Annotated in this window: 47 protein-coding genes, 1 tRNA gene, 2 rRNA genes and 3 pseudogenes (1 of these 53 cut by a window edge); 38 read left to right on the forward strand and 15 right to left on the reverse strand. The window is 55.4% G+C overall.

Features of this window, described 5'->3' with window-relative positions; all coding sequences use genetic code 11:
• Positions 1-204: 204 nt before the first annotated feature.
• The 17 genes and pseudogenes from ACZ1HV_RS18695 (at position 205) to ACZ1HV_RS18775 (ending at position 18,359) form a co-directional block, all read left to right on the forward strand.
• Positions 205-2,929, forward strand: a 23S ribosomal RNA gene (locus tag ACZ1HV_RS18695).
• Between the two features lie 380 nt (positions 2,930-3,309).
• Positions 3,310-3,424 (forward strand): 5S ribosomal RNA (gene rrf / locus ACZ1HV_RS18700).
• 245 nt (positions 3,425-3,669) lie between these two features.
• Positions 3,670-3,746 (forward strand) — tRNA-Met (locus ACZ1HV_RS18705).
• Positions 3,747-3,811: 65 nt separating this feature from the next.
• Entirely contained in the window at positions 3,812-4,105 is a 294-nt protein-coding gene (locus ACZ1HV_RS18710) for a hypothetical protein (RefSeq protein ID WP_472715977.1), read from the forward strand.
• A gap of 420 nt (positions 4,106-4,525) precedes the next feature.
• On the forward strand, positions 4,526-5,485 hold the full coding sequence (locus ACZ1HV_RS18715) for a sugar-binding transcriptional regulator (RefSeq protein ID WP_472715978.1): 960 nt from the start codon (positions 4,526-4,528) through the stop codon (positions 5,483-5,485).
• A gap of 36 nt (positions 5,486-5,521) precedes the next feature.
• Entirely contained in the window at positions 5,522-6,961 is a 1,440-nt protein-coding gene (locus ACZ1HV_RS18720) for an extracellular solute-binding protein (RefSeq protein WP_298819619.1), read from the forward strand.
• A gap of 86 nt (positions 6,962-7,047) precedes the next feature.
• Complete coding sequence (locus ACZ1HV_RS18725) at positions 7,048-7,962, forward strand: carbohydrate ABC transporter permease (RefSeq protein ID WP_472715979.1); 915 nt, start codon at positions 7,048-7,050, stop codon at positions 7,960-7,962.
• A gap of 1 nt (position 7,963) precedes the next feature.
• The gene (locus ACZ1HV_RS18730; protein ID WP_298819622.1) at positions 7,964-8,821 is read left to right on the forward strand and encodes a carbohydrate ABC transporter permease; all 858 of its coding nucleotides are present in this window, start codon (positions 7,964-7,966) and stop codon (positions 8,819-8,821) included.
• A 4-nt stretch (positions 8,822-8,825) separates the two neighbouring features.
• Positions 8,826-9,931, forward strand: a pseudogene (locus ACZ1HV_RS18735) (ABC transporter ATP-binding protein).
• Entirely contained in the window at positions 9,928-11,052 is a 1,125-nt protein-coding gene (locus ACZ1HV_RS18740) for an ABC transporter ATP-binding protein (RefSeq protein WP_298819626.1), read from the forward strand. Before ACZ1HV_RS18735 ends, ACZ1HV_RS18740 begins: the two are co-directional and overlap by 4 nt.
• Positions 11,049-12,611 (forward strand): FGGY family carbohydrate kinase, encoded by a 1,563-nt coding sequence (locus tag ACZ1HV_RS18745; protein ID WP_472715980.1) that lies wholly within the window; start codon positions 11,049-11,051, stop codon positions 12,609-12,611. Before ACZ1HV_RS18740 ends, ACZ1HV_RS18745 begins: the two co-directional genes overlap by 4 nt.
• The gene (locus ACZ1HV_RS18750) at positions 12,611-13,648 is read left to right on the forward strand and encodes a 2-hydroxyacid dehydrogenase (RefSeq protein ID WP_472715981.1); all 1,038 of its coding nucleotides are present in this window, start codon (positions 12,611-12,613) and stop codon (positions 13,646-13,648) included. Before ACZ1HV_RS18745 ends, ACZ1HV_RS18750 begins: the two co-directional genes overlap by 1 nt.
• A 69-nt stretch (positions 13,649-13,717) precedes the next feature.
• Positions 13,718-15,235, forward strand: coding sequence for a glycerol-3-phosphate dehydrogenase (locus ACZ1HV_RS18755; protein WP_472715982.1), 1,518 nt, complete (start codon positions 13,718-13,720; stop codon positions 15,233-15,235).
• On the forward strand, positions 15,219-15,875 hold the full coding sequence (locus tag ACZ1HV_RS18760; protein ID WP_472715983.1) for a class II aldolase/adducin family protein: 657 nt from the start codon (positions 15,219-15,221) through the stop codon (positions 15,873-15,875). The genes ACZ1HV_RS18755 and ACZ1HV_RS18760 overlap by 17 nt, the downstream gene beginning before the upstream one ends.
• 65 nt (positions 15,876-15,940) lie before the next feature.
• A complete protein-coding gene (locus ACZ1HV_RS18765) occupies positions 15,941-16,288 on the forward strand; it encodes a hypothetical protein (RefSeq protein ID WP_472715984.1) in 348 nt (115 codons plus the stop codon).
• Complete coding sequence (locus ACZ1HV_RS18770; protein ID WP_472715985.1) at positions 16,285-17,544, forward strand: FGGY-family carbohydrate kinase; 1,260 nt, start codon at positions 16,285-16,287, stop codon at positions 17,542-17,544. Before ACZ1HV_RS18765 ends, ACZ1HV_RS18770 begins: the two co-directional genes overlap by 4 nt.
• On the forward strand, positions 17,541-18,359 hold the full coding sequence (locus tag ACZ1HV_RS18775) for a TIGR01459 family HAD-type hydrolase (RefSeq protein WP_472715986.1): 819 nt from the start codon (positions 17,541-17,543) through the stop codon (positions 18,357-18,359). The genes ACZ1HV_RS18770 and ACZ1HV_RS18775 overlap by 4 nt, the downstream gene beginning before the upstream one ends.
• A 10-nt stretch (positions 18,360-18,369) precedes the next feature.
• Here the strand turns inward: ACZ1HV_RS18775 and ACZ1HV_RS18780 are convergent, their stop codons facing one another.
• Positions 18,370-19,851, reverse strand: coding sequence for a xylulokinase (locus ACZ1HV_RS18780; protein WP_472715987.1), 1,482 nt, complete (start codon positions 19,849-19,851; stop codon positions 18,370-18,372).
• Entirely contained in the window at positions 19,848-20,837 is a 990-nt protein-coding gene (locus tag ACZ1HV_RS18785) for a sugar-binding transcriptional regulator (protein ID WP_472715988.1), read from the reverse strand. Before ACZ1HV_RS18785 ends, ACZ1HV_RS18780 begins: the two co-directional genes overlap by 4 nt.
• A gap of 156 nt (positions 20,838-20,993) precedes the next feature.
• Here ACZ1HV_RS18785 and ACZ1HV_RS18790 point away from each other — a divergent pair, with 156 nt between their 5' ends.
• From ACZ1HV_RS18790 to ACZ1HV_RS18825, 8 genes are all read left to right on the forward strand, one after another.
• Positions 20,994-22,304 carry a sn-glycerol-1-phosphate dehydrogenase gene (locus tag ACZ1HV_RS18790; protein ID WP_472715989.1) on the forward strand — a complete coding sequence of 437 codons (1,311 nt, stop codon included), beginning with the start codon at positions 20,994-20,996 and terminating at the stop codon, positions 22,302-22,304.
• Positions 22,305-22,307: 3 nt separating this feature from the next.
• Complete coding sequence (locus tag ACZ1HV_RS18795) at positions 22,308-23,129, forward strand: HAD-IIB family hydrolase (RefSeq protein WP_298960780.1); 822 nt, start codon at positions 22,308-22,310, stop codon at positions 23,127-23,129.
• Positions 23,126-23,845 carry a class II aldolase/adducin family protein gene (locus ACZ1HV_RS18800; RefSeq protein ID WP_298960782.1) on the forward strand — a complete coding sequence of 240 codons (720 nt, stop codon included), beginning with the start codon at positions 23,126-23,128 and terminating at the stop codon, positions 23,843-23,845. The genes ACZ1HV_RS18795 and ACZ1HV_RS18800 overlap by 4 nt, the downstream gene beginning before the upstream one ends.
• 27 nt (positions 23,846-23,872) lie before the next feature.
• Positions 23,873-24,769 carry a carbohydrate ABC transporter permease gene (locus ACZ1HV_RS18805; protein ID WP_298819649.1) on the forward strand — a complete coding sequence of 299 codons (897 nt, stop codon included), beginning with the start codon at positions 23,873-23,875 and terminating at the stop codon, positions 24,767-24,769.
• Between the two features lie 32 nt (positions 24,770-24,801).
• The gene (locus ACZ1HV_RS18810; protein WP_152504120.1) at positions 24,802-25,644 is read left to right on the forward strand and encodes a carbohydrate ABC transporter permease; all 843 of its coding nucleotides are present in this window, start codon (positions 24,802-24,804) and stop codon (positions 25,642-25,644) included.
• A 52-nt stretch (positions 25,645-25,696) separates the two neighbouring features.
• Complete coding sequence (locus ACZ1HV_RS18815; protein WP_298819652.1) at positions 25,697-27,202, forward strand: ABC transporter substrate-binding protein; 1,506 nt, start codon at positions 25,697-25,699, stop codon at positions 27,200-27,202.
• A 70-nt stretch (positions 27,203-27,272) separates the two neighbouring features.
• On the forward strand, positions 27,273-27,998 hold the full coding sequence (locus tag ACZ1HV_RS18820) for an SDR family oxidoreductase (protein WP_298819654.1): 726 nt from the start codon (positions 27,273-27,275) through the stop codon (positions 27,996-27,998).
• A 14-nt stretch (positions 27,999-28,012) separates the two neighbouring features.
• Complete coding sequence (locus ACZ1HV_RS18825; protein ID WP_298984485.1) at positions 28,013-29,092, forward strand: ABC transporter ATP-binding protein; 1,080 nt, start codon at positions 28,013-28,015, stop codon at positions 29,090-29,092.
• Between the two features lie 94 nt (positions 29,093-29,186).
• Here ACZ1HV_RS18825 and ACZ1HV_RS18830 read toward each other — a convergent pair whose 3' ends face one another.
• From ACZ1HV_RS18830 to uxaC, 5 genes and pseudogenes are all read right to left on the reverse strand, one after another.
• Positions 29,187-29,780 carry a mannitol dehydrogenase family protein gene (locus ACZ1HV_RS18830; protein ID WP_472718470.1) on the reverse strand — a complete coding sequence of 198 codons (594 nt, stop codon included), beginning with the start codon at positions 29,778-29,780 and terminating at the stop codon, positions 29,187-29,189.
• A 144-nt stretch (positions 29,781-29,924) separates the two neighbouring features.
• Positions 29,925-30,649, reverse strand: a pseudogene (locus ACZ1HV_RS18835) (mannitol dehydrogenase family protein); the annotation flags it as partial.
• Positions 30,621-31,349, reverse strand: coding sequence for a 2-dehydro-3-deoxy-D-gluconate 5-dehydrogenase KduD (gene kduD, locus ACZ1HV_RS18840; RefSeq protein ID WP_472715990.1), 729 nt, complete (start codon positions 31,347-31,349; stop codon positions 30,621-30,623). The gene kduD and the pseudogene ACZ1HV_RS18835, both read right to left, overlap by 29 nt.
• A pseudogene (gene kduI, locus ACZ1HV_RS18845) lies at positions 31,346-32,169 on the reverse strand (5-dehydro-4-deoxy-D-glucuronate isomerase). The gene kduD and the pseudogene kduI overlap by 4 nt, the downstream one beginning before the upstream one ends.
• A gap of 248 nt (positions 32,170-32,417) precedes the next feature.
• On the reverse strand, positions 32,418-33,860 hold the full coding sequence (uxaC, locus tag ACZ1HV_RS18850; RefSeq protein WP_472715991.1) for a glucuronate isomerase: 1,443 nt from the start codon (positions 33,858-33,860) through the stop codon (positions 32,418-32,420).
• A gap of 91 nt (positions 33,861-33,951) precedes the next feature.
• Between uxaC and ACZ1HV_RS18855 the strand changes: the two genes are divergently transcribed.
• A complete protein-coding gene (locus ACZ1HV_RS18855) occupies positions 33,952-34,647 on the forward strand; it encodes a GntR family transcriptional regulator (protein WP_472715992.1) in 696 nt (231 codons plus the stop codon).
• Positions 34,648-34,664: 17 nt separating this feature from the next.
• On the opposite strand, the gene ACZ1HV_RS18860 is transcribed toward ACZ1HV_RS18855, so the two are convergent.
• Positions 34,665-35,570 (reverse strand): LysR substrate-binding domain-containing protein, encoded by a 906-nt coding sequence (locus tag ACZ1HV_RS18860; RefSeq protein WP_472715993.1) that lies wholly within the window; start codon positions 35,568-35,570, stop codon positions 34,665-34,667.
• 114 nt (positions 35,571-35,684) lie between these two features.
• On the opposite strand from ACZ1HV_RS18860, the gene ACZ1HV_RS18865 reads away from it, so the two are divergent.
• Positions 35,685-36,740 carry a saccharopine dehydrogenase family protein gene (locus tag ACZ1HV_RS18865; protein ID WP_472715994.1) on the forward strand — a complete coding sequence of 352 codons (1,056 nt, stop codon included), beginning with the start codon at positions 35,685-35,687 and terminating at the stop codon, positions 36,738-36,740.
• Between the two features lie 39 nt (positions 36,741-36,779).
• A complete protein-coding gene (amaB, locus tag ACZ1HV_RS18870) occupies positions 36,780-38,279 on the forward strand; it encodes an L-piperidine-6-carboxylate dehydrogenase (RefSeq protein ID WP_472715995.1) in 1,500 nt (499 codons plus the stop codon).
• 95 nt (positions 38,280-38,374) lie between these two features.
• Here the strand turns inward: amaB and ACZ1HV_RS18875 are convergent, their stop codons facing one another.
• Positions 38,375-39,634, reverse strand: coding sequence for a urate hydroxylase PuuD (locus tag ACZ1HV_RS18875; RefSeq protein WP_472715996.1), 1,260 nt, complete (start codon positions 39,632-39,634; stop codon positions 38,375-38,377).
• A gap of 118 nt (positions 39,635-39,752) precedes the next feature.
• Between ACZ1HV_RS18875 and ACZ1HV_RS18880 the strand changes: the two genes are divergently transcribed.
• From ACZ1HV_RS18880 to ACZ1HV_RS18890, 3 genes are all read left to right on the forward strand, one after another.
• Positions 39,753-40,670, forward strand: coding sequence for a LysR family transcriptional regulator (locus tag ACZ1HV_RS18880; RefSeq protein ID WP_298819677.1), 918 nt, complete (start codon positions 39,753-39,755; stop codon positions 40,668-40,670).
• Between the two features lie 164 nt (positions 40,671-40,834).
• Entirely contained in the window at positions 40,835-42,253 is a 1,419-nt protein-coding gene (gene puuE / locus ACZ1HV_RS18885) for an allantoinase PuuE (protein ID WP_472715997.1), read from the forward strand.
• Entirely contained in the window at positions 42,250-42,741 is a 492-nt protein-coding gene (locus tag ACZ1HV_RS18890; protein ID WP_298819681.1) for an ureidoglycolate lyase, read from the forward strand. The genes puuE and ACZ1HV_RS18890 overlap by 4 nt, the downstream gene beginning before the upstream one ends.
• 47 nt (positions 42,742-42,788) lie before the next feature.
• Here ACZ1HV_RS18890 and ACZ1HV_RS18895 read toward each other — a convergent pair whose 3' ends face one another.
• The 3 genes from ACZ1HV_RS18895 to ACZ1HV_RS18905 form a co-directional block, all read right to left on the reverse strand.
• Positions 42,789-43,808, reverse strand: a complete 1,020-nt coding sequence (locus ACZ1HV_RS18895) for a type I glyceraldehyde-3-phosphate dehydrogenase (RefSeq protein WP_472715998.1) — start codon at positions 43,806-43,808, stop codon at positions 42,789-42,791.
• A gap of 206 nt (positions 43,809-44,014) precedes the next feature.
• The gene (locus ACZ1HV_RS18900) at positions 44,015-44,851 is read right to left on the reverse strand and encodes a bifunctional allantoicase/(S)-ureidoglycine aminohydrolase (protein ID WP_298819685.1); all 837 of its coding nucleotides are present in this window, start codon (positions 44,849-44,851) and stop codon (positions 44,015-44,017) included.
• 175 nt (positions 44,852-45,026) lie between these two features.
• A complete protein-coding gene (locus ACZ1HV_RS18905) occupies positions 45,027-46,466 on the reverse strand; it encodes a helix-turn-helix domain-containing protein (RefSeq protein WP_298819687.1) in 1,440 nt (479 codons plus the stop codon).
• A gap of 133 nt (positions 46,467-46,599) precedes the next feature.
• Between ACZ1HV_RS18905 and ACZ1HV_RS18910 the strand changes: the two genes are divergently transcribed.
• Positions 46,600-46,902 carry a helix-turn-helix domain-containing protein gene (locus ACZ1HV_RS18910; RefSeq protein ID WP_472715999.1) on the forward strand — a complete coding sequence of 101 codons (303 nt, stop codon included), beginning with the start codon at positions 46,600-46,602 and terminating at the stop codon, positions 46,900-46,902.
• Positions 46,903-46,977: 75 nt separating this feature from the next.
• Here ACZ1HV_RS18910 and ACZ1HV_RS18915 read toward each other — a convergent pair whose 3' ends face one another.
• Positions 46,978-47,916: a LysR substrate-binding domain-containing protein gene (locus tag ACZ1HV_RS18915; protein ID WP_298819691.1), complete on the reverse strand. Its 939-nt coding sequence runs from the start codon at positions 47,914-47,916 to the stop codon at positions 46,978-46,980.
• 257 nt (positions 47,917-48,173) lie between these two features.
• Positions 48,174-48,983 carry a creatininase family protein gene (locus ACZ1HV_RS18920; protein ID WP_298961167.1) on the reverse strand — a complete coding sequence of 270 codons (810 nt, stop codon included), beginning with the start codon at positions 48,981-48,983 and terminating at the stop codon, positions 48,174-48,176.
• Between the two features lie 173 nt (positions 48,984-49,156).
• Here ACZ1HV_RS18920 and ACZ1HV_RS18925 point away from each other — a divergent pair, with 173 nt between their 5' ends.
• The 3 genes from ACZ1HV_RS18925 to ACZ1HV_RS18935 all read left to right on the forward strand — a co-directional run bounded on the left by ACZ1HV_RS18925 (position 49,157) and on the right by ACZ1HV_RS18935 (position 52,224).
• Positions 49,157-50,164 (forward strand): putative metalloprotease CJM1_0395 family protein, encoded by a 1,008-nt coding sequence (locus ACZ1HV_RS18925; protein ID WP_472716000.1) that lies wholly within the window; start codon positions 49,157-49,159, stop codon positions 50,162-50,164.
• 138 nt (positions 50,165-50,302) lie between these two features.
• Positions 50,303-51,463, forward strand: coding sequence for an MFS transporter (locus tag ACZ1HV_RS18930; protein ID WP_472716001.1), 1,161 nt, complete (start codon positions 50,303-50,305; stop codon positions 51,461-51,463).
• 227 nt (positions 51,464-51,690) lie between these two features.
• Entirely contained in the window at positions 51,691-52,224 is a 534-nt protein-coding gene (locus tag ACZ1HV_RS18935) for a MarR family winged helix-turn-helix transcriptional regulator (protein WP_298819698.1), read from the forward strand.
• A 40-nt stretch (positions 52,225-52,264) separates the two neighbouring features.
• Here the strand turns inward: ACZ1HV_RS18935 and chrA are convergent, their stop codons facing one another.
• The gene (gene chrA, locus ACZ1HV_RS18940; RefSeq protein WP_472716002.1) at positions 52,265-53,599 is read right to left on the reverse strand and encodes a chromate efflux transporter; all 1,335 of its coding nucleotides are present in this window, start codon (positions 53,597-53,599) and stop codon (positions 52,265-52,267) included.
• 189 nt (positions 53,600-53,788) lie between these two features.
• Here chrA and ACZ1HV_RS18945 point away from each other — a divergent pair, with 189 nt between their 5' ends.
• The 3 genes from ACZ1HV_RS18945 to ACZ1HV_RS18955 all read left to right on the forward strand — a co-directional run.
• Entirely contained in the window at positions 53,789-54,028 is a 240-nt protein-coding gene (locus tag ACZ1HV_RS18945; protein WP_472716003.1) for a hypothetical protein, read from the forward strand.
• Positions 54,029-54,728: 700 nt separating this feature from the next.
• Positions 54,729-55,751, forward strand: coding sequence for an aldo/keto reductase (locus tag ACZ1HV_RS18950; RefSeq protein WP_472716004.1), 1,023 nt, complete (start codon positions 54,729-54,731; stop codon positions 55,749-55,751).
• Between the two features lie 444 nt (positions 55,752-56,195).
• On the forward strand, positions 56,196-57,399 hold the 5' portion of the coding sequence (locus tag ACZ1HV_RS18955) for a ChaN family lipoprotein (protein WP_472716005.1). The gene runs 107 nt beyond the window's last position; the window shows 1,204 of its 1,311 coding nt (coding positions 1-1,204); the start codon lies at positions 56,196-56,198; its stop codon lies beyond the right edge, outside the window.

Here is a 57,399-nt window from a genome sequence, read left to right on the forward strand (position 1 = left end):
GTCAGTTTGTGTTTAGCCTTTGAGGGCTTGGGTTTTAAAAGGGACCTTTGCTTGATCTGGTGAGATGCAGACGATGTTTGCGTGATCTGTTCAGAGGTTTATTGGGTGTTTAACGCGCTCAAGCAGCCGAAGGCGGCAGCGCAAGCAGACATGATCTTTTTTGCGCCTTTGGCGCGAAAAAAGATGAACATTGATAATGAGAGTGATCAAGTGTCTTAAGGGCATTCGGTGGATGCCTTGGCGACAAGAGGCGATGAAGGACGTGATACGCTGCGATAAGTCATGGGGAGCTGCGAATAAGCTTTGATCCGTGAATTTCCGAATGGGGAAACCCACTCCTTTATGGAGTATCCCGCAAGGGAAGCAAACCCGGGGAACTGAAACATCTAAGTACCCGGAGGAAAGGACATCAACCGAGACTCCGCTAGTAGTGGCGAGCGAACGCGGACCAGGCCAGTGGCTTGTAGATAAGAACCGGAACCGTTTGGAAAGTCGGGCCTTAGTGGGTGATAGCCCCGTACGGGTAGAAGTTCTGCAAGTCCTTGAGTAGGGCGGGACACGTGAAATCCTGTCTGAACGTGGGGGGACCACCCTCCAAGCCTAAGTACTCCTTGTCGACCGATAGCGAACAAGTACCGTGAGGGAAAGGTGAAAAGCACCCCGACGAGGGGAGTGAAACAGACCCTGAAACCGGATGCCTACAAACAGTTGGAGGGCGCAAGCCTGACAGCGTACCTTTTGTATAATGGGTCAGCGACTTAATTTAACGAGCAAGCTTAAGCCGGTAGGTGTAGGCGCAGCGAAAGCGAGTCTGAATAGGGCGTTTTAGTTCGTTGGATTAGACCCGAAACCGAGTGATCTAGCCATGGCCAGGTTGAAGGTGCGGTAACACGCACTGGAGGACCGAACCCACGCCTGTTGAAAAAGTCGGGGATGAGCTGTGGCTAGGGGTGAAAGGCCAATCAAACTCGGAAATAGCTGGTTCTCCGCGAAATCTATTTAGGTAGAGCGTCGGATGAATACTCTCGGGGGTAGAGCACTGGATGGGCTATGGGGGCTTACCGCCTTACTGATCCTAACCAAACTCCGAATACCGAGAAGTACTATCCGGCAGACACACAGTGGGTGCTAACGTCCATTGTGGAGAGGGAAACAACCCTGACCGCCAGTTAAGGTCCCTAAGTTATGGCTAAGTGGGAAAGGATGTAGGACTCCCAAAACAACCAGGATGTTGGCTTAGAAGCAGCCATCATTTAAAGAAAGCGTAACAGCTCACTGGTCTAAATAAGGGGTCCCGCGCCGAAAATGTACCGGGGCTCAAGCCATACACCGAAACTGCGGGTGCATCTTTGATGCGCGGTAGCGGAGCGTTCTGTAAGTCTGCGAAGGGAGACCTGTGAGGGCTCCTGGAGATATCAGAAGTGCGAATGCTGACATGAGTAACGATAAAGAGTGTGAGAGACACTCTCGCCGAAAGTCCAAGGGTTCCTGCGCAACGCTAATCGGCGCAGGGTTAGCCGGCCCCTAAGGCGAGGCCGAAAGGCGTAGTCGATGGGAATGCAGTTAATATTCTGCAGCTTGGTGGTAGTGACGGATGCCGTGTGTTGTATCTCCTTATTGGATTGGGGGTGCAGCGAAGGTGTTCCAGGAAATAGCTCCACCGTATAAACCGTACCCGAAACCGACACAGGTGGACTGGTAGAGAATACCAAGGCGCTTGAGAGAACTATGCTGAAGGAACTCGGCAAAATGCTCCCGTAAGTTCGCGAGAAGGGAGACCTCAGTTCGGGCAACCGGATTGGGGTGGCACAGACCAGGGGGTGGCGACTGTTTATCAAAAACACAGGGCTCTGCGAAGTCGCAAGACGACGTATAGGGTCTGACGCCTGCCCGGTGCTGGAAGGTTAAGAGGAGGTGTGCAAGCACCGAATTGAAGCCCCAGTAAACGGCGGCCGTAACTATAACGGTCCTAAGGTAGCGAAATTCCTTGTCGGGTAAGTTCCGACCTGCACGAATGGCGTAACGACTTCCCCGCTGTCTCCAGCATAGACTCAGTGAAATTGAATTCCCCGTGAAGATGCGGGGTTCCTGCGGTCAGACGGAAAGACCCCGTGCACCTTTACTACAGCTTCACACTGGTATTCGTCACGACATGTGTAGGATAGGTGGTAGACGTTGAAGCCTTGGCGCCAGCTGAGGTGGAGTCACCCTTGAAATACCACCCTTGTCGTCATGGATATCTAACCGCGGTACAACAATATCCGGGACCGTGTGTGGCGGGTAGTTTGACTGGGGCGGTCGCCTCCCAAATGGTAACGGAGGCGCGCGAAGGTGGGCTCAGAGCGGTCGGAAATCGCTCGTTGAGTGCAATGGCATAAGCCTGCCTGACTGCGAGACTGACAAGTCGAGCAGAGACGAAAGTCGGCCATAGTGATCCGGTGGTCCCTCGTGGAAGGGCCATCGCTCAACGGATAAAAGGTACGCCGGGGATAACAGGCTGATGATGCCCAAGAGTCCATATCGACGGCATTGTTTGGCACCTCGATGTCGACTCATCACATCCTGGGGCTGGAGCAGGTCCCAAGGGTTTGGCTGTTCGCCAATTAAAGTGGTACGTGAGTTGGGTTCAGAACGTCGCGAGACAGTTCGGTCCCTATCTGCCGTGGGTGTAGGAGAATTGAGAGGATCTGTCCCTAGTACGAGAGGACCGGGATGGACGTACCTCTGGTGGACCTGTTGTGGCGCCAGCCGCATTGCAGGGTAGCTATGTACGGAAGGGATAACCGCTGAAAGCATCTAAGCGGGAAACCCACCTCAAAACCAGCTCTCCCTGAAGAGCCGTGGAAGACCACCACGTCGATAGGAAGCGTGTGGAAGTGCGGCAACGCATGAAGCTTAGCTTTACTAATAGCTCGTTCGGCTTGATCCTCTCATTAGTCAATGTTCATCTTTTAAAGGCGCCCATGGCGCATTTAAAAGATCATGCGGTTTTGTTCTCACGGACGTACCGGTCCTCACGGACCTGTCCTGCGAACCACGCGGCCTGACCGGCCGGCGCGCACTTGCGCTTGCGGAGTAAAGCTCCGGAACGTGCCCAAACCGAAATCGATCAATAATTAAGAAAAGACCAGTGTTCTCAAAGCCTTCAGGCTCTTGATCTGCAAGGAAAAAGAGCCCGGACCGAAGGGTCCGCAAGGCTGACCGGCCGCCGCGCATGCTTGCGCGCCCCGTCCGGAGGTTAGGGCGAAGCCCGCTCAACCGTGAGGATAAACTCATCTTACCAGTTCACAACAAACTGCGCTTCGCCGGCCTGGTGGCCCCAGCGGGGAGCCCCCACCCGATCCCATCCCGAACTCGGCCGTGAAACTCCCCAGCGCCAATGGTACTGCATCTTAAGGTGTGGGAGAGTAGGTCGCCGCCAGGCCTGCTAAACGCAGTTTGAAACTCTTCAATTTGCTGTCGCTCACGCGCGTACCGCCCTTCGGGCTGCGCTCCGCGAGGGCGGCCTGACCGGCCGGCGGCCTCTTGGCCTTGCCTCCGCTGCGCTCCGGATCTTAAGTCCCATGTCAGCGCAGTCCTCCGGTCAACCCGAAATCACGGGCATGCCCCACATGGAGCAGCCCACGCGACGACCGAAGATCCAAAAGATCGAGGACGCGCAAAAAATAACGCGGGATGGAGCAGTCCGGTAGCTCGTCAGGCTCATAACCTGAAGGTCGCAGGTTCAAATCCTGCTCCCGCAACCAAATTCGACAACAGCCTCATCCCGTAAGGGGTGGGGCTGTTGTCGTATTCGGGTAACGGATACAGGATGTGGACCCAGCAAAGCGGGCCAAAAAGGCCCGATTTGCGGTTCACGACAAGGGCGAAGCCCGAAGGCGCAATGGAGCAAAGCGAACATAAAATCCTGCTCCCGCAACCAACAAAAACAAGCCGACCCTCCAGGGCGGCTTTTTTGTTGGAAGGGGTCGCCGATTTTAACCTGACGGGGTCCTTCAAGGAGCGCCAAAGCCAGACGCAGAAGAGCAAAAAACAACCAAATCCTGCGCACGCAAACAACAAAAAAGCCGCCCTCCAGGGCGGCCTTTTTGTTTTGGTGCAATGAGAACCAAAATCAAAACAAAACAACAAAATATCCCAACGCGCTCAACGCAAATAGACGAAGGCGAACGGGAAAAACCTACGACAAACGGCAAGGGTCCTGGTGCAAAAGTTTCTCCATTGTTGGCCTTAAAAATTTTGTTTTGGTTTCGAACCGCAGACACTTGAAACCGTTGTTTCCTATTAGGAAGTATCGATTTGAGTTGCCTCGGTGTGCGGATTTGGTTCGTGGAAACAATGATTTATCTCTCTAGTTCCACGTTGGTGTCGAGACGGTCTTTGAAGCTTTGATGGTGGGCTTTCATACGTATTCCGATGATTGATCAAGTGGGGTACGGCCCCGATGCGATCATGAACTTGACCTTCCAAACTCGAAGTGCAATATTTTGCACCAACGCAATATTTTGCACTTCGAGTGATATGAATGGCAATTGAAGCTAAAAACAATCCGGACGTTGCAGCGCGAGCTGCCTGGTTGCATTTCGTCGGCGGATTGACTCAGGGTGAAGTTGCTCGGCATCTCAATGTCACCAATACGCGTGCGCATCGTTTGATTGCACGTGCTCAGGCTGACGGTCTGGTTCAGATTTTTGTCGACGTGGAAGCCACCGAATGCGTCATGCTTGAGCGCCAGCTCATGGAGCGGTTCGGTTTGAATTTCTGCCGTGTCGCGATGGAGATACCGGAAAGTGGACCGATGCCGCTGCGCTCGCTTGCCACTGTCGGTGCCCAATATCTTATGGAAGTGTCGAGCGGAAGCCGTCACAAGATCATTGGCCTTGGAAATGGCCGCACGCTTACCGCATCCGTGAATGCGATGGGGCGGGATCCGGTGGTCGGAAAGCAGTTTGTGTCGGTTCTCGGCGGCCTTACACGCTCCTATGCCGCGAATCCATATGACGTCATATATCGCCTGGCCCAGAAAACAGGTGCTGAAGCACACCTTCTACCGGCCCCGCTTTATGCCAACAGTGCCGCGGACAAGATGGTGATGACGAAGCAATTCGGAATTGCGGACACAATGGCTCTGATCGACGAGGCGTCTCTTGTCGTTCTGGGTGTCGGCAGCCTAGATCCTGATAAGGGAAGCATCATCGACACGGCCATTGATGATCCAAACCGCACGAAAGAGCTGCGCGAAAGTGGTGCCGTTGCCGAGCTTTTAGGCCAGTTTTTCGACATTGACGGACGCCAGATCGAAACAGAGTTCGACCAGCGCGTCATGGCGCCGCCGATCGAAAGCCTGAATGGCCGGGAAGTGACCGCGATTGCTGGAGGAGCAACCAAAGTCAGGGCGATCACAGCTGCACTCAGGAATGGACATTTGACCGGACTATTGACTGACGAGGTAACAGCCAAGGCGCTTTTAGAAGATCAAAAATGACGCGGTGCGCCAAATTTCACCAGGGAGGAAATAAGGATGTACGACAAGGAAAAAGATGCCATAGGGGCGTTCTTGCGCGGGGAAATGGATCGCAGAGCGCTTATCCGACGTCTTGGCGGACTCGGGATGACCGCAGCATCTGCTGGCACACTCTACAACATGATGGCGTCAAACGCGCTTGCGGCTGATTTCGATTGGCAAAAGCACAAGGGCAAAAGCGTCAAGCTGCTGTTGAACAAGCATCCCTATACGGATGCCATGATTGCCAATCTGCCGGCCTTCAAAGAATTGACCGGGATGGATGTCAGCTACGACATTTTTCCAGAAGACGTTTATTTCGACAAAGTTACAGCGGCGCTGTCCTCCCGTTCCAGTGAGTATGATGCCTTTATGACCGGGGCCTACATGACCTGGACCTACGGTCCGGCGGGGTGGATTGTCGATCACAATGAATGGATCAACGATCCTTCAAAAACCAATCCGAACTACAATTGGGATGACATGCTGGAAGGCGTGCGCAAATCCTGTGCGTGGAACGGTGTCCCGGGTGGTGAACTTGGCTCTGACGATGCCAAGCAATGGTGCATCCCCTGGGGCTACGAGCAGAACAATCTGACCTTTAACGCTGCCATGTTTGAAAAGGCCGGTGTGAAAGTGCCGACCAACCTGGACGAGATGCTGGAAGCTGCTGCCGCCGTGCAGGCAGGGAACGACGGTGTTTACGGAATAGGTGTCCGCGGGTCGCGCTCATGGGCAACGATCCATCCGGGCTTCCTCTCCGCTTATGCGAATTTCGGCGAATCCGATCTGAGCAATGATGGCGGCAAGCTGAGTGCGGCAATGAACACGCCGGGATCAAAAGAGTTCCATGCCAAATGGGTCAAGATGATCCAGGAAAGCGGTGCCAGTGACTGGTCAACCCATACCTGGTACCAGGTGGGCACGGATCTTGGAGCCGGCAAGTCGGCTATGATCTTCGATGCCGATATTCTGGGTTACTTCATGAATGGCGGTGAGAATGCAATGGCGGGACAGCTGCAGTTCGCACCATTTGCTGCGAACCCGGCAGCCTCGGCACCCACACCGAATATCTGGATCTGGTCGCTTGCCATGACGAAATTCTCCAAGGATCTGGATGCGACCTGGTACTTCATGCAGTGGGCTTCGGGTCCGGAGCACGGCTTGTTCGGGGCAACGGAAATGGATTTCGTGAACCCTGTCCGCAAGTCCGTTTGGGACAGTGACCTTTTCCGTGAGCGGTTGAACAAGAACTATCCTGGCTATGTCGAGATGCACGATGTCTCGGCACCCGGTGCGTCGATCAAGTTCACCGCGCAGCCCTTGTTCTTCGACCTGACAACCGAATGGGCAGCCACCTTGCAAAGGATGGTCGCCAACGAAGTGCCGGTCGATGAAGGCCTTGATCAACTCGCTCAGAGCATGAATTCTCAGCTCAGTGAAGCGGGATTGAGATAGGTCGCAGCCTGCGGCATACGCGGCTCCCAACGTCGCGTATGCCGTTCTGATCCTTTCAACAATGTTTCTCCAAACCTGGTGTTTTTATGACTGACACCGTGATGACCCGGCGACGCCAATTCATTTCGCCCAGGATGCTTCCTTATGTTTTGAGCTTGCCGGCATTGATCGTTTGCATCGGCATTCTCATTCCTTTCGTGACGGCAATCTATTATTCACTCCAGCGCTATCGGATGTCCCAGCCCTGGAACCGGGAAATGAACTGGGGCGAAAACTACGTCAGGTTTTTGACTGACGCTGATTTTTGGAACACGTTGAAGGTGTCGCTTGTCTATGCTGGATCCACTGTGGTTCTGGAATTGCTGCTCGGACTGGCGATTGCGCTGCTTTTGAAAAAGCGCAGTCGTGTCAATAACTTCATTTCCATCATGTTGCTCCTGCCTCTGATGACAGCGCCCGCACTGGCCGCGCTGATGTTCAAGCTGATGACAAATCCGAACTTCGGTATCCTGAGCTATTTCATGCAAGTAATCGGCTTTGACGATTTTAGATGGGGTTCGTCACCGGACACGGCTCTCTTTACCGTGATCCTCGTGGATATCTGGGTCTATACACCATTCATGATGATCCTGCTCCTGGCCGGGCTGCGCTCGCTTCCCACCCAGCCTTTCGAGGCCGCGGATTTGGATGGTGTGCCGCAACTTGAGCAGTTCTGGCGGATAACACTGCCCATGCTGATGCCTTACATTCTGACGGCCGCTCTGTTCCGCCTCCTCGACTCAATTCAGCAGTTCGACATCATTTACGCCATGACCCAGGGTGGGCCGGGCGACACTTTGATGGTGTTTCAGGTCGAGGCTTATCTGAATTTCTTCCAGTCGACGAATGTCGGGCGGTCCGCGGCACTGCTGCTGATCCTCTGGGCCATCACGTATGTGCTCTCGAACATTTTCGTCAAGAACTGGCTGCGGCTGCGTGAACGCGCAAAAGGGGGCGCGTGACATGGATCATACTTCTTTCCTGGAGCGCTGGTTCCGGCGTGTCGCGCTTTCGATCATCGTGATCTTTTTCATGTTTCCGATTTTCTGGATCGTACTCATGAGCCTTCAGACGAATGAAACGATCCTGCGTTCGCCGCCATCAATGTCCTTCGTTCCAACATTCGACAACTATCTGGCAATTCTTGCAGGCCGCCTGGACTCCAACGTTGCCAGCATGGGCATCAACTTCGTGAACAATCTGATGAATTCGATCATCCTGTCTGTCTGCTCGGTGGCGGTCGCACTGTGTCTGGGAGTGCCGGCGGCCTACGCCTTCGCGCGGCACAAATTCAAGGGGTCCGAAGACATAGCCTTCACCTTGCTGTCCTTTCGATTTGCCCCGCCTTTGCTGGTTCTGTTGCCGCTGACACTCTATTTTCAGGAAATCGGTCTGGCAGACACCTATCTTGGCCTGGTTTGGGTCTATCAGTTGATTTGTCTTCCGTTGATCTTGTGGATCGTGCGCGGCTATTTCGAGGATATTTCTCCAGACATTGAATATGCCTACCGGATCGCCGGCCACAGCTGGTTCTCGACGTTCCGAAAAATAGCATTGCCGCTTGCTGGCCCGGGCATCGCGGCCGCCGGCCTGCTTGCATTCATATTCGCCTGGAACAACTTCATATTCGCGCTCGTGCTGGCCTCTGCTGACAAGCAGCCAGTCACGGTCGGGGCACTCGCCTTCGTAACCGCATCCGGAATCCAATATGGCCAGATCGCCGCGGCAATCGTGCTGTCGATCGCACCGACGCTCGCGCTTGCACTCTGGGCACAAAAATATCTTGTCGAAGGGCTCTCCCTCGGTGCGGTGAAGGGCTGACCAGATGGGATTTCTTGAACTCAAATCATTGTCAAAATCGTTCGGTGACGAAATCGTTCTGGACGGCGTGTCGCTCAGCGTCCCGGAGGGTGGAACGCTGGTTTTGTTCGGGCGGTCCGGTGCTGGCAAGACAGTCCTGTTGCGCAGCATCGCGGGCGCCATAGACCCTGATGGCGGATCCATCGCGATCGGGGGGAGGACGTTACCTCGGTTCCCCCTGAATATCGCGGTATTGGTATGGCCTTTCAGAACTTCGCGCTGTTCCCGCATATGACAGCCTATGACAATATCGCCAGTTCGCTGACCTCCAAGCGCATGTCCGCGTCAGAGATCCGAACGAAAGTCGATGCCGTTGCCCGGTTGTTGAAGATCGAGCACGTGCTTTCACATGCTCCAAAAGCGCTTTCCAACGGTCAGAAGCAGCGAACCGCGCTTGCCAGGGCACTTGTTGCGGAGCCGAAGATTCTTCTGCTTGATGATCCGCTGCGCAATGTCGATGCGAAGCTGAGATTTGAAATGAGGCTGGAGTTACCGCGGCTGCTGGCAGACCGCGGCGCAACGATCATCTATGTCACTCAGGACTATAAAGAAGCCATGGCCCTGGGCGACCGGATTGCCGTGCTCGATCAGGGAAATATCGTTCAAATCGGATCGCCGGAAGACATCTACAGAAGGCCGGCGAATACGCAAATCGCACAGCTTTTCGGCGATCCGACAATCAACCTTCTCGATGTGGTGCCAAAGCAAGATGATCGCGGCCTGCACGCTTTCCTCTCCGACCAGAGGGTCGATTTTCACGGCCGTTTTCCAGGTGTTGCCGGCAGAGACTGTATCGTTGGCCTGAGGCCGGAGGCACTCTCTTTTGCCAAAGAAGGCGGCTTTCCGGTAACGATTGAGGCGGTTACGCCCTTCAATGAAAAGACCGTCACTCTGGCGACGACCCTGCGCGGCCGGGAAATCCTGTTGTCGCAGCCCGCGCAAGATCCGGTCCCTGCCGGACCGGAGGTAAACCTTCAGATCGCTGCTCAAGACGCGATCCTGTTTGACCGGGCGACAGGGCAGCGTATCGCTCCCGAACCTGACGGAAATCAGGTGGAGGAGGCAGCATGACAGCGCAACTTCATCTGAATTCGATCAACAAACGCTACAATCCCGGTACAGATCACGAAGTGCATGCTGTGCAGGATCTCGACCTTGAAGTCGAGCGTGGAGAGATCGTAGCACTGCTTGGGTCGTCCGGTTGCGGAAAGACATCCACGTTGCGGATGATCGCAGGTTTTGAAGAGGTAAGCGCCGGTGAGGTCTCAATTGACGGGCGCCGAATTGACCGGCTTGCTCCGGCCAAACGCGGTGTTGCCATGGCATTTGAGGGATACTCTCTTTATCCGCCTTTGAGCATCAGGGAGAATATTGCATTCGCGCTCAAGTCCGAGAAGCTCCCGCAATCCGATGTCGACAATCGGGTCGAACAAATTGCGGCACTTCTGGAAATCAGCGACATTCTCGACAAGCGTCCCAATGCTATTTCCGGTGGCCAGCAGCAAAGAGCAAGTTTGGGCCGGGCGCTCATACGGCGCGCGGATCTCCATGTTCTGGATGAACCTATGGGTCAGCTTGAGCCTCAATTGCGGGCGATCCTTCGCGGCAGGATCAAGCATTATATCAAGGAGCATGAGCTAACGGCGATACTGGTAACCCACGACCAGACCGAAGCGAACGCGCTGGCGGACCGGATCGCTGTAATGGAAGGTGGCATTCTTCAGCAGTTCGATACACCGGAAAACCTGAAAAACAGGCCGGCGAACATCTTTACAGGCGCGTTTATCGGAGAACCGCCGATGAATCTCTTTTCGGCTGTTGCCGGTGTTTCGGGCGACCAGGTTGAACTGCGTCTGTCGGCTGACACGGCGTTGAGATATCCAGTGACCGCGTTTTCAGAGGAACTTCGGCAACGCATCCAGCATGATAACGGGATCATGATTGGCATTCGCCCGCATTCGGTTCAACTGACGGAAGAAGGGTTGCCGGCCGAGGTCTTTGCAAACCAGTGGCTTGGCGATCAGACGCATATTGCGGCGCGGTTTGCGGGTGCAAGCATTGTGTCGGTTGTTCATGACCTGGCGTTGCCAAGGCCGGGTGATCAGATCAATGTGTCGATCGCAGCGGCCGATCTGCACATATTCGATACAAAATCTGGTGATGCGCTCAGCCATGGAGGAAACCTGGCATGAGCGAAAAGGATCTCATCATCGGGATCGACGCCGGTACTTCCGTGATCAAGGCTGTGGCGTTTGATCTGTCGGGGCACCAGATCGCGTTTGCGAGCCGGAGAAATGAATATACGTCGCTCGCAAATGGCGGTGTTGAACAGGACATGAACCGAACGTGGCGCGACACGGTTGCGGTGCTGGGTCAGCTGGTTGATTCAGTCCCTGAGTGTGCTTCAAGATGCGCCGCTGTCGCCGTCACCGGTCAAGGGGACGGGACCTGGCTCATCGACCGGAATGGCGAGCCTGTGCATGATGGCTGGTTGTGGCTTGATGCACGGGCCGCCGAAACGTCAAGGCACTTGGCCGAAGGCGCAGAATGCCACGTCATCTATCAGCGTACCGCTACCGGCATCAATGTGTGTCAGATGCGAACCCATCTGTGTTGGATGCGGGACAATGCTCCCGATCTCATTAAGAAGGCTTCGACGGCGTTTCATTGCAAGGACTGGCTCTATTTCAAACTCACCGGGGTTCGGGCCTCCGATATTTCGGAAGGGGTTTTCACGTTCGGTGACTACCGGACAAGAAACTACAGTCCTGAAGTGATCGACACCCTCGGACTGGCGGATCACAAGGAACTTTTGCCGCCAATCATAGACGGGTCGGTTGTTTCCCATGGCTTGTCTGACGAAGCAGCGAAAGTGTGCGGTCTGACGCAGGGGACCCCGATTTGCCTCGGACTTGTGGATGTCATGTGCAGTGCGCTTGGTGCGGGTCTTTATGATCCGGCGGCCGCACCCGGACTGACCATTCTTGGTTCGACAGGAATGCACATGCGTTTCGTGCCTGACGCTGAGGCCGTGGTCCTGAACGATGCACAGTGCGGTTATACCATGCCGTTTCCGGGTGGTGCCTTTGCACAAATGCAAACAAACATGGCTGCCACGTTGAATATCGATTGGGCGCTCGGGATCGCCTCCCAGATCTGCGCAACGCAGAATATGCGCGTGGAACCGGAAATGTTTCTTGCCGCGATAGACGATCTTGTCATCGGAGCAAGACCGGGCAGCGCGTTCTATCATCCCTATATTTCGTCTGCAGGCGAACGGGGACCTTTCACCAATCCCGATGCACGCGCAAGCTGGACGGGCCTCGATCAGGGAACAACCTGGGCTGACATGCTGCGTGCCGTTTTCGATGGCCTCATACTCGCAGGAAGAGACTGTTACGAAACCATGGGCAACGTCCCGGGGGAAATCAGGCTTACAGGCGGTGCCGCTAAATCGAAGGCATTTCGGACGCTGCTTGCCGCAGGTCTCGGAGCACCCGTGCGTACAATAGCGCAACCGGAAGCAGGAGCTGCGGGAGCGGCGATGATTGCCGCAGTTCAGCAAGGCCTTTTTGAAGACGTGGCTTCGGCGGTCGATGTATGGGTCAAGCCGCATCTCAACGATGCCGAACTGCCTGATGAGGAGTTGATGCCTCTCTATAACGGCCTGTTCGACACATATCTGGAAACCCGGCGTGCACTTCCGCACGTGTGGTCAAGTCAATCGAAAGCCAGGCGGGAGCTGAGTTGATGACAACAGTGGCAATCATCGGCGACAGGTTCATGGGTTCTTCCGTCTTTGAACGGGAAATTCTCGCCTCATGTGGCGATCGCGTAACCTGCAAGTGTATCGACCTCGCCTGGCCAGACGAACCGATGGAGCATGGCTATGCGACACCGGGGCTGGAGGGTTTAAAGGAATATTTGGGGACGCCGGAGTTGGTGCTCGATCATCTGCAGGATGCGCAGGTGCTTGTAACTCATCTAGCTCCCGTTTCGGTCGGTGTTCTGGAAGCCGCACCCAATCTCAAGCTGGTCGGGGTCTCTCGCGGTGGACCCGTCAACATCGCAATGGACGAAGCGCGCGAACGAGGTGTTCTTGTTGTGAACACGCCCGGCCGCAACGCATCTGCCGTTGCCGAATTCACTATCGGGGCGATCATTGCAGAGACACGCAACATCACCAAAGGCCATGACTCGTTGCGGAAAGGCGACTATCGAGGTGATCTTTACCGCGCCGACATCGTCGGTAACGAATTGTCCGACATGTGCATCGGTGTCATTGGATACGGTAATGTGGGAACCCGCGTCGTCAAGCTGCTGAGAGCCTTTGGCAGCAAGATCCTCGTCACAGATCCATATGTTCAATTGTCTGTAGAAGACAGTCAGGACGGTGTTGAGCAGGTTGCGCTGGACCGTTTGTTGGGCGAGTCCGACGTTGTAACGCTGCATCCCAGGGTCACCAAGGAAACCACCGGGATGATCGGCAAGGATCAATTTGCCGCGATGAAGCCCGGTGCCGTGGTTATCAATACCGCACGCGGTCCCTTGATGGATTACCAGGCGCTTTTCGAAGCCCTGTCGAGCGGGCAACTTGGTGGCGCGATGCTGGAGACATTTGCTGTCGAGCCGACCGATCCGAATGATCCCCTTCTGCAGCTCCCCAATGTGACGCTCACCCCTCACATCGCCGGCGCATCCCAGAAGACAGTGAAAATTGCCGCACAAAGGATTGCCGAAGAAATCCGGCGATGGATTTCCGACGAGCCACCACTCAGTCCGTGTTGAGGTTTCCGTGAACCTGATGACGCCTGACCATTCCAAGTATGAACCGGAGGGAGATCTCCGGAGCGACCTGTGGATCTGCTTGTTATAGGTGGCGGGATCAATGGTGCAGGTGTTGCCCGCGACGCGGCCGGACGCGGTCTCTCCGTTATCCTGTGCGAAAAGGGAGATCTCGGCGAAGGGACTTCCTCGCGTTCGGGAAAGTACATTCACGGTGGTCTGCGATATCTTGAATATTACGAATTCAGACTGGTTCGCGAGGCGCTGAACGAGCGCGAGGTTGTTCTGGAAGCTGCCCCTCATTTGTCATGGCCGTTGCAGCTGGTCCTTCCTCACAGTCCCGAACAAAGGCCCCGTTGGCTCATTCGGTTAGGGTTGTTTCTTTACGACAATCTGGGCGGGCGCAAGCGGGTTCCGGGATCGAGTGCGATCGATTTGCGCAAGAATCTGGCCGGTGAACGGTTGAAAGAAAGGTTCACCAAGGGTTTCAGTTACTGGGACGTCTGGATAGACGATGCGCGCCTTGTGGCCCTGAATGCCGTTGATGCCTCCAGGCGTGGCGCACAGGTCTTTACCAGGACGGCCTGCATGTCCGCCCGGCGGTACGGGAACGTGTGGCGCGCGGAGCTGAAAGGAGAGGGGAAGCCTGCAACAACTGTCTTCGCTAAAGCTGTCGTCAACGCGGCCGGGCCGTGGGTCGAGAAGGTTCTCGGAGAAGTGGCGGGTGTAAATTCCAGGATGAGTGTTCGCCTTGTGAAAGGCAGTCATCTTGTCATGCCGAAATGGTGGCAGGGAGATCACGGATATGTCCTGCAGGCACCGGACAAACGTCTGATCTTCGTAAATCCCTATTTTGACGACATGGCGTTGATCGGGACGACAGACATTCCCTTCGAAGGCCGTGCGGAGGACGTCGCAATCGACCCATCCGAAGTCGACTATTTGCTCGAAATCCTGAGAAGCTATTTCGATCAAGAATTCAAGGCAGAAGACGTTCTGTTCAACTATTCCGGTGTGCGTCCGCTCTTCGACGATGACGCAAACAAGAGTGCGTCGGCTGTCACACGCGACTATCAGTTCGAGCTTGACGGTTCGCTGGAACCAGACAGCGATCAACCTCCTCTGCTCTCCGCCTTCGGCGGGAAACTGACGACCTATAGAAAGTTGTCGGAACAGGCGCTTCAGATGCTGTCACCCTATTTTCCCGAGATGGGCGGCGCCTGGACCGCCGATACGCCACTGCCGGGCGGAGATCTGCCGGACAAGAATTTCGATGCCTGGTTCACCGGGTTCAAAAGGCGTTTTTCCTATCTGCCGGAGACATTTCTGCTTCACCTGGCGCGATGCTACGGCACCGACGCTGTGCGACTGCTGGATGGTGTCAACGACATCGGCGACCTGGGCGAGCACTTTGGCGGTGCCTTTTTCGAGAAGGAAGCAGATTGGCTGTTGCGCGAGGAGTGGGCCGTCAGTTCGGAAGATTTTTTGCTTCGACGGACCAAACACGGATTGTTTCTGACCCCGGCCGAAAAATCAGAATTTGAAAACTGGCTTGAAAGGAGACAGGCGGTCCATGAACCCGTTTCTTGAGCTGCGGAACAGCGCGGAATTTGCAAGATTACGAACCGCTTCAGCTGAGTTGGGAAAGAACCCGCTGCAAGTGCAAGGGCCCGGTGGGAATACCTCACTCAAGAAAAACGGCAGAATGTGGATAAAGGCCTCCGGAACCTGGCTGGCGGAGGCAAATGAGCGCGACATCATGGTCCCGGTTGATGCCGACCGGTTTTGCGTGGCTCTCAACGCCGGGAGCGAAAGCGCAGAAGACACGGCCAGTTTTCTTGCGTCTGTCGAAGGTGCACCCGCGCTTCATTCGTCGATAGAAACCTCGGTTCATGCTATCCTCGGCACACCTGTCGTGCTGCATACGCATTGCGTTGCAACGATCGCGGTTGCCGCGAGGACTGATGCTGAAGAAATTGTCCGGCATAGGCTGGCCGGCCTGGATGCCGTGTTCATTCCCTACTTCAAGCCGGGTCTGGATCTTGCGCGCGGGATTCTGGAACGCATCACTGCGAAGACGAAAGTGCTGATCCTGGGCAATCATGGTTTGGTTGCAACTGGTGACACGGTCAAGGAAGCCTTGCAACGGATCTATGAGGTTTCGTGCCTGCTTGAGCCGGTGGCGATTGCACGGGGGCGGAACCAAACTCTGACTGGCAGAGATCGCTGAAGGGTAGCGGCTGGAAAGCGGCCCCTTTTCCCACAACACAGTCACTTGCATTCGATGACCATTTGTTGGCGCTTGCCAACGGCAATTCACTCTACCCCGATCATGTCGTGTTCCTGGGCCCTGGATGCGTGGTTGCGAAGGATACCGAAACGGCTGCCGAAGCGGCTGTTCGAGGTTCGAAGGCGCGCTCAGAACGGAAACTCGTGATTTGTCCAGGCCAGGGTGTTGCAGTACCGGAGACCGCGAATGCGGCAACGCTTACGCTTGTGCGGGCGTTCGGTGATGTGCTTGTAAGGGTTGATCCGAGCGCCGAATTGGAGCGGCTCACGGATGAACAGGAAGACGCGTTGATCAACTGGGATGCCGAGAAGCTTCGCCAGTCTCTCAACAGCACGGAAAGCGCGCGGGCATGAGCAAGGGTCTTGCCATTGGTATCGATGTCGGCACGTCAGGCGTCAGGGTTGCAGCGCTTGATGCGCAATTCCATGTGGTCTCCGTCTCGAAGGCCGCGATGGATCTCTCGTCGGGAGAGCGGAACGATCCCGCGGTCTGGTCCGCAGCGCTGGACGAAGCGCTTTCATCAATGCTTCAGACCATACCTTCTCACGATATCGAAGCTATTTGCGTCGACGGAACGTCCGGCACCGTCCTGGCTCTGGATTCCCATGATCAACCAATCGGCTCAGCGCTGATGTATAATGATGTGGTCGACGATCCGGAGATCCCTCAGGCGATTGCGAAAGTGGCTCCGAGGCAAAGTGCGGCGCATGGTTCAAGCTCCGCACTTGCAAGGTCAATTTCTCTGCAGCGTCGCACGGGCATTGCCCGTATTGCCCACCAGGCGGACTGGATAGCTGAACTGCTCACAGACAAAGCCATGCCGAGCGATGAAAGCAACGCCCTGAAAACCGGGTACGATCCGATTGCCAGGGCATGGCCCGACTGGGTAGCTCAGACTGGTATCCGGGCAGAATTGTTGCCGGATGTTGTTGCCACAGGCACGCAGACCGGAACGACCTCAGGCGCATTCGGGTTGCCAGAAGGTATTCCAGTCGTGGCCGGTGTTTCGGACGGATGTGCTTCCTTTTTGGCAACCGGCGCTTCCAGCCCGGGGGACGGTGTCACCGCACTCGGGACGACAATGACAATCAAACTCTTGTCGGACCATCCGATTTTTGCACCCGAATTCGGTATCTACAGTCATCGTATCGGCAGCCAATGGCTTGCCGGTGGCGCGTCGAACAGTGGTGGAGGTGCCTTGGCAGTGCATTTTTCACCCGACGAAATTGCTGCCCTGAGCCAATTGATTGACCCGGACGTTTCGTGCGGGCTCGACTATTATCCCTTGCCAGAACAGGGCGAGAGATTCCCGATCGGTGATCCTGGCCTTGCCTCAAGGGTCAGCCCCCGTCCCGATGCAGCACACATGTTCCTGCATGGGTTGCTTGAAGGTATCGCCAATATCGAGTTGTTGGGTTATCAGCGTTTGATGGAACTTGGCGGACCGAAGTTGAAGTCGATCCGGTCGGTCGGCGGGGGCGCTGAAAACAAAGTCTGGACACGTCTGCGTTCACGGTTGTTGTCTGTGCCGGTCGCAACGGTGGCCTCCGGAGAGGCCGCAGCAGGATCAGCGCGCATTGCCTGGTCATTCTTGAAGGGACAGACATGACGATAGAAATCTCCGGCCTTGGAGATATCCTGGAACAATTCGACGGCATTCTCATAGATCAGTTCGGTGTTCTGCACGACGGCGTCGAACCGTTCGAGGACGCGGTGCCCTGCCTTAAAAGGGTCGCAGCTGCAGGGGTTCCCGTTGTCGCCATTACCAATTCAGGCCGCATGAAAGATCCCAACCGGCAACGCCTTGATCGGTTTGGATTTACGCCCGACCTGATCGCGGACGTTGTCACTTCGGGTATGGTAGCGCGGGATCAGGTCCTGAAGATGCTGAAAGGCGGCTCGATTTCGCAGGGAGATGCTGTACTGAACCTGACCCGCGAAAGCGATGTCACGGTGCTGGAGGGGCTTGGGTTGGAACTCTCCGACGAAATCAGTTCCTCGACCAGGCTGGTTTTCATTTCAGGGCTTCAGCCGGAAGTCTTGTCGCGGCAAGACTACCTGACGATGTTGCGTCCGTTGGCGGAATGGGGTGTTCCGGCAATCTGCGCCAATCCGGATCATATGGTTTATGTGAACGGCAGGGCCGCCTTTGGTCCCGGTCTTGTTGCCGCTGACTACGAGCAAGCCGGCGGGCAGGTCGTTTTTGTCGGCAAACCTGGGGCGGAGATTTTTTTCAGGTCTTTAGAGACATTGGGGTCACTGGAACCTTCCAGGGTTCTGATGATCGGCGACAGTCATCATCACGACATTGCAGGCGCGGCAGCGGTTGGATGCAGGACACTGCTAATCGCAAATGGTGTTCAGGCAAAGACCGACAATGTCGACGTTGCACCTGATTTTTCCATACCGTCACTTCGCTTTTGATCGAGCGACATCAAGGGCCGGTGAATTCAGGCCGATAACTGGCGAATTGCCGGGAAGACAAGTCATTCCAGGCCTGAAATTGTTCGGGATCCGGCACAACAGGCGCGCTTTCTTCGCTCATCGCGGCAGCGGCTTGATCAAGGCTTTGGAACCAGCCGGCACCAAAGGCCGCGCTCATCGCAGCACCAAGTGAAGATGCCTCAAGGCTTTGGCTGATATGAACCGGAAGTCCGGTCGCGTCCGCAAACATCCGCGTCCAGAGTGCGCTGTTGCCGCCGCCGCCGACGGCAACGATCTTTTCGATCTTCAGGCCGTTTGCCTTCATCGCTGTTATGGCTCTGGCGCTTTCAAGCGTCATTGCTTCCAGGATGGCTCGGTAAAGATGACCCAGCCCATGGTTCGACGACATGCCATTGAAGCTTGCGCGTGCGCCAGTATCCCAATGGGGGTCCATACTACCGGTCAGATAAGGACAAACGGTTACCCCTTCAGAACCGATCGGGATTTGTTCAGCCTCCGCCTCGAGTTTGGAAAACACGGTGGGGTCATTACTGCCACCTGCGAATGTGTCGACAAACCAGTTCAGCAAAAAGGCACCCGCGCGCTGACAGCCTTCCAGAAAGTATCCATTCCCTGTCGGGGACGTCATTGTCCGCCAATTGAGGCTGATCATGGGATCAGGGGCCCAGGCGCCGGTAATCAGCGCGGTGCCCAGATTGAGATAAATGACGCCTTCCCGAGCCCCATTGACACCCAGCCCCGCGCACTGCCCGTCTCCACCGGCAGCAATGAGGGGCAGTCCTTCCGGCAATCCTGTCAGGTCTGCGGCTTGCGCGGTCACGTGACCAACCAGTGTTCCGGGACGCGCCAGAGCACCGAACTGGCCAGCGCTGACGCTCAGATGCCTGAGGAAGTCTTTGGACCAGGACATGGTTGCAATGTCGAGAACGCCAAAGGGGTCAGCGCTTGTCCAGCTGGATGTCCAGTTTCCCGTAAGCCGGCCTGACAAAAAGCAATGAACGTCAGCGAACTTCGCGGTTCTTTTCATGATCTCCGGTTCGTGGCGTTGAAACCAGGAGAGACGGTAGATCACCGGAGTGATATCGATCGGTTTTCCGGAGGTTCGGTGCAGCCTGTCCTGTCCGATCTCTTGCGACAGCAGTCCGACTTCCTCTTTCGCACGCTCATCCAACCAGACAACCGCGGGACGGATCGCCTGACCTTGTTCATCCAGAAAGGCAACTGTTTCGCGTTGATTGGAGATCGCAAGCGCCGCAACGCGGGACGTGTCGATTTCTTCGGAAAGGGCGCGCAGTGATTTGCATGCAGCTGACCACCAGTCTTCGACATCCTGTTCAACCCAGCCGGGCTTTGGTTGCGACAGGGAGATTGAAGCACGCCCCTCCGCCACCGGTTTTCCAGATGCTGTCCAGGCAATCGCCTTGGTTGATTGCGTTGAGCTATCCAGCCCGATGACCAGATCCTTTGTCATTTGTCCTCCCTCAACAAATGCTCGGCAGTTGTCCTGTCGGTCACGAGATCGGTCACATATCCTCCAGTGAGGCACGCATGAAGAGCCCCAAGCTTTTCCTGTCCGCCTGCAACGCAAATGCGTTCCGGAACGGCCTTGAGATCCTGCAATTCCATGCCGATCTGAAGTCCTGTAAGCGGGCCTTCCAAAGCATTTCCCCGGTCATCTATAAAACGTCCGATGACAATGCCGGCTGCGCCTGCCTTCATGTATTCCTCGGCGGAGGGTTGGATGAGGTTGTTGCCATCAGCCCACCTGGTTTCGTCATTCAGTTCCCCGACACCAAAGACAACAGTGTTACAGCTGTGCACGCGTTCAAAGTGGCGTTTCAGAGATGGCTCTCCCAAAAGCGCCGTTCGAAGATCGGGTGTTGTCACCACGGCGGGTGCGTGAAAGTTATGACACCTTGCGCCGAGACGGTTCGCAATGAACAAGGTGCACGCTTCCGGCGAGGAGGCATCGTCACCAAGGGAACTACCGGAGACCTGCACCACACGCAGGCTTTCCTGCCGGCGTTCCGGCAATGCGTTTGCCAGTTCCAGCATGGTCCGCCCCCAAGCCACACCGAGCGTCATGTCTTTTTTCAATCGAGACAAAAGAATTTGTGCACCGGCAATGCCCAGACGCTTTCGAAGCGACTTGGGGTCGCCGTCTTCTTCGCTGACTTCAGGTGCAATGAAAGCGCCCTTGAGATTGAAACGTGTGGCCAGTTTCTGGCTGAGATCGGCCTGCTCAAGAAGGTCGGGTGCGAGACTGATGGTCACAAGGCCACGCCGCCGGGCATCGGCGAGATAATTCGCTACAGATGCGCGCGAGACGCCGAGTGCCTTGGCAACTTCGGCCTGCGTCCGGGACTCAGCATAGTAGAGCCAGGTTGCCCAGGCTGTGGTGTCCTCGATGAATCTTGCGCTTTCCCCGCCTGATCCGTCCTTTTGAGTGTCTGACATTTTCGTTCTTTTGCCTTTGTGATCCTGGGAGTCTGAATTTCGATTTGACAAATGTCAATAGATGTTGTCATTTGTCATGCATGAGCCGAAGGTTAGTAAATGTCCTCAATTAGTCGCCAGTCTTCATCTTTACCAGAACGACCGGAAAACGGTTGGATGGAGCATATTGAGGACGTCTATCTGGGTCGCTGGGTCAACCCGGAAACGGGTTCAGCTGGACCAAGAGCACCGGTCGACAAGATCTTGATTTCGGAATCAATTGACGGAGAGGAGGCGGACCTCGCCCGCTCCGTGGGCATCGGCGATTCAACCGCGATGGTCGCCGATGCCAACACTTGGGACGCTGCGGGAGCACGGATTGCGCGAAACCTTACTCAGAACGGTTTCAAGATCAGCGAAATCATCCTGTCCGGGCGACCGCATGCGACCGTTGAAGAAGCGGATGCTCTCGAGCAGCGACTGCAAAACTTCTCGTCTGTCATCGCGGTCGGTTCGGGCACAGTAAACGACCTGACCAAATATGTGACAGCTCATACCAAGCGCCCCTATTGCGTTTTTGGAACCGCTGCATCGATGGATGGGTACGCATCGACGACAGCTTCGATGGGCTTGCCGAGCGGTCTGAAAATTTCGTTGCCGGCGCATGCGCCAAAGGGCGTTTTTCTCGATCTGGATGTCATTGCGCGTGCTCCGAGCCGAATGGCAGCAGCCGGATTTGGCGACTGTCTGTGCAACAGCGTTGCCAGGATCGACTGGTGGATGTCGCACAAGCTTCTGGGCAGCCAGTTCCGGCTTGAACCATACCTCATCAGTGAGCCGGACGAAGGCATGCTGGAAGCGCATGCATCCGGTTTGCAAGCGGGAGATATCACAGCGGTTGGGTATCTCGTCAGAGCACTTGTTCTGTCGGGTCTCGGGGTTGCGTTCACCAAAGTCTCCAATCACGGCTCCATGGGCGAGCATCAGATTTCCCACTACATCGATTGTTTTGCGCGCGATCAGCACAAGGGAACGCTCCACGGCGAACAGGTCGGCGTCGCAACCCTGAGTATGGGCCGCATTCAGCAGTGGTATCTCGATCAGGAGAAGCCGCCGGAGGTTCGTCCGACAAAGGTCGACGGCGAAGACATGGTACGCCGGATGGGTCCTGAAATCGCTGCGCAATGCGAAGCCGAATATCGAAAGAAAGCGCTGGACGAAGACGGTGCTGCCCGCCTGAACGAACATCTCCAGGATATCTGGCAGGAGCTGCGTGCGGACTGCAGGAAACTGGTGGATCCAGTGGAGGCAATGCTTGCCAAGCTCACGCAGGTTGGGGGCTCGACCAGCGGAAAGGACCTTGGACTCTCATCCGATTTCTACCGTGAAGCGGTGCGTCATGCCCATGAAATACGGAACCGGTTCTCGTTTGCAGACCTTGCGTGCGATGCAGGTCTGCTGGACGATTTCGCGGCAAGGGAGGTCTGACGCGTGAGACCTCTCGATGCAATGCCAGTTGAAACGGCGGCCTCCATTCATACGGTTATGGCGGATATTGACGATACGCTGACGACCGACGGCAGCCTCCCGGCAAAGGCATATTCCGCGCTTGAGAGATTGAAAGCTGCCGGGTTTCGTGTCGCGGCGATTACGGGCAGACCTGCCGGCTGGTGCGATATGATTGCGCGGTTCTGGCCGGTTGACGGTGTGGTCGGGGAGAACGGCGCGCTTTACTACGCCTATGACCGGGGCGCACGGAAAATGATCCGTGTGTTTGCAACAAGCGACTCCGTGCGCCGGCACAACCAGATCCGTTACGAAAAAATTGCGGAACGTATCCTGAAAGAAGTTCCCGGTTCTGCGGTTTCGGCGGATCAGTCCTTTCGCGAAGCGGATCTTGCGATCGATTTTTGCGAAGACGTCACCCCGCTGCACCAACAGGATGTCGAACGGATCAAGGCCATTTTCGAAGACGAAGGTGCAGTTGCAAAAGTGTCGTCCATCCACGTCAATGGCTGGTACGGAGCCTATGACAAGCTGACCATGACACGGCGGTTCACTTCCGATGTGCTGGGCGTTGATCTCGATACCGAAAAAGACCGGATCGTCTTTTGCGGAGACAGTCCCAATGACGCTCCCATGTTCGGTTATTTCCCCAATGCCTGCGGCGTCGCCAACGTTCTGGATTTCAAGGGCCGCATCGAAGCAGAGCCCGGCTGGATCGCCTCTGAACGGGGCGGGGCTGGATTTGCCGAACTGGCGGACGTGCTGATTGCCGCAAAGAATATCTCAGACAGGAGAATAAGTGCATGAAAAAGGCCGAATTGGCTCTGCGTGAGGAGATCATCGCTCGCTGCAAGGAGATGAATGCCAGCGGTATCAATCAGGGCACGTCCGGAAACATTTCCGTCCGATTTGAGGACCGGATGCTGATTTCACCGTCAGCGACGCCTTACGATCAGATGACGCCGGACATGATTGCATCCGTCGGACTGGACGATACAAGCGGCAGATACGAGGGGCCGTTGAAACCGTCAACAGAATGGCGGTTCCATCAAAAGCTTCTGCACGGTCGCCCTGACGCGGGTGCGGTGGTTCACGCGCACCCGACCTATTGCACGACGCTTGCTATTGCCCGAAAAGAGATCCCGTCCTGCCACTACATGGTCGCCGCGTTCGGCGGAAACAACGTCCGTTGCGCGGGATACGCGACTTTCGGATCTGAGGAGCTCTCGGAACTTGCCATAGAGGCAATGACCGACCGTACGGCTTGCCTTCTTGCCAACCACGGTATGATCGCAATTGGCGAAAATCTTGCCAAGGCCATGTGGCGGGCAATCGAACTCGAAACCATCGCAAAACAGTATTACCTCAGCCTCGTCATTGGCGGTCCGGTTCTCTTGAGTGACGCCGCTATCGACGACACCCATCGCGGGTTCGCGGGCTATGGCCTTCAGGACAGCGAGGCCGACAAGAAACCGAAGCCGAGGCGACGGGCTCCCAAAAAGACACCGGCGAAGAGGAAGTAATGGTGCCATGAACTTGGGAGGGTCAGCATGGCGTTTGTGAGAACCAAAGGATTGCAAGGCTATATCACCGGCGATAGCCCGGTGCCCTGGCTTGCGCCGCTGGTTGCCATGCTTGTGGTTTTCACGATCTACCCGCTGTTTTACAACATCTGGCTTTCTTTCCACGAGTACGTTCCTCTCAAGCGCCGCCTGGTTTATGTGGGGACGGAAAACTGGAGCAACCTGTTTGCCGACCCACGGTTCTGGGAAGCGCTATCCGTCACGTTCACCTACTTTTTCGTGCTTCTGGCGATCCAGGTCGTATTGGGCATGATCATTGCGCTTCTTCTGGATTCAGATGAGCCAGGGTTCGGCCTTTTGCGGGGCCTTCTGACACTGACTCTGGTTATCCCGCCCGCCATCACCGGAATGATGTTCCTGCTGATGGAAGACCCCGAGTTCGGTGTTCTCACATATATCCTCGAAGCCATGGGCATCTTGAGCGGTCAGGATCCAATTCTGGCCACAAGTTCAACGGCCCTTGCTGGGGTCATGCTGGCCGATATCTGGCAATGGACACCCTTCATGGTGTTGATCTTTCTGGCCGGATTGCGATCGTTGCCGCAAGAGCCTTACGAGGCCGCGATGCTGGACGGCGCGTCTGCCTTTCAGACTTTCCGCAGGATTACCTTGCCGATGATGTCCAAGGTCATCGCCGTAGCGGTACTGATCCGTGGCATCGATCTGTTTCGCGCCTTTGACTACATGTTCGTCATGACCTCGGGAGGGCCGGGAACCTCCACATACACGTTGTCCCTCTACGCCTGGCAGCAAACGTTCAGCTTCATCAAGTGGGGCTATGGGGCGACCATCAGCCTTGTCAGTCTGGTGCTGATACTGGTCATCGCCAATCTCTTTATCTGGATTGCGAAGGTGCGCTGGTGATTGTCGAGAGCAAATATCGGCGCTATTCGCGCATGGCCGCCGCGTGGTTCATTACGGCACTGTTCGTGTTCCCTCTCTATTACTGGGGTACGACGGCCTTCAAGGAAGCCAAGGAGATCTTCTCCGTTCCGCCAACAGTCTGGTCGTTCACGCCAACGCTTCGAAATTTCGAAGAGGTCTTCGGTATTTCGTTCGGCTTCCTGCGGCAGCAGGAGGTGCTGCCCGGCGGAGGGAACTTCTACATGGCGCCCCGGTTGTGGGATTCCATTGTCGTCGCACTGTTTTCCACTGCGCTTGCAATCGCCATTTCAACCTTTGCGGCCTATGCGCTGAGCCGTATGGATTTCCGCGGCCGGCATCACTTTGTCGCCTGGGTTCTTTCAACCCGGATGATGCCGCCCGTGGCCGTCGCGATCCCGATGTTCTTCATCTACAAGGACATTGGACTGATGGATTCCTATACGGGCATCATCCTGATCCATGCTCTGATGAACCTGCCTTTGGCGGTTCTACTGCTCAAGAGCTTCTTCGACGACATCCCAAGAGAGATAGATGAAAGCGCGATCGTCGACGGCGCATCGCGGTGGAAGATTTTCCGCCGGATCATTTTGCCGATGGCCAAGGGCGGAATCGCCGCGACGGCGGTTCTTTGTTTCATCTTTTCCTGGACCGAATTCATTTTTGTTCTGACCTTGACGCAGACCGGACTGAAAACGGTGCCGGTCGTGTCTTCGAGCTTCGTAACGTCCACAGGCACCGCCTGGGGCAACATGGCGGCCTTGGGAGTGGCTGCGATGGCTCCGGCGTTTTTATTCATCCTGCTGGTCCAGAAACAGCTGGTCCGCGGGCTGACGCTCGGTTCCCTCAAGCAATAGGAGAAACTGTCTTTACGGGACCATCAATCAAGTATCATGGGAGGAGTTAGTCATGAGAGACACTGACAAGAAGCAATACCTGGCCAATGTGGTGGACGCCTATGTTCACCGCCGAATGGGGCGACGGGATTTTCTCAGAAACGCGGGGCTGCTCGGATTGGGCGCAGCAGCATTCGGTGCGGGAATGCGCCGTCCCTTCGGTCTTGGGTCCATGCCTTTTGCGAATGCTTCTGACGATCTGCGGCCCTCGGAAGAGGTGCTAAAGTGGGTCAAGGACGTTTCGGGCCCGTTTCGCGGTACGACGCTCAAGCTGGCGACTGAATCCACTCCTCCTTCGAATGCGATCAACAGTCAGCTGAAGAAGTATTTCGAAGAAGCTTCCGGAATGACGGTTGAGATCGAGGTTCTGCCACTGGAGCAGGTCCTTCAAAAGATGACCCTCGACATCGCTTCCCAGCTTGGCACCTACGATCTTTACTACATCGACCAGAGCTGGGCCGCGTCCGTGAGCCAGGATGTTTTCGATCCGCGTGAGCAGATTGAAGCCAAGCCGGATCTGGCTATGCCGGACTACAACATCGATGATTTCCTGCCGGCACTTGTCGATGGGATTGCGAAATACCAGGACCGTTGGGTCGGCGTGCCTTACGATATCCCGATCTTCATCATGATGTACCGGAAGGACATCTGGGAGGAGATGGGTTTCAATGCGCCATCCTCTCTTGAAGAATATTACCAGCAGGCCAAGGCAATTACGGATGCCAAGGGCCCGGATCTTTACGGCTCGACGGGCCAAATGAAGTCCGGCCACTACAGTCTTGAGTGTGACTGGACTGCCTGGCTTTGGGGGCATGGTGGATCCATCTTCACCCCTGACGGCAAGTTCTCGGGCAACGATGAACGCGGCCTGGAGGCCATGGACTACTGGACGAAACTCTGGAAGACCATGCCACCCGGGGTGACGGGCTGGACATGGGACGGCCAGGGGCAATCCGTTGCCCAGGGCGTCGCAGCTTCCATGATGAGCTGGGGTGAGTTCTTCCCGTATTTCGACGATCCTTCAGCAACCAAGGTCTCCGGTTTGATGGAAGCCGTCAGGTGCCCGCCACCGGCTCGTGCGCTTCGTACAAGTGAAGAGACCGGGTTTGGTGAAATCCCGGGTGTCGGTCACCAGGGCGGTTCCTCGCTCGCGGTTTCCAAGAACTCGAAGAACCCGGATGCTGCGTGGATCTTCATGCAGTGGGCGACGAGTTACGATACGCAGGTGCTGATCACGGCGCTGGGCGGCGGCACTGGACCGACACGCGAGAGCGTTTATGACGACCCGCGTATCATTGCCAACAATCGCGTCGGACCAGGCACAACACGTCACCTCAATGTGGTGAGGGACACCATCGCGATGGATATGGGATCAGAACCCGATCTGCCGCAGTGGGCGGAATTGTCCAACGACACCATCCCGGTCCGGCTCGGCAAGTACTTTGCCGGCGACTACGGCTCGCCGAAAGAGGCAATGGACGATATTGCCCAGTCGGTCGACAAGATCGTGTCCGGATAAGCGTACCAAATGCAAAGGCTAAGGGAAGGGTGGCAACACCCTTCCCGTCAACGAGGGTTGGGAGGATCCGGTGGGACATAAACCTCTTGTTGCAATAACAGGGGCAAGCTCGGGTATCGGTGAAGCAACTGCGCGTGCGTTTTCCGAAGCTGGTCACCCGGTTCTGCTTATGGCGCGCCGCATGGAACGGATGGAAGCGCTTGGGCTTCCCGACGCTGTCCTTCGTCAGGTGGATGTCCGCGATCGGGCTGCGATCGCCGCGGCGGTTCGCGACGCGGAAGCCGAATTCGGACCGGTGGACATGATGTTTGCAAACGCGGGCATTGCACGCCTGGCCGATATCGGTCGTCAGCCTCCCGAAGAGTGGGACGAGATGATCGACATCAACACCAAAGGTGTCATGAACACGGTCCATGCCGTGATGAAAGACATGATGGATCGGCGTCACGGCACGCTCGTCATGATGAGCTCCATTGCCGGACGGAAGGTCTATCCAGATCACACGGTCTATTGCGGCACAAAGTATTTCGTTCATGCGGTTTCAGAGAGTTTGCGTGAATATCTTTCCGCCTACGACGTGCGCGTCGTGGTGCTCTCGCCTGGGGTGATCGAAACGGAAGTCCTATCTGGCGTACTCGATGAAGAAACGCTTGAAAACTACAAGAGCAACAAGATCAAAATGGGTGGTGGCATTGGTGCCGACATCGTCGCCGAATTGATACTCAATGCCTATCAATTGCCGCAAAAAGCGCTGGTGCAGGAAATTTGCCTGACACCGACACGGCAAAGCTACTGAGGAAGTCTGCATTAATGGCCGAGGTCGCCTACCACAATATCTGCAAATCCTACGGGTCTTTTGAGGTCATGCGAGATCTGTCGCTGTCCATCCATGATGGCGAGTTCGCAGTGCTGCTGGGCGCGTCCGGATGCGGCAAGACGACATTGCTCCGCATGACGGCCGGATTGGAGAATATCACCGGCGGTGAACTGACAATCGACGGCAAAGTGATGAATGAGGTGCATCCGCGGGACCGCGACATCGCCATGGTGTTTCAGAACTACGCGCTTTATCCGACAATGAAAGTCTTCGACAACATCGCCTTCAGTCTTGAGGTCAAACGCCTGAGCAAGGAAGAGATCAAGCGCAAGGTCAATGAGGCGGCTGCCGTGTTGAACCTCACCGATTATCTCGACCGATACCCGCGTGAACTTTCCGGTGGTCAACGGCAAAGAGTGGCCATGGGGCGCGCAATGGTACGCGATGCTAAGGTTTTCCTCTTTGATGAGCCACTGTCCAATCTTGACGCCAAATTGCGCGCGCATATGCGCGTTGAAATTCGCCAGCTTCATGAGCGGCTCAAGGCGACAACGATCTACGTCACGCATGATCAAATCGAAGCCATGACCATGGCGGACAAGATCGTCCTCATGAAAGGCGGAAAGATTGAACAGGTGGGGACACCTGACGATCTTTATGACAGGCCCGCGACCAAGTTTACCGCCGACTTTATCGGGTCCCCTTCAATGAATTTTGTCGAAGGAAAAATCCACTCGCAAGATGGGAAGCCGACGTTTGTCGGCCCTCACATCAATTTGCCGCTCGATGAAAACCTTGCCGCCGAACCGGGGCAAAAAGTCATTTGCGGATTGCGCCCATCCGATCTTGTGGCTGCTGAAAACGGCGAGATTTCAGGTACCGTAAAGCTCGTTGAGAAGACTGGTGCAGACGTCAATATCCATGTTGACCTGAGCGAGACGGCACATCTTGTTGCGACGATGGCGCGTGACAATGGTGTGCTGGCGGGCGGCCCGATTGAGCTCACGATCCCCTCGAAGGCGGTGCATCTGTTCGATGCGGACACAGAGAACCGCATCGAAACCCAATCGTAGGACTGGCGAGCCCTTTCCAAAGACCGGCCATATTTTTTGACTGGCCAGTCTGTTGGTCCAGTCTGTTGGCGCGGTCAGATCGTATAGAAGCCAGCTATCCGAGAGACCTCAACACGCCCTGAACACCATCAACCTTCAGGTCTTGATAAACCCGCGTCACAGACGGTTTCAGAACGCTGGCGAGGTCCGGATGGAAAATGTCACGAACGTCCAGGAAAGCCGCCACTCTCTCAGCATCGTCCTGCGTGTTTTCCGAGATGGATCTTAGCCGTTCGACCATGGGATCGCGCACATCGATTGGTCGACCGCTCAGGTCGGTGCCTCCGGCATAGTGCATCCAGGCAGCTACGACTGTGACCAGTCTCTGGGATGGGCGACCTGCGGAGAGATTGTCCTTCAGGGTTCCAAGAATGCGTTGTGGCAGCTTTTGGCTGCCGTCCATGGCGATCTGCCAGGTTCGATGTCTGATGGCCGGGTTGGCGAAGCGGGCCAAGAGCTCGTCGGCATAGACCTGAAGATCAACACCGGGCGGAGCTTTAAATGATGGAATGATTTCCTGCCGCCATACGGCTTTCAGAAAAAGGGCAAAGACTGAATCGGCAACGGTGTCGGCAACGGTTTCATGACCTGCCAGGTAGCCAAGATAGGCAATAGCTGAATGTGTGCCGTTGAGCATGCGCAATTTCATGTGTTCATACGGGGCAACGTCATTGACCAACTGCACACCGACAGCGCTGAGGTCGGGGCGTCTTCCTGTGCCGAATACGGGGACAAAGTCGTCTTCGATCACCCATTGCCGGAACGGTTCGTGAAAGACAGGCGCTTCGTCAAATCGGCCGGTTTCAGCGGCAAGTGCGCGGATGTCTTCCGGTTTGGTGGCAGGCACGATCCTATCGACCATGGTGGAGGGAAAGCGTCCTTCGCGTTCAATCCACGCGGCGAGGTCTGGGTCAATCAAGGCGGCAAGCCCGATCACAACACCGCGCACCAGCTTGCCGTTGTCCGGCAGGTTGTCGCAGCTCAGAACGGTAAAAGGGGCTCGCCCGCCGCCTTGCGCCTCGCCAGTGCCCGCACAAGATAGCCTGGCGCTGAGACAGGATTTAAATTTTTGAGGTCTGCCTCAATGTCCGGATGCTTTGGATTGAGCCTTCCGGTCGAGGGATCATGGCAATAGCCCTTTTCGGTCACCGTGAGGCTGACGATCCGCGTTGCGGGATCAGTCATGGCGCTCAGGACAGCTTCCGGATCTTCTTTGGCCGCAAGCACGTCAGAAACGATCTCAACCTGTCGAAGCGACGTTTCCCCGGAACCAAGTTCCTTCGCGGTATAGACAAATTCCTGAGGTGCCAGCTGATCGCGCGTTCGAGAGCTTTGAAGACTGACCCCGACGATGCCCCAGTCTCCGCCATCCTTTCGCTGTGCGTCTTCAATATAGATAGCCCCGAAGGCTCGGAAAAATGCTCCGAGACCGAGATGGACAATGCCTGGTTTTGGCGCAGGTCCGCTTTGCCTGGTCAGGCGCGGTTGTTCAGCGGGCAAGCCAGCCTCCATCAACATTGAGTACGGCACCGTGAATATACTTTGCCGCGGAAGATGCAAGAAACACCGCTGCTTCACCGATATCGGCCGCTTCACCCCAGCGGCCTGCCGGGATCCGTTCCAGAATCTGCTTGTTGCGACCGGTATCTTCCCGAAGTGCCTTTGTGTTGTTGGTCGCGATATAACCGGGTGCGATTGCATTCACATTGATGCCCTGCGCCGCCCATTCATTGGCAAGCAGCTTGGTCAAGCCGGCAACGCCGTGTTTGGAGGCTGTGTAAGAGGGCACCCTGATGCCACCCTGAAAGGACAGCAAGGAGGCGATATTGACAATGGATGCCGCCCGGCCCGCGGCAAGTGCTGCTCTGCCAAATGCCTGGCACGTGAAAAAGACCGCCTTGAGATTGACATCCATGACGTCGTCCCAGTCTGCCTCGGTAAAGTCAATGCTGTCGGCACGCCGGATAATTCCGGCGTTGTTGACCAGAATGTCGATGGCTTCCCTCTCGAAGAGGGGCACAGCAGCTTTCGGGTCGGAAAAGTCGAGCGGTACGTGCCGCCCGTTCCTGATCTGGCTCAGTGTTTCTTCGCAGTCGCGACGCGCGGCACAAAGCACTTCTGCACCCGCATTGCTCATGGCAACCGCAATGGCCTGACCAATTCCGGTATTGGCCCCGGTTACAAGCGCTCGTTTTCCTTCAAGCGAAAACGCGTTCACCGCAAGTCCTCCATCGCGACCATGTCCATATCGGTGAAATCAACGTTGTCACCGGCCATGGCCCAGCAAAATGTGTAAGCACCCGTGCCCGCGCCGCAATGGATCGACCAGGGCGGTGATAGAACCGCCTCTTCGTTGGCCATTACAAGATGACGAGTCTCTTCCGGCTTGCCCATGAAATGAAAGACCCGCTGGTCAACATCGAGCTTGAAATAGAGGTAGGCTTCCATACGCCGGTCGTGAACGTGTGCGGGCATCGTGTTCCAGACCGATCCCGGTGCGAATTCGGTGTAACCCATCAGGAGTTGGCAGCTGTCGGCAACTTCTGGATGGAGGAATTGCAGGATAACACGCTTGTTCGAAGTCTCTGCAGCACCCAGTTCGACGCGTCGCGCATCCTGTAGCGTGATCAGCCGGGTCGGGTAGCTGTGGTGTGCGGGAGTGGACAAAACGTAATATCGGCCTGCTCCACTAAAGGTCACCGGGCCGGAACCCATTCCGGCATAGAGAACTTCCCCCGGTCGATCTCATAGCTTTCGCCGGCAACCGTCACCTTGCCCTTGTCGCCGATATTTAGAATGCCGAGTTCTCGTCGGTCGAGAAGTGACGACGTACCGGCCTCCTTGACTTGATCAAGAACAAGATCTCCGTTTGCCGGAACAACGCCTCCGAGGATCAACCGGTCATAGTGGCTATAGACAAGGTTGATCTTGTTGTCTTCGAACAGTCCGGAGACGTGAAAGTTTTCTCGAATGCCGTTGGTATCCAAAGACTTGGCTGTTTGAGGGTCAATGGCATAGCGGGTTTCTACATTCAGCATGTGATGAGCTTTCTGAATTGTCTGCAAGGCTTAGAAAAAATCGTCGCGGCGAGGCGCGAATGTGTCGATCAAAGTGCCGTGTGACAGGCAAACGCAACCATCTTTTGCGTTGGAGGGAGTGACAAAACTGCCTCCCGGGCCGACGTCAAACTCAGATCCATTGATCGAAAAGCGGAAGGTGCCGCTCTCCACACAGGTGGATTGAACACGGATTTGACTGTGCAGTTTTCCTCCCGATGAATGGCTCGTCAGAGCCGGTAGGCCTGTTTTGCAAGCCTGTAAGTGAGGTCGTATGCAACCTCATATGCCTCGTCTTCGTTCAATCTCCCGGACGTCACAAGTGAGGCGAGGTATGCGCAGTCGACCCTGCGCGCCACATCATGGCGGGCAGGGATCGAACAAAAGGCTCGGGTGTCGTCGTTAAAGCCGACAGTGTTGTAGAATCCGGCTGTTTCGGTCGTCATTTCGCGGAACCGGCGCATGCCTTCCGCGCTGTCATGGAACCACCAGGCGGGACCCAGTTTGAGTGTCGGATAGACACCGGCAAGCGGCGCCAGTTCACGCGAATAAGCGGTCTCATCCAGGGTGAACAAAATGATGGAAAGGTCTTTTTCCAAACCATAGGCGTCGAGCAAGGGCTTCAGTGCTTCGACGTAGTTGGTTCTGGTGGGAATGTCGAAGCCCTTGTCACGCCCAAACGCATCCATGATCGAATTTGAATGGTTTCGATGACTTCCAGGATGAATCTGCAGCACAAGCCCGTCTTCCAGGCTCATTCTTGCCATCTCGGTAAGCATATGCCCCCGGAAAATCTCAGCCTCATCAACCGTGCATGTGCCCTTGAGCGCTTTTTGAAACAATTCCTGTGCCTTCAGCGGTGACAGGTTTTCGGTTCTGGCAGTTGGATGGCCATGGTCGGATGATGTCGCGCCGAACGACTTGAAGTAAGCGCGTCTTGCCATGTGTGCGTTCAGATAGCCCTGCCAGGAGAGCGTGTCTTCTCCCGTAATGTCTCCGAAACGCTCGATATTTAGCTGAAATCCCTCGAACTCCGGGTCAACCACCGGGTCCGGTCGATACGCCGTGACAACCCGCCCCCGCCAGCCGCTTTCCTGAATGGCGCGATGCCACTTGAGGTCATCAAGGGGCGACTCGGTTGTGGCGATGACCTCGATGTTGAAGCGCTTGAACAGAGCCCTGGGTTTGAAGTCCGGCTGTTTCAGCCGTTCGGCAATATGGTCATAGGCTTCTTCGGCAGTTTCTGCCGTCAGGCGCTTTGTCAAGCCGAACACTTCTTCAAAAGCGTGTTCAAGCCACATGCGGGAAGGGGTTGCGCGAAAGAGGTGAAAGTTTTGTGCAAAGGTCTTCCATATCTTTCGGCTGTCTGTTTCCGCTGGAGCACCGTCTCTCCGTTGAACACCAAGCTCGGTCAGGTCGATGCCTTGCGAGAACAGCATGCGCAGGACGTAGTGGTCGGGAATGACAAACAGGTGCGCCGGATCGGGAAAGGCCTTGTTTTCAGCATACCATTGCGGATCGGTGTGACCGTGCGGGCTGATAATCGGCAAATCCCGAACGCTCTCGTAGAGCCTGCGTGCAATCTCAAGAGCCTTGGGCTCGCTTGGCAGGAGGCGGTCTGGAGACAATCCTTTGATTGCGATTTCCGGAACTTTCGAATTTTCCACGACCATGCGGGTCTCCCGTACACACAAACCGGATCGCCATATTGCGACTAGCAAACTGATATGCTAGCTGATTAGATAAGTCAACGGAGAGAAGCTGATGGCAGACTCAAGTGCCCTAAAGGTGCTGGAACCAATCAAAATTCCCAAAGTTGCCGATACGGTTTTTGAGGAACTGCATCAGCAGATCCTGTCGTTGGAATTGCCACCTGGAACAAAGGTGTCAGAAATTGAGGTGGCGAAAGCTCTGGGTATTTCGCGGCAACCGGTTCGTGATGCCTTCTTTCGCCTGTCTCAACTCGGCTTCCTTCTAATCCGTCCTCAGCGGGCAACTGTAATTTCCAAGATTTCGGAACAAGCGGTCCTGCGTGCGAAATTCATGCGGATCGCTCTCGAGCTGGCGTGCTGGAAGGCGGCGATGAGCGTGATTTCCGATGCACAAGTCGATGATCTGGAGCTGTTGCTCAAGGAGCAGGCGAAGGCGGTCAGCGCCAATGATCTGAAAGGGTTCCATTCACTGGACGACGATCTGCACCGTCGTATCTGCGAGATCGCTGGACATGAATATGCCTGGTCATTCATCCGCGAGCAAAAGGCGCATATGGACCGTGTGCGCTTCATTTCCCTGACGATTGGAGCGGCGCAAAGAGCGTATGATGATCATATCGAGCTGCTTGACATCCTGCGCGCGCGCGATCACACGCGTCTGGAACCTATCTTGAACGAACATCTCGGCCGGATCGAACTCACCCTCGCGCAAATTCGCGAAGAAAAGCCCGAATACTTTCAGGAATAGTGCGGCCGATTGCGATGTTATGGGCGCGGGACGCGTCTGCTCACCTGCGTTTTGATCCAATTGACAAAATCGGTCGCCGCCGGACTGAGTTTTGCTGCCGGTGTGGCGACATAGTAGTTATGTCCCGAACCGTCTTTCACCGGTGCGAGTTGCTTCAGGGCGCCTGACGTGATCTCGGCTTCCACGAGATACGTCGGCAGGATTGCGGCTCCCATGCCGTTAACCGCGGCTGAGATAATCAACGGAAACTGATCGAAATAGCTGCCCATTTGTATGCGCTCTTCCGAGCCGGGTACCGATTTCCGGAAAACGCTCCATAGATGCGGGCGGGTCGTCAGATGCAGCAAGGGCATCCGGAATATGTCTTCACGATTGGAGACACGGTGCTCCTCGATCAAGGTCGGAGCCGCTGCAACAATCAGGTCTTCCGGGCAAAGCGGCGTCAGTTTTGCTCCAGGCCAATCATTAGCGCCGAAATGAATGGCCACATCGATCCCCTGTTCGGCAATGTCGAAGGGTTCTGACCGGCTGTAAAGCATCAGGTCGAGATTTTGGCGCTTGGCTTTGAATTCCCCAAGGCGTGGAACCAGCCAGCGTTCTCCAAACGCGGGAAGTACTCCGATTGTAAGCATTTCCTGCGTGCTTCCGGCTGCAACTGCTTGCGAAATGGTAGCGCGCAGCCGTGTGAGATCGGACGCAAGGCTGTCGCCCAGGGATCTTCCGGCCTGAGTCAATCGGATGCCGCGGCCTTCGCGCCGAAAAAGAGCTGCACCGATCTGGTCTTCCAGTTCCTTGACCTGCCGGCTGACACCGCTTTGTGTCAGGCCCAGTTCCTCGGCTGCTGCGGTGAAACTCTGATGCTTGGCGGCAGCTTCAAAACAACGCAGCACAGAAACGCTTGGCAAGGGGATGTCGCGCTTCATCTAGACCACTCCTCTCATGAGTTTTAGTCATGAATAAAACTCTTTTTCAGGTATTTTTGTGCAGGTCAAGGAGGAGTATTCTCTAAGGCAATCGACAACGGGGATCAAACTGACATGCAGAAGATAGCGGTTTTGGGGCTCGGCAAGGTCGGCACATTGGCTGCTGAGTTGCTGCATGCAACGGGTTTTTCCGTGACGGGATTTGATGCGCATGCGGTGCCGGGTTTGCCGTTCGAGACGCGGCAGATCGATGTTGGTGACGGCGCTGCGCTTGAGGCCGTCCTCAAAGACTTCAACTCGGTGCTGTCCTGTTTGCCCTATTTCCTCAATATCGGCGTTGCCACTAGCGCGCATAATCTCGGACTTCACTATTTCGATTTGACCGAGGATGTGCCGACCACAAAGGCGATCCAGAAACTTGCCAAGACTTCACGTGGCATCATGGCACCGCAATGCGGACTGGCTCCCGGTTTTGTGGGCATTGTCGGGGCCCACCTGATCGATGCTTTTGAAACGTGCCGGTCATGCCGCATGCGTGTCGGAGCGCTGCCTCAGAACCCAACCGGTCTCATGGGCTATTCCTTCAATTGGTCGCCTGAAGGTGTAGTGAACGAATATCTCAATGATTGCGAAGTTCTTGAAGACGGTGAGATCAAGTGGGTTTCGCCAATGGAGTGGATCGAAAAGATCGTTATTGGTGGCATCGAGCTCGAAGCCTTTACGACGTCAGGCGGTCTCGGCACGATGTGCGAGACATACAAGGACCGCGTTCCGAACATCGACTACAAGACAATGCGCTATCCGGGGCACGTTCAGTTGATGAATTTCTTCTTCCACGAACTTTTGATGCGCGACAGGCGCAAGGAGGCTGGAGAAATCCTGGTCAATGCAAAGCCGCCCGTCAGTGACGACATCGTTTTTGTTCACGTATCCGCTGAAGGTGAAATCAACGGACGGATGCAACGCAAGGAATTCGTTCGCGGCTTGAAACCGGTTGAGATTGCCGGCCAGGAACGGACAGCCATAGCCTGGACGACAGCCTCGTCAGTGGTCGCAATCATCGAAATGGTTCGCGAGGGAACTTTGCCCGACCACGGCTTTCTCAAACAGGAAGATGTCTCGCTCGAGACGTTTTTGAAGACACATAACGGCGCTCGTTACAACGCATAGTCCGAAGCGCCAACACTCAAATTATCCGAGGAGTTAGACATGGAACATTCCCAGGTCCTGAGCACGCTTGGCTTCAGCGCAAATGAATTGACCGGCGGAACACTTGCTGTCAGGTCGCCAATTGACGGTGCGCTGATCGCGCAGGTGCATGAAACACCCTTGAGCGATATGGCAAAGATCATCACCCGTTCACGGGATGCGTTCGCAAGCTGGCGCGCTGTTCCGGCCCCACGCAGGGGTGAATTGGTCAGGCTTCTTGGCGAAGAACTGAGAGACGCAAAAGAAGCGCTTGGTGCCCTGGTCACGCTTGAAGCAGGCAAGATCACATCCGAAGGGTTAGGTGAAGTCCAGGAGATGATCGATATCTGTGATTTTGCGGTTGGTCAGTCGCGCCAACTTTACGGCCTGACAATCGCTTCGGAGCGCCCGGGTCACAAAATGTCTGAAACCTGGCACCCGATGGGACCTTGCGGTGTCATTACCGCGTTCAACTTTCCGGTCGCCGTTTGGGCCTGGAACACGGCCCTGGCCCTGATATGCGGTAATCCCATAGTCTGGAAGCCGTCGGAGAAGACGCCCCTGACGGCCTTGGCTTGCCAGAAGATCTTCCAAAGGGCACTGGCGCGTTTCGGAAAGGATGTTCCGGAAAACCTGTTGCAGGTCGTCATCGGCGGCGCGGATATCGGAGATGCGCTTGTAACGTCAAGGGACGTGCCAGTCCTCTCGGCAACCGGTTCAACACGTATGGGCTCTGTTGTTGGACCAAAAGTCGCCACGCGTTTCGGACGTTCAATCCTTGAATTGGGCGGCAACAACGCAATGATCGTTGCGCCGAGCGCCGATCTGGAAATGGCCGTAAGGGCAATTGTCTTTTCCGCAGTGGGAACCGCCGGCCAGCGCTGCACGTCTTTGCGCCGTCTGATCGTGCATTCCACGATCAAGGACACACTCGTTGGCAAGCTCAAGAATGCCTATGAAAGCTTGAAGATCGGTGACCCGCGCCACGAAAGCACGTTGATCGGGCCATTGGTGGACGAGGGGGCGCTTGAGGCAATGCAGCTAGCGCTGTCAAAGGCGCGCTCCGAAGGCGCGCGTGTCCACGGAGGCGGCAAGGTGAGCGAAGGGGTTCCTGCCGGTTGCTATGCAGCTCCCGCGCTCGTTGAAATGCCCGAACAGACCGAGACTGTGAAAACGGAAACCTTTGCGCCCATCCTCTATGTGATGAGCTACGAGACCCTTGAAGAAGCGATCACCCTTCAGAACGAAGTTCCCCAGGGACTATCGTCCTGTATCTTCACACTCAATATGCGTGAAGCGGAAACCTTCCTGTCGGCAGTCGGATCCGACTGCGGTATCGCCAATGTCAATATTGGTCCATCAGGGGCCGAGATCGGCGGTGCGTTCGGTGGCGAAAAGGAAACCGGGGGCGGCCGCGAGTCGGGTTCAGATGCCTGGAAGGGCTATATGCGACGTCAGACCTCGACGGTGAACTATTCGGCTGAATTGCCGCTGGCACAAGGTGTCAAGTTTGACATTTAACCGGCACGGCCCGCCTCTCGGCAGGCTTTGTCTCACCCTTCAGGGGTCGTCACGTCGAGCCAGACGCAGTCACGAGATATGTCTGATGCCGACTGTTACTGAAGCGCGACCCCGAACGGGAGTTTCTCACGCGCACCGCGATACCACTTTATGATCTTCCTGCGTTCTTCTTCTTCCATGAAGGAGACGTTGGCGGGTGGCATGGCGTTGGTTACGCCCGCCTGAAGGTAGATTTCCTTGGCTGCGCGCGCGATGTCCGCCTTTGTTTCCAAAAGGACATTTTTGGGTGCCCAGTGAATACCTTCATAAAAAGGCTCGCGCGCATGACACATGGCACAGCGGCCCGGCACGATTGCCATGACGTCGTCAATCCCGTCGGCGCTGGCGAACACTTCTTCCGTTGCCGTGAGTTTGCGGGATTCGGATGCCTCGAAAGTTTCCTGCTGAAGGGGCAACATGGAGAGCTGGATGATAGCGACAAACAGAATGGCGGTCGCCAGCCAGGTCCAGGTCGGGTTCCCGGTGCCGGCGTGCCGTGTGTTGAAATAGTGCCGGATCGTCACGCCCATCAGAAAAACCAGTGCGGCGATCAACCAGTTGTACTGAGAGGCGAAAGCGAGCGGATAGTGGTTGCTCAGCATCAGGAAGATGACCGGTAGCGTCAGGTAGTTGTTATGCATCGATCGCAGCTTGGCGATTTTGCCGTATTTTGCGTCCGGTGTTCGTCCCGCCTTCAAGTCTGCGACGACAATCTTCTGATTGGGAATGATGATGAAGAAGACATTGGCCGTCATTATTGTCGCGGTAAACGCGCCCAGATGCAGCATTGTCGCACGGCCGGTGAAGACCTCGTTGTAACCGTAGCCCATTGCCACAAGCAGTGCGAACAGCAGCACCATCAATAGCGTCGGATAATTTCCGAGGTTCGATTTGCAAAGCCGGTCATAAACTATCCAACCGATCGTGAGCGACGCAGCGGATATCAAAACCCCTTGCCAAAGGGCGAGGTCCGCCTTGGAAGGATCAATCAGATAGAGTTCACCGCCGACCCAGTAAACGATCATCAGGAGCGCGGCTCCCGACAGCCAGGTCGAATAGCTTTCCCATTTGAACCAGATCAGGTGTTCCGGCATGTTTTCCGGTGCGACCAGAAATTTACGGATGTGATAAAATCCGCCTCCGTGAACCTGCCATTCCTCGCCATGAGCGCCGGGAGGGAGGTCCGGTGCCTTGCGCAGCCCGAGATCAAGAGCAATGAAATAAAAGGACGACCCAATCCAGGCCATTGCCGTGATCACATGCAGCCAGCGGACCGCGAATGCAAACCAGTCCCAAATGATGGCAATGTCCAGCATTGCAAACCCTCCAAAATCAACCGGACCAAGCTAGCGCAGGAATCCATTGTCTGGTATCTCGGTATAATTCCGAGCAGTTTCAAAAAAACGGAACAATACCTGTCCGTTGGAAGTCCTGATGGCCTATCTGGAGAACATTCGCACCTTCCTGCGTGTTTATGAACTGGGAAACATGTCTGCAGCTGCCCGTGACCTGCGGATATCTTCAGCAGTTGCCTCTTCTCGCATCTCCCAATTGGAAGAACACCTGAGTGTTCGGCTTTTTCAGCGCACGACGCGCGCCTTGAGCCCGACAGAGCAAGGCAAGCTGTTTTACCGGGGAGCGACCAAGATTGTGGATGCGGTGCAGGAAGCGGAAGCTGAAATCAGCAGCGTTACGCGCTCACCACGCGGCACGCTTTTCATTGCAGCGCCGATCGGTATGGGTCAAAGTTTGATTGCCCCTGCAATTCCTGAGTTCAAGAATGCCAATCCGCTGATCGATATCCGGCTTCGGTTGTCGGACCGTAAAGTCGACCTGACGGGCGAAGGATTGGATGCAGCTTTCTTCCTCGGGCAACCGGAGGACTCGGCGCTCAAGATCCGCAAGATTGCCGATTGTGGCCGGGTTCTGTGTGCCTCACCTGACTACATTGAGAGGAAGGGCAACCCCAAAAGCCATGCAGAGCTTGCCTGTGGAGACCATGATTGTCTCAACATAAGGTATCCGGGCGCACCGGAATTCCAGTGGCCGCTCCAGACGCCAGACGGAGTGAAACGGGTTGCGGTCAGTGGACCATTCGAATCCGATCACGGCGATGTCCTGACAGGTTGGGCGCTGGATGGTCACGGTATTGTTTTGAAGCCCGTCTTCGAGATTGCCGACCATCTGAAAAACGGACGGCTTATTACTGTTCTGCCGGACGAGCCGCCATTGCCGGTGACAATGGCCTGCCTCTTCACCCACCGGCGGCTTCAGGATCCAAAAGTGCGGCTGTTCCTGGACTTCATGGTTGCGCATATACAGTCAGTGTTGGCTGAAGGTTCAGATGGCTGAGAGAGGTTGCGACACGGTGGCTTTCGAAACTTTGAAAGCACTTTCTTGAAAGTCCGAAAAATCATCAGTCCTTTTCTGCTTTAGAAGAAAGTCCTATACCATCTGCTTGGTCGGGCATGCTCTTTGCCAGGTTGAACAGTCCAGGTTTTGCAAGGAGGCTCACCTTGAATCGCTATCCCAGAGACTTTCGCGGTTATGGTGCCAATCCACCGGATCCGAAATGGCCCGGCAATGCGCGCATAGCTGTGCAATTCGTCCTCAACTATGAGGAAGGTGGCGAAAACTGCGTTTTGCACGGGGACGCGGCTTCTGAAGCATTCCTGTCCGATATTCCAGGTGCTGCCCAATGGCAGGGTCAGCGACACTGGAACATGGAATCCATGTACGAATATGGCGCACGCGCGGGCTTTTGGCGTCTGCATCGCCTGTTCACGCGGGCCGGTATTCCTCTGACGATCTATGGTGTCGCGACAGCGCTGGCGCGCAATCCCGAACAGGTCGATGCCATGAAGGAAGCCGGCTGGGAAATTGCCAGCCACGGCCTGAAATGGATCGAGTACAAGGATATGCCAGTGGCAGAAGAACGCGCTGCCATTGCGGAAGCCATTCGCCTTCACACGGAAGTCGTTGGTGAGCCGCCGCGTGGCTGGTACACCGGTCGTTGCTCGGAAAACACGGTTCGGCTTGTCGCTGAAGAAGGCAGCCTCGCCTATGTTTCAGACACCTATGACGACGACCTGCCTTATTGGCTGGAGACAGGTGGCCGCGATCAGTTGATCATTCCCTATACGCTTGAAGCCAATGACATGCGATTTTCCGTCTCTCCCGGCTGGAGCGATGGTGAGGACTTCTTCCTGTATCTCAAGAATGCGTTTGACGAACTCTACGCTGAAGGAACGTCGGATACGCCGAAAATGATGTCCATCGGCTTGCACTGCCGGTTGGCCGGGCGTCCGGGCAAAACGGCCGCGCTCCGAAAGTTTATTGCGCATATCCAGAAGCATGAGGGTGTCTGGTGCCCGCGCCGGATTGAAATCGCAGAACATTGGGCTGCGCATCACCCACCGCAAAAACGGATATGCGCGAGCAAAATGGCAGCGGAGGACTTTGTTGAGCGCTTTGGCGGTATTTTCGAGCACTCACCCTGGATCGCCGAGCGAGCCTTTGCGTTGGAACTTGGCCCCGCACATGATTGTGCAGCTGGTGTCCACAACGCACTTTGCCGTGTGTTTCGGTCTGCCACAGAAGAAGAACGCCTAGGTGTTCTGACTGCCCACCCGGATCTTGCCGGGAAATTGGCGCAGGCCGGACGTTTGACGTCCGAAAGCACATCCGAACAGGCCAGTGCAGGGCTGGACCTCCTGACTGACGAAGAACGCGAAACCTTTTCAACCTTGAACGCTGAATATGTGGCAAAGCATGGTTTTCCGTTCATCATCGCTGTGCGCGATCACGATAAGGCCTCGATCCTTGCAGCCTTCTATACAAGGATCGGCCATGGCCGGGACGAAGAGTTTGGTGAGGCCTGCCGACAGGTCGAACGGATCGCCCGTTTCCGGCTCGAGGACCTTTTCGCGCAATGAAGACAATCACTCCCGCCCCGCTGACGTCCGAGGCTTTTTCGGACTATGGCGACGTCATCGAGGTTGAGGGTTCGCCGGACAAGATCATAAATCAGGGCATGTGCGGACGGCACCACGATCTTGCCGATCTGGATTTCGGAACAGGCCAGGCTGGGATCAGTCTCTTCGACGCAAAAGCAAGAACATTGCCCTACGCGGTCGACCTTGTGGAGCGTCATCCGGAGGGCAGTCAGGCCTTTATTCCGGTGGACGGCGTGCCGATGATTGTCGTCGTTGCTGATGACATTGATGGGCAGCCGGTCAACCTGAAGGCGTTCATCAGCCAACCTGGGCAGTCGATCAATCTTCATCGGGGTACCTGGCACGGTGTGCTTGCACCGTTAGACCGTGAAGGGCGTTTTGTTGTCGTCGATCGTATCGGGCAGGGGGCAAATCTGGAAGAACACTGGTTTCCCGAACCGTGGATTGTCGCAGCTCCAGATCGGTAGAATGGCCGCTATACATGTGCTTGCAGGACTTTCAATGACGGTAGTACTTAACAAGCCAGCGAAGCCAGAACATCTACGCTGATCTTCCTTGCAGCCATCAGTCTTGCCATCTCGATCATGCGGGCTGAAAATCCCCATTCATTGTCGTACCAGCCGAAAAGGCGCACCTGTCTCGAATTCGTTTCCAGGGTTTCGGGCAAGGCTATGACGAGTGATTCCGGACGGGCTCGCATGTCAGTGGAAACAACCCTGTCCTCGGTGAAGCCGATGACCGGATTGTTGACGAATAGGGTTTGCAGCCATTCATTGAATGGCGATCTGACCGGGTGGGTGAGTGTCACGGTCAGGTCCACAGCCGATACGCTGATGGCAGGTACGCGCACTGCTGCGCCACTGACCTTGCCATCGAGCCGGGGCAACACCTTGCCAACCAGTTTGGTCGCGCTTGTTGTCGTTGGGACCATCGAGACGCCGCCGGCGCGACTGCGTTCCAGCGGCCCTCTCGGGGCGTCCACCATAGGCTGGCTGCCCGTGTAACAGTGGATGGTTGTCATGTGTCCGCTGTCGATTCCAACAGCATCATCCAATCCTCTCAAGAGCGGTGCCAGCGCATTTGTCGTGCAGGACCCATTGGACACCACTTTGTGGTCTGCCAACTGGTCCTCATTGGCTCCAAGCACCAGTGTCACATCTGCGGCATCCGACGGGCCGGAGATCAAAACGTTGGATGCCCCGGCAACTAGCCCCCTTTCAGCAATTATGCGCGTGTCGGCCTTGCCGGTGCATTCCATCACAACATCGACGCCGGCCAGATCCGTTTGCGAGAGATCGGCTTCTGACGAAAATAAAATTTGGCGCCCGTCAATGGCCAACATGTCATCATGTATGGTCACGGTGCCGGGCCAGGGTCCGAAGACGCTGTCGTATTTGAAGAGATAGGCGCAGGTTTCCAGAGGCGCGATATCGTTGATGCGAACGACTTCGACGTCCCCATCTCCAGGGGCCTCAAGAACCTGCCGCAACACTGTTCGACCAATACGGCCGAACCCATTGATGACAATCCGCATTCCAAGGGTCCGCTTCAGAAATTCGTCGTTTTCTCAGCGCCCAATGGAGAACCGTTTCGACAGTTGCCGATACCGGCTGAAAAATTCGTATCCGGCGCCTGTGCCCGGTGAACCTTCGGTTCAAAAAAATCGAGCACGGCCAGAACAATTAGCACCAAAAAGTGCAGCAATCTCAATTATATTGTCCTGAGGGACAATCGTGCTGATCAGCTGCCGACTGGACGAAGCTTCATGTGACGATTGACATCCTTGTACAGAAGGTAGCGGAACGGACCAGGGCCTCCGGCATAACAGGCTTGCGGGCAAAAGGCGCGCAGCCACATGTAGTCACCTGCTTCCACCTCTACCCAATCCTGATTCAATCGATAGACCGCCTTGCCTTCCAGCACATAAAGACCGTGTTCCATGACATGAGTTTCAGCGAATGGGATGACCGCACCCGGCTGGAATGTGACGATGTTGACATGCATGTCGTGGCGAAGGTCATGCGGGTCGACAAAGCGGGTCGTTGCCCATTTACCGTCGGTGCCCGGCATGGCAATCGGGTCGACGTCATTTTCGTGTGTCACGAAGACGTCCGGCAACTCAAGTCCGTCAACCGCTTCATACGCTTTGCGGACCCAGTGAAAACGGACAGCTTCGTCGCCGATGGCCTGGAATGCCCAATCGCACCCCGGCGGTATATAGGCGTAGCTGCCCGGGCGAAGTCTGTGTGCCCTGCCATTGATGGTGAGCATGGCTTCGCCTTCCACGACAAACAAAACGCCTTCTGCTGCCGGATCGGTTTCCGGTCTGTCAGATCCGCCACCCGGCAAAACTTCGACAATGTACTGGGAGAAGGTCTCGGCGAAACCTGAAAGCGGCCTGGAGAGAACCCACAGGCGGGTTTGCTCCCAAAAAGGAAGGAAACTTGTGACGATGTCCCGCATGGTTCCGCGGGGGATCACGGCATAGGCCTCGGTGAAGACGGCGCGGTCGGTCAAAAGGGTTTCCTGGCCAGGATGACCGCCTTTAGGCGCGTAGTAGGATGGTGGACGGGACACAGGGAGCCTCTTTTTCGATTTCACCAATGGAACTATGACGCCAGGACTGTCAGGAGACCATGGGTCATATCAAACGAGATCTTTTCGAAAAAACAAGAAAATCGGTCGTCATGTTCTGGTTTTTGGAAAATGAAGCCGGAGCATCTTTCCGGATGCAATGTCTTTTCTGCGTATGTCAGCCGTTGGTTGTTACCCGGTAAGGCACGATGCCGCGTTGGCCCGGATCGATGAACGGATCCTTGTCAATTGCCGGAAAGGCACGCTGGTCGCAGTTGTCCCTAGGGCAGATGCGGCAGTTCACGCCAATAGGCTCGGGCGCTGCGATTTCGTCGACCGCCAGGCCATCCGCATAGACAATCGCGTCCGCATATTTGATTTCGCAGCCGAAACCGAGTGCATACCGGCGCTCTCCGGTGCTGTAGTCAGGCTGGTGTTTGCTGACACTGGTCGCAATGCAGAGATATTGTACTCCGTCCGGCATTTGCGCGACCTGGGCGGTAAACTTGTTGGAGTTCTGTTCGAATGCCTGGTGCACATTCCAGCGGGGACAGGAACCGCCAAACCGGGCGAACTGAAACCGTGTGGCGCTGTGCCGTTTCACGACGTTGCCGGCGCGATCGATCTTTACGAAATAGAATGGCAGTCCGTTGGCCCCGGGGCGCTGCAGTGTCGACAGCCTATGGCAAATAGTTTCCACGCTTGCGTCCATCCGGTTCGACAGCAGCTGGATGTCGTGGCGGTGCATCGTGGCAGCTTTCAGAAACGCGTCGTATGGCAAAAGCAGCGCCCCGGCGAAATAGTTGCGCAGAGCCAGCCTGGCGATGCCTTCTGCGGACTTTGTCTTGAAGCGCGCCCGTTTGACCTCTTCCAGGATCAGGTCTTTCACACATAATTCGGCGATTACGGATCCAAGCAGAAAATTTTTGGCCGATTGAGGGCTGGCCCGATAGACAGAGATTTTCCGGGTGTATTCATCATGTCTGATCAAGGTGCCGGAATAGTCCGGGAACTGCTCTACCCCGATGCTGAATTTTTCTGCCAGCCACGTGACCAGGCTGTCGAATTTGGTTGCGGCCGTTTCCAATCCGATTTCCAGCGCGAGCTTTTCGGCAGCCCGGTCGAGTGTGTCGACGTAATTATCCATGTAGTGGAAATAGTCGCGCACCTCGTCATAGGCGGATTTCTTGAGGCCGGGCGTTCCGTCCTGTGGCCCGTTCATGTGCGCAAGTTCGTCTTCGTTGGCTTCCCGGTCATGAAAACTTCGCAAGGAACCGTAAAGATCCATGATTGCCTGGGTAATGCCGGGAGCCCGGGTCACAAGTTCATTCAGCTCCTGACGTGTGATGGATGCGCTGTGAAACTGTGTATCGGCGAAGATTTCCTGCAAATCCTGTGTCACGCGATCAAGGTCATTTTTTTCAAATGCCGAGAGATCCACGCCGAAGATCCGGTTGATCGTCAATAGCACAGAGGCTGTGACCGGACGGTTGTTGTTCTCGATTTGATTGATGTAGGCCGTTGAAAGGCCGAGTTTTTTTGCAAAATCTACTTGAGACAGACCAAAGTCCGATCTGATCTGTCGCACCGTATGACCGGAATACAGTTTTTTGCTCACGGCGGGTCTCCGTTCAATCAAATTGCAAATTTTTAGCAAATCTCATTATGCATTTTAACATTTTACAAAACTAGTCACTTAGGTGAAAGTCCCTCCACTCGAAAACAGATGACAAAAAGAGGGAGCGACAGACATGACTGCCCATTTTGCCCTGAATTCCAGCGCTGCAACCGATACAGAAAATCGGCTGGTTGCAAGCAATATTCGCTGGCCCCTGAACCTGAGTGAAATGGTCACTCCACGTCAGCTGGAAATCATGCTCAAGCTGTGCGACGGCAAGGTCAACAAGCAAATCGCCTGGGAACTGGATGTCACCACGGCAACCGTCAAAGCGCATATTCGAAATGCGATCACACGCCTCGGTGCCAAGAACCGCGTCAATGCCGTCGCCATCGTTGCCGCCAACAGCGCAAGTTTTCGGCACGCTGCCGTTTGAACTCAGGCAAGTGCGCCGATACATGCTGCTTCCGGAAGCTGATTGAGCCGTTGCACAGGGGCTTGGCACCAAGTTTCAGGCGGTTCTCTTGATCATGGAAGAACGGATCGCCTCGACTTCTGTGGTCAGATAATCGCAAAAGTCCTTGGCCACGATGGAAATCGGCCGATGGGTCGGCGTCAGGATCGACAGGCTGTTTTGGATGCGTGGCCTGAAGGGGCGGAACACGATCCTTGGCGGACCCAAGCCGAGGCGGCCTTCTTCCTGAGCCTTGTAGGCAGTGATCATGTCACAGACCAGAGCGCACAATCCGGCCTCCACGAACCTTAAGCCCGGCAGTGCCGTTTGAAGCTCGAAGCGTTGATTGAAACGAACGCCGGAATCCCGGAAGCGGGCAAGCGTCTGCTTGTGACTCCGGTGTTCGGAATGCAGGAGTGCGAGCGGATATCCATCGAGTTCAGTCGGTGTGATGACTTCCTTTGAAGCAAGTGGATCGGTCGCCGGGATTGCACACATGCATTCCAGGTCAAAATCGATCTGGTCGAAGGAATTGCGAGCGCGCGGCGTTTCGGCAAAGCCGATGTCGAATTGCTGGGCCGCGATCAGCTCTTCAATTTCACCGGACGTGCGGCTCGCCAGAGCAACCTTGACGCTTGGCTTGTCGGCGATGAAACGGGAGAGGCTTCTGGGTAGAAAATCCGTTGCAGCTTCGGGAATGCCCGCAATGCGTAGTTGGCCGTGTTCCCGATTGGCCAGACCTCGCAAGGTTCTCTTGGAGACCTCCAGCCGCTTCAGAATTGCCTCAGCTTCTTCCAGGAAGAATTCTGCTTCAGGAGTGGGTACCAAACGGCCTTGTTCGCGAACAAAAAGTTTTAGCTCAAGCTCTGTTTCCAGCCCCGCGATTGTTGAACTCACGGCTGGTTGTGTTCTGCCAAGCGTACGAGCAGCTTCAGAAATTGACCCGCTGCGCATAACCTCGCGAAAAGTCGCCAGTTGCCGGATTGACAGGTTCATGGTTCCGCGAGCGCACCCTCCCGATTTTAGTTCCAAATACTGTGTCTGTTAATTTGTCCAAGGTCAACTGTTCGGCAATACACCGCACATGACCAGATATTTTTTGACCTTTAGGTCATTTTTACTGAGATGAATTCTACGTATTTTCACAAATGCATTGCCACTTTGCTTGACTGATGGCCATTTAAGGCGTGTGGGCGGGTTGTGATGAAGGCTAGAGCGAGTTTCAGGTTGTTCATGACTTGTCGATCAGAATGCTAATCTTGATTCTGAGGTGCCCAAAGCCTGTCCAGATCATAAGAATTGATATCCGCCAGAAGCTCAATGAACCCCTCTGCAGCATGGTCCAGCGAGCGATTGCCCTTCTCAGCGCTTGCCATTGCTGCGTTGCCTTGTACACCCGCTGTGTTGAGGTCCTGGGCCTTCCAGCCGAATTGCGCCTTGCCGTGACCTCGCAGATGCTTGAATTCGGTCAGGAACGCCTGTTGTTCCGACTTGAAATCTTCAGCATGTTCCATGCGAACAAGATCAGGCCGAAGGTGCAGCATCAGCGATGTTTCAATATCTCCACCGTGAATGCCATAAGTGAATTCCTCTTCAGGATAGAGGTCGGCGGGTTGACCAAAACGCAACCAGTTCGTCGCCGTGACAAACATCTCGTGCTTGATACGCAGTTCACGAGCGACGATGTCGAGAACCGGAACATTGCCGCCATGGGAATTGATCAGGACCATTTTCCGAATTCCCGCTCTGGCAACGCTCTCCCCGATTTCCAGCCATGAGCGGGTGACGGTGTCCCAGGAAAGCGTCAGCGTTCCGGGAGATGAAATGTGCTCATCGGATTTGCCGATAGTTTGTACCGGCAAGAAAGTTGCCGGTATATCCGCCGGCAAAAGTTCCAGAACCCGCGATATCTGCCCCTCTGCTATGGTGGCATCAGTTGAGATAGGCAAATGAGGTCCATGCTGTTCAATAGCGGCTACCGGCAAGACCGCGATCCAGTTCCGACAGTCTGTACTCAAGAAATCCGTGGCAATCATGTCTTGCCAGAAGTGTTTGGGAAGCATGGTCAGGTCCTGCTGAAAAAGACTTTGCCGGGTCGTCAACGTGCTTTGCATACCCGTCAAGCCCGGACAAGGCGAGTTCCAATTGGCTTCGGGCCAGAGCTCACGAATTTATGATCAATTAGTCTTAACTGCCGTTTAGAATTTGGCGACGTGTCTTTGAGACACTCAAGAACATGATCGGCGCTCTCTTGTCGAATACGCCGGCGAACCTTTTGAGAAGCAACGGTGTCGCCGGAGAGGTGGAACCTGGAACGGGCACGAACAGTCCGGACCGGGCACAGGAAAGTGCGCGCGAAAGTCTGGCGAGCACCCGACGTGCTGCTGCCAGAACCGGTGGCGTCCAGCCACTGACATCAGCTGCGGTTCTGGCACTGCAAAGCACGAACGCATCTGATCCCGATGCCAATCAATCCAAGGGTGCTCAAGAGGCCTCAAGCGACGACGCAGACGGCACGGAGAATTCGTCTAAAGCCACAGCCAATCCGAACGGCCTGGGTGCAACCCCTGCACCTACGCAAGGTATCGGCGGCGCACTCGCGCAACAACAAAGCTCGTCAAAGAAAGAAGATCCAGACGGAGATGGTCTTAATGAAGCACAGGAAAAGCAAGTCCAGGAACTTGCCAAGCGTGATCGAGAGGTCAGAGCACATGAGCAGGCGCACGCACGCGTTGGAGGAGCCTATGCGTCTGCACCAAGCTACACCTTTCAGCAGGGTCCGGACGGCAAGCGGTATGCCGTTGGAGGAGAAGTGCAGATCGACACTGCCAAAGAGCGCACGCCGGAAGCTACAATCCGCAAGATGCAGATTGTCATCCGGGCCGCTCTGGCTCCCGCAGAACCTTCGTCCCAAGATCTGAAGGTTGCCCAGCAGGCGCGATCCCAGTTGTCTGAAGCTCAGGCAGAATCGCGCCAGCAAAAGGCCGAGGAACTGAGGGGCGACGAAGACACGCCCGTCGATCCCGCCGCCACCGACACTGAGCCTGGCCAGGGTCAGACTGATGCCGGGGGTGAAAATACCGACAAAGGGGACGCAGAGGGTTCGCATCGTTCAGACGGTGACACGAATAATGATGCGGAAACCGGTGGTCGCAGTGCCAGTGAAGAAGCTGCAGCTGCTTATCGTTCGCTCATTGAGCAAAACAACAACAGCCAGCGTTTAATCGAAGCCTTGATCGCCTGACAACCCGCCACGGGTTCGAAACTCAAGCTTTTGAGATTACAAGACCTGTCTCGATTTCGTTCGCTTGTGAAAGCGGGCCAGACGTGACAAAAGATACTCCCTCACTTCCACGGGTTCTTCCCCTTTTCAGGTCTGATGATGCGTATTCCCGACCAGGAACAGGCAATTGCCGCGCGCCGTGTAGTTTCGGCGATCTTCTTCATGTGCGGCAGTTTCATAGGGCTCTGGGCTTCCAGGATCCCGGACATCAAATCGGCAACCGGTTTGAGCGAGGGCGGTTTCGGTGTCTTGCTGCTTGTCATGGCGAGTGGTGCCTTCGTGGCCTTTCCATTCACTGGTGTGTTGATTGACAGGCTCGGGGCAGCCCCGGTGTCAAAGGCGCTCGCTGTGGCGACGGTTATCTCGTTCGTTCTGGTTGGACTTGCGCCAACAACCAATGTGCTGGCACTGACACTCTTCCTCGCGGGATTTTCTTTTGGTGCACTTGACGTTTCAATGAACGGATGGGGTGCGGAGGTTGAAAAAGTCCGCGGCCGGCCGATCATGTCGTCCTTTCATGGTCTTTTCAGTTTGGGCGCAGGTGTCGCTGCCGCAGCGGGCAGTCTTGCGATCGAATTCGGTTTGTCGGTAACCCAGCATTTCAGCGCCTGGAGCCTTGCAACGGTTCCTTTTCTCTTCTGGTTTTGGTGGCAGGGCTGGCCAAAAATGGACAGTGTCTCGGAAACGGGCGCCAAGGCACCCCTCTTTGCCTTGCCAAAGGGAGCTCTTGTGCTTGCTGGTCTCGTGGCACTGGTCGCTGCCCTGGGCGAGGGAGCGGTCACCGATTGGGCGGCACTTTTCCAGATCGAAGAGCTTGGCTATTCGGAGGCCATTGCGCCGACAGCTTTCACGGTTTTTTCGATCGCCATGGTGGTGATGCGTTTGACAGGTGACGCTGTTGTTGCCCGGTTCGGCCCGGTTCGTGTTGCCCGGATAAGCGGCGTTGTGGCGTTCTTCGGCTGCCTTCTCCTCGTATCGGGCATCAATATCTGGTCGGTCTGGGCTGGCTGCTTTGTCATGGGGCTTGGATATGCAGTCCTGTTTCCTCTTGCCATGTCGCGCGCCGCGGCCGATCCGCACATGTCAAAAGGCCCGGCACTCGCTGCTGTTGCCACGCTCGGATACGGTGCATTTCTTCTTGGGCCTCCGCTGCTAGGGTTTATCGGCGAAGCCTGGTCTTTGAGGGCATCCTTTGGTGCCGTCGCACTATTGACGCTGCTGATACCGTTTCTGGCTGGCACGCTTAAGGTCAAGTCCTAGCGCTCGAATTCCCTGGGTATAAGACATGAAAGCGACGTGCCGTTGATCAGCGAAGGCGGATTTATGAATGGTTGCTGAGCCAACTAAATCAAATCAAGCCCCGACGTTTTCTCAAAAAAAGGCCTGTTGTGGCTGCGATGTCATTTGACGGTTAAATACTCGCTCTATGTTGCGGCCGCGTTGAAGACGAAGGTGATTCGGGTAGACTTGATAACGGGGTATAGGCGATGGCTTTTAACTACAAAAAGAGCATTACATTCCGCCTGATTCAGGCTGCAAAGGCACAACGTGCCCGCGCTGGCGCACATCTGATGCGAATAGGGCTTCATCCGGGGCAGGAACTCGTCCTGAAGGTGCTTGCAGATTCTGATGGTCGCACAATGAGCCAGCTGGCGCTTGCTCTGGGTGTCCAGCCGCCTACGGTTACAAAAATGGTGACGCGCCTATCCAGCCAGGGCTTTCTGCGTCGACAAGTGTCCGACACTGATGGCCGTCTTGCACGGGTTCATCTAACGGAAAAGGGCCGTGAACTGGTGACTTCCATCGACAAGGCCTGGAAGCGCCTTGAACGAGAAGCGATGACCGGTATTGAAGACAAGGACCGCAAGAAATTGCGAAAGCTGTTGCGGCAAGTTGAAAAAAATCTCTCCATTTCGATTGATGATGATCCCGAGCACGAAGCTGATTTCGACACCGAAGACGAAACGGCAAACGAGGACAAGCAGGCAAACCCCAAGGAAAAGACGCGCAGCGCTGCCTGACCGCACTTTTGGCAACGGAAGGTCCTGAGTATCGGCCTGGTCAGCCTAGAAATGTTCTCGCCAAATATCCCAGACACGCGGTGGTTATCAAAACGCTCGCCATGCCGCGTCCGCCAACAAAAACCATGGTGATTGCCAAAGCGGCAATTCCGGCAAGAGCCGGGTCAATGGTTGCAAGATCAGGCCAAATGACTTCCAGAGCGCCAAACCGGGCGGTGCTCGTTTCGGTGAAAAGCACGTTGATCGCAAACCAGACGGCCAGATTTAAAATGGTCCCCGCGACCGCGGCGGTGATTGCCGACAGAGCGTTGGCAAGGATCCTGTTGCCGCGCAAGCGTTCCATCCAGGGAGCGCCAGCAAGCACAAACAGGAAGCTGGGTGCAAAGGTGACCCATGTGGTCATCGCGGCCGCCAACATGCCGCTTGTGACCGGTGAGAACGGCCCTGGGTCCCGCCAGCCGCCCAGGAAGCCGACAAACTGAGTCACCAGGATCAACGGCCCGGGCGTGGTTTCGGCAAGCCCGAGTCCATCGAGCATTTCGCCAGCACTTAGCCAGGCTTTCGTATCGACGGCAACTTGAGCCATATAACTGAGAAGAGCATAGGCACCACCGAAACTGACCACAGCCAACACAGAAAAGAATTCTGCGACCTCCAGAAGCACGTTGTCGGGTGCCAGGACCAAAGCTGCCGTTATTGGAGGAGCCATCCAGATTACGAGACCGGCAAGAACCGTTCGGATGGTTGAAAGAACCGAAGCGTGCGTAGATTGCACGCTCTTGTCTGCAGGTATTGACCCTGACGGTGCTCCGAAAATCAGGCCGCTGAGTGCTGCGGCAATGATGACAATCGGAAACGGTATGGAAAAGAAAAACAGCGCAACAAAGGACAAGCCACAGATTGCCCAGGCAAGGTTCGACTTCAGGGCTTTCCTGCCGATTTTCAGCAAGGCCTGGAGAACAATTGCCAGGACACCGGCCTTAACGCCGTAAAACACAGAAACGATGAACGCCGTGTCGCCATAAGCTGCATACACGAAACTGACCAACGCCATCGTGATCGCACCGGGAAGTATGAAAAGCAGCCCTGCGATCAGGCCGCCAACGGTGCGCGCGCATAGCCATCCGCAATAGGTCGCCAGCTGTTGGGCTTCCGGTCCAGGCAGCAGCATGCAGTAATTCAACGCATGCAAAAACCGGTCTTCTGAAAGCCATTTGCGGTTTTCGACGAATTCCTGATGCATCACCGAGATCTGAGCGGCGGGCCCGCCAAAGGACAACAAGCCTACCTTCAGAGAAACACTGATCACTTCGGAAAGAGGTGGCGCAGATTTCTGATGGAGTGCCGATCCGTCTTGATTGTTGGTAGATGACATTGAAGGCTTTTCTATTGGAAGTCGGACTTTCCTACCGTCGTATCATGAAGGCCATAAGACACGGAAACCCTTTCGTTTTCAGATGCATATCCAACTTGTAAAACATTACAAAACGGTCATTTGAAATCGGCATCAATGGAGACCAGATTTCCGTCAGACGTTGCTACCGATTGATCGGAGGAATTCGAGATGGTTTCGAGACACCAGACCCTCAATGATGAACGGGGAGCCCGCCGGGCCGCGGAGCTTCGCCGACGATTTTCCCATGTCTCAAACACTACCATCAAAAGACCGGTTTTCGGTCTGCGATCAGGGCCGGAGGCCGCCGCGTGGTCTGAGATCAAGTCGCGCCGCGGGCATGTCAATGACCTGCTGATCTGGCTAACTCTGGCTGTCATAATCGTCTTTTTTGGCTTTGTTCTTTTCTGACGGTTGTCGATTTTTGCTGGCTTTGTTGCAATTTTGAGTTTTGACAGTTTCCGCCCTTGGCGGGACCGCGGTTCAATCTCTTCCATCCTGGAGATGATTTTCGAGCATCTTCAATACCTCTAACAGAGCACAGGGGCCGATCCGATCGGCCTTGGCGATGCCCAGTGCCCTGCAGGCATTTGCCTCCGCTTTCAGCTCCGAAATGACAGCGCCATAGTAGGAGCCTTGTCGGTATCGATCGCTTGAGGCTGGTCCCAGTCCTAAAGCCCTCTCAGGCTTTTACCCGGGGGACCTCGATGTAGGTCTTGTCGACCTGCCAAATGTCAGAAGGCGGCCGCATTGTAAGATCAATCGACTTTTGCAACAGAGCCATCTTTCCCCATTGCGATTTGATCTTTCCCAACAAGTCACACTAATGGCTCTCTTACAGATTTGATTGGTAAGGTTCATGGTTTCAGGTGACGATTTGATCGTGCTTACCAACGTCAATTGGCCAAACCGTTTTGGCGTTGACGCAAGAGTTCAGCATGCTTTCCGACCTTTTGCGGTGTGAGAGCGCCGAGGCCATAGTTGTGCTGAGGTAGCCAAAGTCGCTTCTTGCTTCTCAGGGAGTGACGGCATCAGGACAATCCGATGTTCCGCTCGACTGGGCGCCGTTAAACGCGAAAACTGAAATGTCTGGCCAGAAAAAGGTTCAATTATGCAACGCAATCCGTTGGGCAAAACTGAAATCAGTATTTCAAGCCTTGCACTTGGAACCATGACCTTTGGGGCAGAAACCAACAAGGTGGATTCATTCAGGCAGCTCGATATTTACGTCGACCAGGGTGGGACCCACATCGATACCGCAGATGGCTATGCTGGCGGAAAGTCAGAAGAGATCATAGGTGAATGGATTTCCCAACGAGGCAAGTCCCACGCGTTTACAATCGCGACGAAAGGTCGGTTTTCTCCACCTGAAGGGAGCGCTGGAGCTTCCAGGCGCAGCCTTACTCATTCAGTTGACGCAAGTTTAAGACGCATGAATGTCGATGCGTTTGATCTCTACTATGTACATGGTTGGGATCCTCAGACGGATATTTTGGAAACTTTGCAAACGCTCGGGGATCTGGTTGACGCAGGCAAAATCAAACAAATTTCGTGGTCAAATGTCTCAGGTTGGCAATTGCAGAAGATAGTCGCTCTTGCCTCTTCTCATGGCTTGCCCTCGCCTGTTGCACTTCAAGCACAATACAATCTTCTGGAACGAGGAATTGAGCTTGAAGTGCTGCCATGCTGCCTTGAAAACAACATTGCGGTGACGGTTTGGTCCCCGCTCGCAGGGGGCTGGCTGACCGGTAAATACGCAGCCAATGAACGGCCTGCCGATCATACGCGGTTGGGAGAAGATCCCGATCGAGGTGATGGGTATGACTATCGCAATACAGAACGCACCTATACCGTTCTAAGGTTGCTCCAAGACATAGCCAATGATCACAATCGGCCAATCACTCATCCAGCCTTGGCATGGGCGGTGTCGCGGCCAGGTGTCGCCTCGGTTCTTGTCGGAGCCCGCACTGTCAAACAACTTGAAGCCAACCTAGCCGCAGCAGATTTTTTTCTTAGTCAGGAAGAGATGAGTATGCTCACGCAGGCCAGTGCCTTGGAGGCATTGCCCTATCCGTACAACTTTCTGGAAGATCCGTGTGGGATGGATATCTGGAAGGTGCTCGGGACCCGGTAGGTCCGGAACTTTGCCAGTTAACAACTTACGATGAACTGGTCATGATTGGTTTGAAGCTTGTGCCTGGAATAGACCGAACCCGTTCGCCTATCAAACGGATCGGAAAGCGACCATCTTGCGGGTGTATTTCTGGCGGCTTCATTGCAAAGTCAGTCGATTATTGCAACAGAGCCTTTTTGTTTTCGAGCCTATATGCTTGCGGAAAAGGCGCGTCTTGTCGCAAGTGACAATTTGACGGTTTGACCTGCAACGGTCTGAGCGGCGACACTTCTGCAAGGACGACGCCAAAAAAAGCGTCACAGCGTCATGCAAGTTCAAACGATCAGGCGCAGCGCTCGCAATGCGACCCAGATTAACTGGCAGCATGGATGCTGCCGAACAGGCCTAGACTGTCATTCAGCCCCTTCCGTTCGGTGCCGGGGACAAAAGCCTAAGGAGAGTGACTTGGGATCCGCAAAGGGTAAAGCTGATTTACGCAAGTCCGCGCTCATGAAAAGTGCAGTGGGTATCTTTTGCGCTGCGTTTGTGTTCGCGAACGTTTCCTTCGGTTCTGCGCATGCGGGTGAAGGCGACCGGCAAAACGCCAGTTCGAGCTTTGAAGCTTGCGGGCCGGCAGGACAATGGATCGACCCGGCAACGGGTAAAGTCGTGCCTCCGGAGGCTGCGCTGTTGCAAGCGGCCAGCGGCGCCATAGTGCTTTTGGGCGAGTCTCATACCTCAAAGGAAGATCATCTCTGGCAAACCCATACGCTCGCGGGTCTGTTCGCTCACAATCCAGACATCATTGTCGGTTTCGAGGCCTTTCCGCGAGACACGCAATCGGTTCTCGACAGATGGACAGCCGGTGATCTGCTTGAAGACGCGTTTTTAAAGGAAGTTCGCTGGAACGACGTTTGGGGTTATGACGCCGATTACTATTTGCCGCTTTTCAATTTTGCCCGTCAGAACCGGCTCGGCATGAAAGCGATAAATGTCGGTCGCAGTCTTGTTTCCACGGTTGGCCGCGAAGGTTGGGAGAACGTTGCGGAAAAGGACCGGCAAGGGATCGGCACACCGGCACCTGCAAGCGAAGCCTATAGGAAGGCGCTTGCGGATGTCTTTTCCAGTAAGCTTTCACACGGTATTGGTCGTGTGGCTGACGAAGGCAGTGAGGCGGAAAAAGAAGAGCCAAAATTCGAGGACATTTTAACCCGGACCGATTTCAACAATTTTGTTGATGCACAGCTTATCTGGGACAGGGCCATGGCCGAGGCGTTGTTCGATGCCAGCGAAAAGAACCCGGGGGTGCTTGTCGTCGGCATTCTGGGCCGGGGTCACGTCGAAAACGGATTTGGCGTTCCTCATCAACTCGAGAGCCTGGGTGCTGAAAAGGTCGTTTCATTGTTGCCAATAACTGTCGCGGACGACTGCCGCGCGATTGAGGCTTCGATAGCGGATCTTGTCTTTCTCGTGGACGACCGTGAGACGGAACCAAATCGGCCTCAGCGCCCCAGACTTGGTGTTTTTATCGAACCGGCAAGCGATGGGGGCGTTTTGTTGAGCCGCGTGACGGACGGAAGTATTGCGGAGGCCGCCGACCTTCGCAGTGGCGATGTGGTGCTGAAAGCAGCGGGCGAAGATCTGTCCTCAACGGCAGATCTTGTTGAGA

This window comes from Roseibium sp. JB4-4 (genome assembly GCF_055693425.1).

What these genes read in the sequence shown, in the direction of transcription:
- ACZ1HV_RS18710 (WP_472715977.1), top strand. Translation starts at nt 3,812, where the DNA reads ATGTGGACCCAGCAAAGCGGGCCAAAAAGGCCCGATTTGCGGTTCACG.
- ACZ1HV_RS18715 (WP_472715978.1), top strand. Translation starts at nt 4,526, where the DNA reads ATGGCAATTGAAGCTAAAAACAATCCGGACGTTGCAGCGCGAGCTGCC.
- ACZ1HV_RS18720 (WP_298819619.1), top strand. Translation starts at nt 5,522, where the DNA reads ATGTACGACAAGGAAAAAGATGCCATAGGGGCGTTCTTGCGCGGGGAA.
- ACZ1HV_RS18725 (WP_472715979.1), top strand. Translation starts at nt 7,048, where the DNA reads ATGACTGACACCGTGATGACCCGGCGACGCCAATTCATTTCGCCCAGG.
- ACZ1HV_RS18730 (WP_298819622.1), top strand. Translation starts at nt 7,964, where the DNA reads ATGGATCATACTTCTTTCCTGGAGCGCTGGTTCCGGCGTGTCGCGCTT.
- ACZ1HV_RS18740 (WP_298819626.1), top strand. Translation starts at nt 9,928, where the DNA reads ATGACAGCGCAACTTCATCTGAATTCGATCAACAAACGCTACAATCCC.
- ACZ1HV_RS18745 (WP_472715980.1), top strand. Translation starts at nt 11,049, where the DNA reads ATGAGCGAAAAGGATCTCATCATCGGGATCGACGCCGGTACTTCCGTG.
- ACZ1HV_RS18750 (WP_472715981.1), top strand. Translation starts at nt 12,611, where the DNA reads ATGACAACAGTGGCAATCATCGGCGACAGGTTCATGGGTTCTTCCGTC.
- ACZ1HV_RS18760 (WP_472715983.1), top strand. Translation starts at nt 15,219, where the DNA reads ATGAACCCGTTTCTTGAGCTGCGGAACAGCGCGGAATTTGCAAGATTA.
- ACZ1HV_RS18770 (WP_472715985.1), top strand. Translation starts at nt 16,285, where the DNA reads ATGAGCAAGGGTCTTGCCATTGGTATCGATGTCGGCACGTCAGGCGTC.
- ACZ1HV_RS18775 (WP_472715986.1), top strand. Translation starts at nt 17,541, where the DNA reads ATGACGATAGAAATCTCCGGCCTTGGAGATATCCTGGAACAATTCGAC.
- ACZ1HV_RS18780 (WP_472715987.1), bottom strand. Translation starts at nt 19,851, where the DNA reads ATGACAAAGGATCTGGTCATCGGGCTGGATAGCTCAACGCAATCAACC.
- ACZ1HV_RS18785 (WP_472715988.1), bottom strand. Translation starts at nt 20,837, where the DNA reads ATGTCAGACACTCAAAAGGACGGATCAGGCGGGGAAAGCGCAAGATTC.
- ACZ1HV_RS18790 (WP_472715989.1), top strand. Translation starts at nt 20,994, where the DNA reads ATGGAGCATATTGAGGACGTCTATCTGGGTCGCTGGGTCAACCCGGAA.
- ACZ1HV_RS18800 (WP_298960782.1), top strand. Translation starts at nt 23,126, where the DNA reads ATGAAAAAGGCCGAATTGGCTCTGCGTGAGGAGATCATCGCTCGCTGC.
- ACZ1HV_RS18805 (WP_298819649.1), top strand. Translation starts at nt 23,873, where the DNA reads ATGGCGTTTGTGAGAACCAAAGGATTGCAAGGCTATATCACCGGCGAT.
- ACZ1HV_RS18810 (WP_152504120.1), top strand. Translation starts at nt 24,802, where the DNA reads ATGGCCGCCGCGTGGTTCATTACGGCACTGTTCGTGTTCCCTCTCTAT.
- ACZ1HV_RS18815 (WP_298819652.1), top strand. Translation starts at nt 25,697, where the DNA reads ATGAGAGACACTGACAAGAAGCAATACCTGGCCAATGTGGTGGACGCC.
- ACZ1HV_RS18825 (WP_298984485.1), top strand. Translation starts at nt 28,013, where the DNA reads ATGGCCGAGGTCGCCTACCACAATATCTGCAAATCCTACGGGTCTTTT.
- ACZ1HV_RS18830 (WP_472718470.1), bottom strand. Translation starts at nt 29,780, where the DNA reads ATGAAATTGCGCATGCTCAACGGCACACATTCAGCTATTGCCTATCTT.
- uxaC (WP_472715991.1), bottom strand. Translation starts at nt 33,860, where the DNA reads ATGGTCGTGGAAAATTCGAAAGTTCCGGAAATCGCAATCAAAGGATTG.
- ACZ1HV_RS18855 (WP_472715992.1), top strand. Translation starts at nt 33,952, where the DNA reads ATGGCAGACTCAAGTGCCCTAAAGGTGCTGGAACCAATCAAAATTCCC.
- ACZ1HV_RS18860 (WP_472715993.1), bottom strand. Translation starts at nt 35,570, where the DNA reads ATGAAGCGCGACATCCCCTTGCCAAGCGTTTCTGTGCTGCGTTGTTTT.
- ACZ1HV_RS18865 (WP_472715994.1), top strand. Translation starts at nt 35,685, where the DNA reads ATGCAGAAGATAGCGGTTTTGGGGCTCGGCAAGGTCGGCACATTGGCT.
- amaB (WP_472715995.1), top strand. Translation starts at nt 36,780, where the DNA reads ATGGAACATTCCCAGGTCCTGAGCACGCTTGGCTTCAGCGCAAATGAA.
- ACZ1HV_RS18875 (WP_472715996.1), bottom strand. Translation starts at nt 39,634, where the DNA reads ATGCTGGACATTGCCATCATTTGGGACTGGTTTGCATTCGCGGTCCGC.
- ACZ1HV_RS18880 (WP_298819677.1), top strand. Translation starts at nt 39,753, where the DNA reads ATGGCCTATCTGGAGAACATTCGCACCTTCCTGCGTGTTTATGAACTG.
- ACZ1HV_RS18890 (WP_298819681.1), top strand. Translation starts at nt 42,250, where the DNA reads ATGAAGACAATCACTCCCGCCCCGCTGACGTCCGAGGCTTTTTCGGAC.
- ACZ1HV_RS18895 (WP_472715998.1), bottom strand. Translation starts at nt 43,808, where the DNA reads ATGCGGATTGTCATCAATGGGTTCGGCCGTATTGGTCGAACAGTGTTG.
- ACZ1HV_RS18910 (WP_472715999.1), top strand. Translation starts at nt 46,600, where the DNA reads ATGACTGCCCATTTTGCCCTGAATTCCAGCGCTGCAACCGATACAGAA.
- ACZ1HV_RS18915 (WP_298819691.1), bottom strand. Translation starts at nt 47,916, where the DNA reads ATGAACCTGTCAATCCGGCAACTGGCGACTTTTCGCGAGGTTATGCGC.
- ACZ1HV_RS18920 (WP_298961167.1), bottom strand. Translation starts at nt 48,983, where the DNA reads ATGCTTCCCAAACACTTCTGGCAAGACATGATTGCCACGGATTTCTTG.
- ACZ1HV_RS18925 (WP_472716000.1), top strand. Translation starts at nt 49,157, where the DNA reads ATGATCGGCGCTCTCTTGTCGAATACGCCGGCGAACCTTTTGAGAAGC.
- ACZ1HV_RS18930 (WP_472716001.1), top strand. Translation starts at nt 50,303, where the DNA reads ATGCGTATTCCCGACCAGGAACAGGCAATTGCCGCGCGCCGTGTAGTT.
- ACZ1HV_RS18935 (WP_298819698.1), top strand. Translation starts at nt 51,691, where the DNA reads ATGGCTTTTAACTACAAAAAGAGCATTACATTCCGCCTGATTCAGGCT.
- chrA (WP_472716002.1), bottom strand. Translation starts at nt 53,599, where the DNA reads ATGTCATCTACCAACAATCAAGACGGATCGGCACTCCATCAGAAATCT.
- ACZ1HV_RS18945 (WP_472716003.1), top strand. Translation starts at nt 53,789, where the DNA reads ATGGTTTCGAGACACCAGACCCTCAATGATGAACGGGGAGCCCGCCGG.
- ACZ1HV_RS18950 (WP_472716004.1), top strand. Translation starts at nt 54,729, where the DNA reads ATGCAACGCAATCCGTTGGGCAAAACTGAAATCAGTATTTCAAGCCTT.